57 protein-coding genes and 1 tRNA gene (1 of these 58 only partly in view) are annotated in these 56,595 nt (G+C 56.2%); 40 read left to right on the top strand and 18 right to left on the bottom strand.

The features are described 5' to 3' along the window. From ACR0JR_RS10385 to ACR0JR_RS10405, 5 genes are all read left to right on the top strand, one after another. On the top strand, positions 1-253 hold the 3' end of the coding sequence (locus ACR0JR_RS10385; RefSeq protein ID WP_480456085.1) for an aerobic carbon-monoxide dehydrogenase large subunit. It extends 2,165 nt beyond the left edge of the window; the window shows 253 of its 2,418 coding nt (coding positions 2,166-2,418); its start codon lies beyond the left edge, outside the window; it ends in the stop codon at positions 251-253. A 53-nt stretch (positions 254-306) separates the two neighbouring features. After that, positions 307-1,173 carry an AAA family ATPase gene (locus ACR0JR_RS10390; protein ID WP_480456086.1) on the top strand — a complete coding sequence of 289 codons (867 nt, stop codon included), beginning with the start codon at positions 307-309 and terminating at the stop codon, positions 1,171-1,173. Positions 1,174-1,220: 47 nt separating this feature from the next. Then, positions 1,221-2,360 carry a vWA domain-containing protein gene (locus ACR0JR_RS10395; protein ID WP_238528747.1) on the top strand — a complete coding sequence of 380 codons (1,140 nt, stop codon included), beginning with the start codon at positions 1,221-1,223 and terminating at the stop codon, positions 2,358-2,360. A gap of 12 nt (positions 2,361-2,372) precedes the next feature. Then, complete coding sequence (locus ACR0JR_RS10400; RefSeq protein WP_480456088.1) at positions 2,373-3,185, top strand: XdhC family protein; 813 nt, start codon at positions 2,373-2,375, stop codon at positions 3,183-3,185. 106 nt (positions 3,186-3,291) lie between these two features. Next, on the top strand, positions 3,292-3,744 hold the full coding sequence (locus ACR0JR_RS10405) for an SRPBCC family protein (protein ID WP_170542719.1): 453 nt from the start codon (positions 3,292-3,294) through the stop codon (positions 3,742-3,744). Positions 3,745-4,304: 560 nt separating this feature from the next. Here the strand turns inward: ACR0JR_RS10405 and ACR0JR_RS10410 are convergent. From ACR0JR_RS10410 to ACR0JR_RS10425, 4 genes are all read right to left on the bottom strand, one after another. Then, entirely contained in the window at positions 4,305-5,045 is a 741-nt protein-coding gene (locus tag ACR0JR_RS10410; protein ID WP_480456089.1) for an MbnP family protein, read from the bottom strand. Continuing rightward, complete coding sequence (locus ACR0JR_RS10415) at positions 5,042-6,226, bottom strand: cytochrome-c peroxidase (RefSeq protein WP_480456090.1); 1,185 nt, start codon at positions 6,224-6,226, stop codon at positions 5,042-5,044. Before ACR0JR_RS10415 ends, ACR0JR_RS10410 begins: the two co-directional genes overlap by 4 nt. Next, a complete protein-coding gene (locus tag ACR0JR_RS10420) occupies positions 6,183-7,490 on the bottom strand; it encodes a hypothetical protein (protein ID WP_319545631.1) in 1,308 nt (435 codons plus the stop codon). The genes ACR0JR_RS10415 and ACR0JR_RS10420 overlap by 44 nt, the downstream gene beginning before the upstream one ends. 341 nt (positions 7,491-7,831) lie before the next feature. Beyond that, on the bottom strand, positions 7,832-8,725 hold the full coding sequence (locus ACR0JR_RS10425; protein WP_480456091.1) for an AraC family transcriptional regulator: 894 nt from the start codon (positions 8,723-8,725) through the stop codon (positions 7,832-7,834). Positions 8,726-8,887: 162 nt separating this feature from the next. Here ACR0JR_RS10425 and ACR0JR_RS10430 point away from each other — a divergent pair, with 162 nt between their 5' ends. The 3 genes from ACR0JR_RS10430 (at position 8,888) to ACR0JR_RS10440 (ending at position 12,549) form a co-directional block, all read left to right on the top strand. Further along, the gene (locus tag ACR0JR_RS10430; RefSeq protein WP_480456092.1) at positions 8,888-9,718 is read left to right on the top strand and encodes an SDR family oxidoreductase; all 831 of its coding nucleotides are present in this window, start codon (positions 8,888-8,890) and stop codon (positions 9,716-9,718) included. A gap of 180 nt (positions 9,719-9,898) precedes the next feature. Then, entirely contained in the window at positions 9,899-10,363 is a 465-nt protein-coding gene (locus ACR0JR_RS10435) for a (2Fe-2S)-binding protein (RefSeq protein ID WP_480456093.1), read from the top strand. A gap of 5 nt (positions 10,364-10,368) precedes the next feature. Beyond that, entirely contained in the window at positions 10,369-12,549 is a 2,181-nt protein-coding gene (locus tag ACR0JR_RS10440; protein ID WP_480456094.1) for a xanthine dehydrogenase family protein molybdopterin-binding subunit, read from the top strand. Between the two features lie 508 nt (positions 12,550-13,057). On the opposite strand, the gene ACR0JR_RS10445 is transcribed toward ACR0JR_RS10440, so the two are convergent. After that, positions 13,058-13,147: transfer RNA gene (locus ACR0JR_RS10445), tRNA-Ser, on the bottom strand. Positions 13,148-13,734: 587 nt separating this feature from the next. Here ACR0JR_RS10445 and ACR0JR_RS10450 point away from each other — a divergent pair. Further along, positions 13,735-13,938, top strand: coding sequence for a hypothetical protein (locus ACR0JR_RS10450; RefSeq protein ID WP_480456095.1), 204 nt, complete (start codon positions 13,735-13,737; stop codon positions 13,936-13,938). On the opposite strand, the gene ACR0JR_RS10455 is transcribed toward ACR0JR_RS10450, so the two are convergent. Beyond that, the gene (locus tag ACR0JR_RS10455; RefSeq protein WP_480456096.1) at positions 13,907-14,950 is read right to left on the bottom strand and encodes an AbrB family transcriptional regulator; all 1,044 of its coding nucleotides are present in this window, start codon (positions 14,948-14,950) and stop codon (positions 13,907-13,909) included. The genes ACR0JR_RS10450 and ACR0JR_RS10455 overlap by 32 nt on opposite strands. Positions 14,951-15,049: 99 nt before the next feature. Between ACR0JR_RS10455 and ACR0JR_RS10460 the strand changes: the two genes are divergently transcribed. The 5 genes from ACR0JR_RS10460 to ACR0JR_RS10480 all read left to right on the top strand — a co-directional run bounded on the left by ACR0JR_RS10460 (position 15,050) and on the right by ACR0JR_RS10480 (position 20,199). Beyond that, positions 15,050-15,730, top strand: a complete 681-nt coding sequence (locus tag ACR0JR_RS10460; RefSeq protein WP_480456097.1) for a GntR family transcriptional regulator — start codon at positions 15,050-15,052, stop codon at positions 15,728-15,730. Positions 15,731-15,973: 243 nt separating this feature from the next. Continuing rightward, positions 15,974-16,261, top strand: coding sequence for a hypothetical protein (locus ACR0JR_RS10465; protein ID WP_480456098.1), 288 nt, complete (start codon positions 15,974-15,976; stop codon positions 16,259-16,261). Between the two features lie 196 nt (positions 16,262-16,457). Continuing rightward, positions 16,458-16,640 carry a hypothetical protein gene (locus tag ACR0JR_RS10470; protein WP_170544856.1) on the top strand — a complete coding sequence of 61 codons (183 nt, stop codon included), beginning with the start codon at positions 16,458-16,460 and terminating at the stop codon, positions 16,638-16,640. Positions 16,641-16,911: 271 nt separating this feature from the next. Beyond that, a complete protein-coding gene (locus ACR0JR_RS10475) occupies positions 16,912-17,916 on the top strand; it encodes a FecR family protein (RefSeq protein ID WP_480456099.1) in 1,005 nt (334 codons plus the stop codon). Continuing rightward, positions 17,917-20,199, top strand: a complete 2,283-nt coding sequence (locus tag ACR0JR_RS10480) for a CHASE2 domain-containing protein (RefSeq protein ID WP_480456100.1) — start codon at positions 17,917-17,919, stop codon at positions 20,197-20,199. It abuts the gene before it with no gap. Between the two features lie 236 nt (positions 20,200-20,435). Here ACR0JR_RS10480 and hemC read toward each other — a convergent pair whose 3' ends face one another. Further along, positions 20,436-21,392 carry a hydroxymethylbilane synthase gene (gene hemC / locus ACR0JR_RS10485; RefSeq protein WP_170772100.1) on the bottom strand — a complete coding sequence of 319 codons (957 nt, stop codon included), beginning with the start codon at positions 21,390-21,392 and terminating at the stop codon, positions 20,436-20,438. Between the two features lie 107 nt (positions 21,393-21,499). Here hemC and hemE point away from each other — a divergent pair, with 107 nt between their 5' ends. Beyond that, complete coding sequence (gene hemE, locus ACR0JR_RS10490; protein WP_480456101.1) at positions 21,500-22,534, top strand: uroporphyrinogen decarboxylase; 1,035 nt, start codon at positions 21,500-21,502, stop codon at positions 22,532-22,534. Positions 22,535-22,592: 58 nt separating this feature from the next. On the opposite strand, the gene ACR0JR_RS10495 is transcribed toward hemE, so the two are convergent. Beyond that, a complete protein-coding gene (locus tag ACR0JR_RS10495) occupies positions 22,593-23,687 on the bottom strand; it encodes a CaiB/BaiF CoA transferase family protein (RefSeq protein ID WP_480456102.1) in 1,095 nt (364 codons plus the stop codon). Positions 23,688-23,831: 144 nt separating this feature from the next. On the opposite strand from ACR0JR_RS10495, the gene ACR0JR_RS10500 reads away from it, so the two are divergent. From ACR0JR_RS10500 to uvrC, 7 genes are all read left to right on the top strand, one after another. Continuing rightward, positions 23,832-24,347, top strand: a complete 516-nt coding sequence (locus tag ACR0JR_RS10500; RefSeq protein WP_480456103.1) for an SRPBCC family protein — start codon at positions 23,832-23,834, stop codon at positions 24,345-24,347. Positions 24,348-24,440: 93 nt separating this feature from the next. After that, positions 24,441-25,370 carry an ABC transporter ATP-binding protein gene (locus ACR0JR_RS10505; protein WP_170474003.1) on the top strand — a complete coding sequence of 310 codons (930 nt, stop codon included), beginning with the start codon at positions 24,441-24,443 and terminating at the stop codon, positions 25,368-25,370. Continuing rightward, positions 25,367-26,128, top strand: coding sequence for an ABC transporter permease (locus ACR0JR_RS10510; RefSeq protein ID WP_010443573.1), 762 nt, complete (start codon positions 25,367-25,369; stop codon positions 26,126-26,128). Before ACR0JR_RS10505 ends, ACR0JR_RS10510 begins: the two co-directional genes overlap by 4 nt. Positions 26,129-26,232: 104 nt before the next feature. Next, complete coding sequence (locus ACR0JR_RS10515; protein WP_170772091.1) at positions 26,233-27,030, top strand: S49 family peptidase; 798 nt, start codon at positions 26,233-26,235, stop codon at positions 27,028-27,030. A gap of 168 nt (positions 27,031-27,198) precedes the next feature. Further along, complete coding sequence (locus ACR0JR_RS10520; protein WP_480456104.1) at positions 27,199-28,161, top strand: calcium/sodium antiporter; 963 nt, start codon at positions 27,199-27,201, stop codon at positions 28,159-28,161. Between the two features lie 21 nt (positions 28,162-28,182). Further along, positions 28,183-28,962 (top strand): SDR family oxidoreductase, encoded by a 780-nt coding sequence (locus ACR0JR_RS10525; protein ID WP_480456105.1) that lies wholly within the window; start codon positions 28,183-28,185, stop codon positions 28,960-28,962. 290 nt (positions 28,963-29,252) lie between these two features. Then, positions 29,253-31,127 (top strand): excinuclease ABC subunit UvrC, encoded by a 1,875-nt coding sequence (gene uvrC, locus ACR0JR_RS10530; RefSeq protein WP_480456106.1) that lies wholly within the window; start codon positions 29,253-29,255, stop codon positions 31,125-31,127. On the opposite strand, the gene ACR0JR_RS10535 is transcribed toward uvrC, so the two are convergent. Then, complete coding sequence (locus tag ACR0JR_RS10535) at positions 31,124-32,008, bottom strand: DMT family transporter (protein ID WP_480456107.1); 885 nt, start codon at positions 32,006-32,008, stop codon at positions 31,124-31,126. The two genes, uvrC and ACR0JR_RS10535, sit on opposite strands and share 4 nt — an antisense overlap. A gap of 190 nt (positions 32,009-32,198) precedes the next feature. Here ACR0JR_RS10535 and pgsA point away from each other — a divergent pair, with 190 nt between their 5' ends. From pgsA to ACR0JR_RS10550, 3 genes are read left to right on the top strand one after another with little or no spacing between them, the layout of a single operon-like run. Further along, the gene (gene pgsA, locus ACR0JR_RS10540) at positions 32,199-32,867 is read left to right on the top strand and encodes a CDP-diacylglycerol--glycerol-3-phosphate 3-phosphatidyltransferase (protein ID WP_010443580.1); all 669 of its coding nucleotides are present in this window, start codon (positions 32,199-32,201) and stop codon (positions 32,865-32,867) included. A 3-nt stretch (positions 32,868-32,870) separates the two neighbouring features. Beyond that, positions 32,871-33,116: a molybdopterin converting factor subunit 1 gene (gene moaD / locus ACR0JR_RS10545; protein WP_010443581.1), complete on the top strand. Its 246-nt coding sequence runs from the start codon at positions 32,871-32,873 to the stop codon at positions 33,114-33,116. Position 33,117: 1 nt separating this feature from the next. Further along, a complete protein-coding gene (locus ACR0JR_RS10550; RefSeq protein WP_260023939.1) occupies positions 33,118-33,561 on the top strand; it encodes a molybdenum cofactor biosynthesis protein MoaE in 444 nt (147 codons plus the stop codon). Positions 33,562-33,610: 49 nt separating this feature from the next. Here the strand turns inward: ACR0JR_RS10550 and ACR0JR_RS10555 are convergent, their stop codons facing one another. The 4 genes from ACR0JR_RS10555 to ubiA form a co-directional block, all read right to left on the bottom strand. Further along, a complete protein-coding gene (locus ACR0JR_RS10555; protein ID WP_010443583.1) occupies positions 33,611-34,141 on the bottom strand; it encodes a hypothetical protein in 531 nt (176 codons plus the stop codon). Between the two features lie 163 nt (positions 34,142-34,304). After that, positions 34,305-34,625 carry a hypothetical protein gene (locus tag ACR0JR_RS10560; protein ID WP_480456108.1) on the bottom strand — a complete coding sequence of 107 codons (321 nt, stop codon included), beginning with the start codon at positions 34,623-34,625 and terminating at the stop codon, positions 34,305-34,307. A 1-nt stretch (position 34,626) separates the two neighbouring features. Beyond that, the gene (locus ACR0JR_RS10565) at positions 34,627-36,525 is read right to left on the bottom strand and encodes an OmpA family protein (protein ID WP_480456276.1); all 1,899 of its coding nucleotides are present in this window, start codon (positions 36,523-36,525) and stop codon (positions 34,627-34,629) included. Between the two features lie 66 nt (positions 36,526-36,591). Then, on the bottom strand, positions 36,592-37,554 hold the full coding sequence (ubiA, locus tag ACR0JR_RS10570; RefSeq protein ID WP_480456110.1) for a 4-hydroxybenzoate octaprenyltransferase: 963 nt from the start codon (positions 37,552-37,554) through the stop codon (positions 36,592-36,594). Between the two features lie 12 nt (positions 37,555-37,566). Here ubiA and ACR0JR_RS10575 point away from each other — a divergent pair, with 12 nt between their 5' ends. The 10 genes from ACR0JR_RS10575 (at position 37,567) to ACR0JR_RS10620 (ending at position 47,338) form a co-directional block, all read left to right on the top strand. Further along, a complete protein-coding gene (locus tag ACR0JR_RS10575; RefSeq protein ID WP_480456111.1) occupies positions 37,567-38,292 on the top strand; it encodes a 16S rRNA (uracil(1498)-N(3))-methyltransferase in 726 nt (241 codons plus the stop codon). A gap of 71 nt (positions 38,293-38,363) precedes the next feature. Next, the gene (locus ACR0JR_RS10580) at positions 38,364-39,137 is read left to right on the top strand and encodes a GNAT family N-acetyltransferase (protein WP_480456112.1); all 774 of its coding nucleotides are present in this window, start codon (positions 38,364-38,366) and stop codon (positions 39,135-39,137) included. Next, positions 39,134-39,661 (top strand): hypothetical protein, encoded by a 528-nt coding sequence (locus ACR0JR_RS10585; protein ID WP_010443589.1) that lies wholly within the window; start codon positions 39,134-39,136, stop codon positions 39,659-39,661. Before ACR0JR_RS10580 ends, ACR0JR_RS10585 begins: the two co-directional genes overlap by 4 nt. A 67-nt stretch (positions 39,662-39,728) precedes the next feature. After that, the gene (locus ACR0JR_RS10590) at positions 39,729-41,099 is read left to right on the top strand and encodes a glutamate--cysteine ligase (protein ID WP_480456114.1); all 1,371 of its coding nucleotides are present in this window, start codon (positions 39,729-39,731) and stop codon (positions 41,097-41,099) included. Positions 41,100-41,169: 70 nt separating this feature from the next. Further along, positions 41,170-42,243, top strand: coding sequence for a phenylalanine--tRNA ligase subunit alpha (gene pheS, locus ACR0JR_RS10595; protein WP_010443591.1), 1,074 nt, complete (start codon positions 41,170-41,172; stop codon positions 42,241-42,243). After that, positions 42,240-42,755: a hypothetical protein gene (locus ACR0JR_RS10600; RefSeq protein WP_480456115.1), complete on the top strand. Its 516-nt coding sequence runs from the start codon at positions 42,240-42,242 to the stop codon at positions 42,753-42,755. The genes pheS and ACR0JR_RS10600 overlap by 4 nt, the downstream gene beginning before the upstream one ends. A 311-nt stretch (positions 42,756-43,066) precedes the next feature. After that, complete coding sequence (locus tag ACR0JR_RS10605) at positions 43,067-43,870, top strand: CE1 family esterase (RefSeq protein ID WP_480456116.1); 804 nt, start codon at positions 43,067-43,069, stop codon at positions 43,868-43,870. 60 nt (positions 43,871-43,930) lie between these two features. Next, complete coding sequence (locus ACR0JR_RS10610) at positions 43,931-44,338, top strand: cupin domain-containing protein (RefSeq protein ID WP_480456117.1); 408 nt, start codon at positions 43,931-43,933, stop codon at positions 44,336-44,338. A gap of 77 nt (positions 44,339-44,415) precedes the next feature. Beyond that, positions 44,416-46,812, top strand: coding sequence for a phenylalanine--tRNA ligase subunit beta (pheT, locus tag ACR0JR_RS10615; protein WP_480456118.1), 2,397 nt, complete (start codon positions 44,416-44,418; stop codon positions 46,810-46,812). 79 nt (positions 46,813-46,891) lie between these two features. Continuing rightward, complete coding sequence (locus ACR0JR_RS10620) at positions 46,892-47,338, top strand: YtoQ family protein (protein ID WP_480456120.1); 447 nt, start codon at positions 46,892-46,894, stop codon at positions 47,336-47,338. 49 nt (positions 47,339-47,387) lie between these two features. Here ACR0JR_RS10620 and ACR0JR_RS10625 read toward each other — a convergent pair whose 3' ends face one another. Then, positions 47,388-48,086 carry a glutathione S-transferase family protein gene (locus ACR0JR_RS10625; RefSeq protein ID WP_170781288.1) on the bottom strand — a complete coding sequence of 233 codons (699 nt, stop codon included), beginning with the start codon at positions 48,084-48,086 and terminating at the stop codon, positions 47,388-47,390. A gap of 219 nt (positions 48,087-48,305) precedes the next feature. Between ACR0JR_RS10625 and ACR0JR_RS10630 the strand changes: the two genes are divergently transcribed. Continuing rightward, positions 48,306-49,112, top strand: coding sequence for a mechanosensitive ion channel family protein (locus ACR0JR_RS10630; protein ID WP_170781287.1), 807 nt, complete (start codon positions 48,306-48,308; stop codon positions 49,110-49,112). A 190-nt stretch (positions 49,113-49,302) separates the two neighbouring features. On the opposite strand, the gene ald is transcribed toward ACR0JR_RS10630, so the two are convergent. Beyond that, positions 49,303-50,418, bottom strand: a complete 1,116-nt coding sequence (ald, locus tag ACR0JR_RS10635; protein WP_480456121.1) for an alanine dehydrogenase — start codon at positions 50,416-50,418, stop codon at positions 49,303-49,305. Positions 50,419-50,553: 135 nt separating this feature from the next. Here ald and ACR0JR_RS10640 point away from each other — a divergent pair, with 135 nt between their 5' ends. Both ACR0JR_RS10640 and ppk2 read left to right on the top strand, forming a co-directional pair. Next, entirely contained in the window at positions 50,554-51,012 is a 459-nt protein-coding gene (locus ACR0JR_RS10640) for an Lrp/AsnC family transcriptional regulator (protein WP_010443599.1), read from the top strand. A gap of 170 nt (positions 51,013-51,182) precedes the next feature. Further along, on the top strand, positions 51,183-52,100 hold the full coding sequence (gene ppk2 / locus ACR0JR_RS10645) for a polyphosphate kinase 2 (RefSeq protein WP_170781317.1): 918 nt from the start codon (positions 51,183-51,185) through the stop codon (positions 52,098-52,100). Positions 52,101-52,152: 52 nt separating this feature from the next. Here ppk2 and ACR0JR_RS10650 read toward each other — a convergent pair whose 3' ends face one another. Both ACR0JR_RS10650 and rpsU read right to left on the bottom strand, forming a co-directional pair. Further along, complete coding sequence (locus ACR0JR_RS10650; RefSeq protein ID WP_480456122.1) at positions 52,153-53,343, bottom strand: CAP domain-containing protein; 1,191 nt, start codon at positions 53,341-53,343, stop codon at positions 52,153-52,155. 297 nt (positions 53,344-53,640) lie between these two features. After that, positions 53,641-53,847 (bottom strand): 30S ribosomal protein S21, encoded by a 207-nt coding sequence (gene rpsU, locus ACR0JR_RS10655; protein ID WP_005614280.1) that lies wholly within the window; start codon positions 53,845-53,847, stop codon positions 53,641-53,643. Between the two features lie 112 nt (positions 53,848-53,959). On the opposite strand from rpsU, the gene ACR0JR_RS10660 reads away from it, so the two are divergent. Then, complete coding sequence (locus ACR0JR_RS10660) at positions 53,960-54,652, top strand: COQ9 family protein (protein ID WP_480456123.1); 693 nt, start codon at positions 53,960-53,962, stop codon at positions 54,650-54,652. Between the two features lie 72 nt (positions 54,653-54,724). Continuing rightward, the gene (locus tag ACR0JR_RS10665) at positions 54,725-55,711 is read left to right on the top strand and encodes an NAD(P)H-quinone oxidoreductase (protein WP_480456124.1); all 987 of its coding nucleotides are present in this window, start codon (positions 54,725-54,727) and stop codon (positions 55,709-55,711) included. Positions 55,712-55,726: 15 nt separating this feature from the next. On the opposite strand, the gene ACR0JR_RS10670 is transcribed toward ACR0JR_RS10665, so the two are convergent. Continuing rightward, positions 55,727-56,584, bottom strand: a complete 858-nt coding sequence (locus ACR0JR_RS10670) for a DUF2189 domain-containing protein (protein WP_029622266.1) — start codon at positions 56,582-56,584, stop codon at positions 55,727-55,729. Positions 56,585-56,595 lie beyond the last annotated feature (11 nt).

The raw sequence follows: 56,595 nt of genomic DNA on the forward strand, positions 1-56,595 counted from the left end.
TACGTTGATGGACTTCTTCTTGCCCACCGCGTGGGAGACGCCCAACTACACCACCGATCACACGGTGACGCCGTCTCCGCACCACCCGATCGGTGCAAAAGGCGTTGGCGAAAGCCCGAATGTCGGTGGCGTTCCTGCGTTCTCGAACGCGGTGCATGATGCCTTCCGTCCGTTTGGCCTTGTTCAGAGCCACATGCCACATGACCACTGGCGTATCTGGAAGATCGCCAACGGTCTGGGAATGCACGGCTAACATGAAAAGCTGCCGCGCTGAAATACGGCGCGGCGGCAATCCGGGAGAATTGCATGAGCTTGCAGCACATTCAGCAAGGCTTGGCCGAGGTGGGCTATGTTGCCGATGACCGATTGGCGATGGCACTTCATCTGGCGCAGTTGCTTGGGCGTCCGCTGCTGTTGGAAGGGCCAGCAGGGGTCGGAAAAACAGAGGTCGCAAAGGCGTTGGCGGCACAGCGCGCGGTGCGGTTGATCCGGTTGCAATGCTACGAAGGGCTGGATGCCAGCCACGCGATATATGAATGGAATTACCAACGCCAGTTGCTGGCTATTCGTGCAAGCGAGGCACAGGGTGGCACCAGCGAGGCCCAGCTATTCACTGATGACTATTTGCTGAAGCGACCTTTACTAGAAGCGATCAGCGAAGAAGAACCACCTGTTCTTCTGATCGATGAAATCGACCGCGCGGATGAGGAGTTTGAGGCCTATCTGCTTGAGATTTTGTCGGACTTTCAGATCACCATCCCCGAGCTTGGCACCATCAAGGCGCGTTCGCGGCCCATCGTGATCCTGACGGCGAATGGGACGCGGGACCTTTCGGACGCGCTGCGGCGTCGTTGCCTGTATAGTTTCCTTGATTACCCATCGCGTGAAACGGAAATGGCGATCCTGAAAGCCCGCATGCCTGAAGTTGAAGGGCTGTTGGCGCGCCAGATTGTTGGCGTTGTGCAGGCGCTGCGCAAAGAAGACTTGGAGAAGACCCCTGGAATTGCCGAAATGTTGGACTGGGCGGCGGCCCTTTCGGGGCTGGGTGTAAACGACATGGCGCAGTCCCGCGAAGAGGTTCAGGCGACCCTTGTTTGCCTTCTGAAAACCGCCGCCGACTACGACGCTGCTCCGCCCGAGGTGACGGATCGCCTGATCGGAAAGGTGGCGTGATGCAGGTCACCCGGTTCCCCGCACGCGCATCTGGTTTGTCGGAAAGAATGTCCGCTTTCATCGCGCATTTGCGTATGAACGGACTGCGCGTCGGGCCGGCTGAAACGGGGGATGCATTGGCCGCGCTGGCAGCGGTTGAGGCGACGGATGTCAGACAGGCCCAGCAGGCACTTTGCGTGTTGCTGGCCGGCGACGCCGACGATTGGCGGCGGTTCGATGACCTGTTCGAAGCCTATTGGTTCAACACCGGCAAGCAACGCACGGGAACCGCCCAAACCGCGCATGTGCGGGTTCAATCCGCCAAGCCGATGATCTGGCAGCAAGAGAGCCAGGATGCTCAGAAAACCGAGACCGGCACGGATCAGGCCGCCGCACCTGATACCGGCGATGGGGAGGCTTTGGGGAGAGACGGGAAGCTGATTGCGACCCGTACGGCCAACCTGTCGCGCCGGGATTTGCGCGAGTTGATGGATGAAGATGCGCTGCGGCAGGCCGAACAAGCCGCAACGGCCATCGCGCGCGCTATCCGCGACCGGCGCTCGCGTCGGCGCAAACAGGCGCTGCGAGGACCTGCTTTGGACATGCGTCGCATACAGCGGGCCAGCCTTGCGCGGGGCGGAGAACCAATGGACCTGTACCGTCGCGCCCGTCCGCCGCGCCCATTGCGGATTGTGGCGTTGTGCGATGTTAGTGGATCGATGACGGTCTATTCGCGGGTTTTTCTGGCCTTCCTCAAAGGTCTGATCGGCAGTGGAACAGAGGCGGACGCCTATCTCTTTCACACCCGTTTGATGCGGGTGACTGATGCGCTGCGCGATCATGACACGCTGCGCGCAGCCGGTCGGTTATCACTCATGGCCGAAGGGTTCGGCGGTGGGACAGACATCTCGGGAAGCCTTGAGAGGTTTCTGAACGGATACGGTGCCCGTGCATTGAACGGGCGGACGATCGTATTGATCCTCTCAGACGGTTATTGCAGCGAGTCGCCTGAGGCCCTGGCAGATGCTCTGGCTCGGATTCGGCGCAAGGCGCGGCGGATTGTTTGGCTGAATCCTCTTAAAGGATGGAAAAACTATCAGCCCATTGCCGCCGCTATGCAGGCAGCAGAACCTTATCTGGATGCGCACCTACCGGCCAACACGCTCGACGCGCTGGCGGCGTTGGAACCCAAATTCCGAAAACTGTGAAAGGACACGTCGATGGCAGGTTTCGACATTTTCGACAAGATTGAGGAGTTGCGCAAAAAGGGCGATGCCTTTTGCGTGGCAACGGTCCTTCGCACTGCCGACGCAACTTCGGCCAAGGCAGGTGGCAAGGCCGTGATCATGCGGGACGGCTGTATTTTGGGGCATCTGGGCGGAGCGTGCGTGCAGCGCGTTGTACGCGCATCGGCGCAGGAGGCACTTGCGGGTGGAACTCCGAAAATGATCCGCGTGAAACCTTCAGACAAGGTAGTGGCGCTGACAGACCCGGATGGTGTTGAGACCTTCAAAAGCGGTTGTCCTTCGGGCGGAACGGTCGATTTGCTGATCGAACCCTATCAGCACGCCCCGCGCTTGATCATTTTCGGAGAGTCTCCGATTGCACACGCGCTTGCCACGCACGCGGCGCTGATCGGGTTGCGTGTTTGTTTGCCTGAAGGTTCCGAAAGCTCGGTGGAATTCATCGGTTTTGATCCAAATGACCTAAACGCATTGGGGGTTGAACCACGCGATTTCGCGGTGGTCGCCTCACAAGGGAAGGGCGATGGCGCAGCGCTGAAATCTGCGCTTGAATCACCAGCACGACGCGTTTCGATGGTCGCGAGCCACCGCAAGGCCAAGGTGTTATGCGAGAGGTTGGAAGCGCAGGGATTGACCGCTGAGCAAACCAGTCGGCTCAAGTCACCGGCCGGTCTGGATATCCATGGAATCGACCCGCACGAAATCGCCCTGTCGATCCTCGCCGAGATCATCCTCTGGCGGAATTCAGACAATTCCGAGGAGACGTCGCATGATGAAAAAATGGCGTAGATGGTTGCAATCCCTTCGGACTGTGAAGCCGGAACAGACCCCGGAAGAGGCGACCGAGACCGCACTTCGCGTTTTCCCAAGATGCTGTTGAGTAAAGGACTCTCAAATGGAACTAAATGACGAAATCCGTATCTCTGCTCCGCGTGACGTCGTGTACCGAGCGCTGAATGATCCGGATGTGTTGAGAGAGTGCATTCCTGGGTGTGAGGAACTGATCCAACATTCTCCCGAGCACTTGGAGGCCAAAGTCGTGCTCAAAATCGGCCCCGTCAAAGCTCGGTTCAGCGGCGAAGTGACGTTGGACAACTCCAAAGCTCCGGATGAGTTTTCCCTGACCGGTGAAGGAAAAGGTGGCGCTGCGGGCTTTGCCAAAGGGGGTGCGGATGTCAATCTTAGCACGGAGGGTGAGGAAACAGTTTTATCCTATACTGCCAAGGTCACAATCGGCGGAAAAATAGCGCAATTGGGCAGCCGGTTGATTGCTGGGACTGCAAAAAAACTTTCAGCGAAGTTTTTCGACAAGTTTGGGGAAATCGTCGCCGAGCAACACGTCGGCTAGGGTTTGGACTTCGGTAACGGGCCTTCCCAATCAAGCGGTTTTGCGCAAAATTATTGATCCGCCGAAGCGGTGTTGTCAGGTCTGTACTTGTCAGCCCTGCTATGGGAGGCGAACATGGATACTTTGAACCAAAGCGAGGCCGATCCTCACAACCTGCATTTGATCGACAGCACCGTGAGCCGCGCCCATCATCCACTGCCCGGCAGGGGGTTACGGTAGCAATTTCCCAAGAGGGAGGCAGCGGGCGCCAAACCATGGCCGTGATGAGAATTTACACCTTGGCCACACTTTTTGCTGATCAAGCGCTGGCTGCATTGTTTGTGGTGCGTGAACGTGCACAATTACGAAAAATGCAGTTGCAGCGAATGTCAGCAATACGGGTTACGGACGCAGCATCGCCGCTATCGATTCAAGGGCCGCTTTGGGCCGATTTCATACATCCCAACACGCAATCATCATAGGGCATGTCGTTTTACAGGATGGACCCGCTACTTCTGAATAAATGAGTCACCTAGCCACTCGACGGACGCCTGTTGGTGAGTTTTCCTCAAAGTTCACCATTAATCACCCCAGATGGGATTAATCATCTGGGCGTAATTCGTTGCCAAGAGTGCCGCGTCGGACCTGTCCATCTTCACGGTCTGTAGTTCGGTCATGTTGATGTCCTCCTCTCCAGAAAAGAGTTTCATGACGTCCACGGAAAATGTCAGCGGTCTGTTTTCATCCCGTTCAACGGAAGTTGGCGCCACAAAGTCGAGATCCCGGCGATTTTCGTTAAAGCCGACATGGTAGACCAATGGCATTACAGCCCCGTCCATTTGGATAGCCCCCTCGACTAGAACAAATTTGTAGCCGATGTTCCAGTTCCAAGCCATGCGGTTATTGGGATCAAGGTCGCCTCGTACCTCGATAGACCCGTTTGCGGCTTCATCAATCCCAATGGACATCGAAATTCTTGATATCTGTCGCAAAGGCACTTTCGGTAGAACCACATTGAATTGCGGCGTGCTGCGGTCAAACCTCAACAAATGGTAGCTGTTTTCTACGACATGTACCTTGTCACCGTCAGCCAGTTTGATGTTGGAGATGTAGACACGGAAATCACGAAGGCGGAACATCTCTGTTCCGCCGGGATTGGTGTAAGCGAAGGTGTCGAATTCAATCGGCTCGCCATTTGCTTCGGCTACAAAAATCAGTTTCAGCGGCCTGGGTTTCGTTCGAAAATCAAAGGCAAAAACTATTATGGCTGCTAGAACCAAAGTGGAAACGGCGACGACGCTGAGTCTGTTTAGGCGTTTCATTGTGTCTCTTCCTCAAATGGGCTTGAAAACTTTGGCTCCGTCAGAAATGCCTCATCCGTCAAAGTGTGGAGAAACGCGATAATTGCATCGACTTCTTTGGGCGCGAGGCCGAGGCCGTGTGCAGCAATGGGATCTACGACAGTATTATCCGCTTCAAGGATCAAAGGGCTAAGTGTATCGCTAAACCGAATGCCGGAATTGTAATGCGTGAGCACTTCGCTAAGGGTCGCGAACCGGCCATCGTGCATGTAAGGCCCTGTAACCGCTATGTTTCGAAGTGTCGGCGTCTTGAACTTTCCCCGGTCCAAGATGTCACCGGTCACCGCCTCAAGTCCGCGGCCCAGGTTCTGTTCGGCATCAAGGCCGTTGTTGATAAAGCCATCCAAGCCATCCGAAAATCCAGCTGTCACGAACTGACTGTGACAGTCGATGCAGTTTCCGCCACGCAAGGAGACCTTAACGTCTGGATGCGCCATGAACAGTTTGCGCCCGTGCTCTTCTTGCGGCGAAAGACGCAGTTCGCCACGCAAATATCGATCGTATTTGGAATTCGCGGAAATCAACATTCGCATAAAGGTTGCCAGCGCGCGGGCGACGTTCTCTTCTGACACCTCGCCGTAGGCTTTCCAGAACATCTCGGGATATTCAGGCGCGCTTTTTAGCTCGCGAACAAGTTCGTCCAGCGGTTGCTGCATTTCATCCGGATTTATCAATGGCTGCAGTGCCTGGTGTTCAAGCGTCGGACTTCGACCGTCCCAGAAAAACCGGCGCGGTCCCCAAAGAAGATTGGCAAGGCTCATGCTGTTGAAGGCAAGCTCCTTTCCGCCATGCCCCAAGGCGACTGGTTGGCCATCCGTAAAGGCGCGCTCCTGTTGATGGCATGTTGCACAAGACATGCTGTTGTCGCCGGATAACATGGGATCATAAAACAACCGCCTGCCAAGCTGAAAAGCTTCTTCTGTCAGAGGGTTATCTTCCGGGATCGAAAAACGGCCAAACACAAATGGTGCTTTGAAATCTGCGATGGCTGTCGGCACAGGAGGAGATCGTGAGATCCAAAACGCAGACAGTAATGCAATAAAGATCGCCAGGCAAAGCCCGGCGATCCCGAGTTTCATTTTGATGTTTCGGCGCTTTTCAGTGGTGGTGAACGAACCCTGCGCCAAAAAGCCCTTCGACATTGTCGACACCTTTTTTGTAGCGCTCACGGAAATTCACCGTGGCTAGCCGTTCGCCGGTGGCAAGGTCGTGGACGGTTATCGTGTGTGCGTTGAGGCCGGCGATAAAGTCCACATCTGTCGGGTCGTTTGCTTTCGCGTCGCCAAGATTGAGAAGATTGTTCTGGATGGCGATCACCTCACGTCCTGACTTCGTGGTGAAAAAGATCATGTGGTGCGCACCTGCATCGGCGACGATGTCTGGTCCTGACGAAACCAGCTTGGGCAGCTTTGAAAGATCATATCGTTTCACCACGCCCGGAAGCGCGTGACTGATAAACAACTCAGTGTCGTTGCCGTAGAATTCGAGTGGCACCGCAGTTCCGTTTTGGACACCGCTGTAGACCACTTCAGCTGGCCCGAAAGTTTTAGCTTCGGCGTCATACGGAATTGACCATGTTTCAAAGCCGAACATGGTATTTACCAGCACTGCCGGTTCGATGTCTTCGTGGATCGACGGTCGGGCAAACAACACTTCGACGGGCGAAGACGGGAAACCGACTGGCATCTCGCCTTGCACCTCAATCGTCTGGACCGGTTCGAGCGCGTTGAGGTCGATGATCGTTACCGTATTGCCAACACCGGTGGCGAGATCTGGGTGAACAGTGGAAGTTACAACCATCCTGTCGTCAAAGGCCGAGATGCCATGTGGATACAGGATGTAAGGCGCGTTTTCCCCAACTTCACTTTTCCGCGCCTCTATCACCTTGATGACCTCATTGGTCTGCGCGTCGAACACGCCAACCGTACCGCCATCGGCTTGGCCAAGGCCGCCCATGAAAGTGACAAACATGTACTCAGTTCCGTTTGACCGGGTCCACATGATGTCTTCGCCCACCATCTGGCCGGCAGTGTCGAGGCACTGAATGCCGGTCACTTCGGGCGCGCCGGTTGAGTCACGCGCCAATCCGATCTCTGCAAGACTACATTTGGGATCTAGACCAGTGGAATAAAGCCGTCCGTTCGGGCTGTAGTAAAGATGGTGAAGCGGATGCTCGAGTTCCGGCTGCTCTACTTCACTGATAATTTTGCCAAAATCTTCGGACTCTGGATCCAACTCGACTATCGCTACGCTGTGGCTTGCGCTGAGCGTCGGTAGTGAGCGCAACAACACCATTGCGCGACTTTCTTCACGGACCTGAGCCTGAGAACTCGCCGTCAACACACCAACAATAAGCGCAGTGTTGCTTGCTGTCAGGGCGGCGAATTTCAACGAAAAATCAAACATATTTCCCCCCTCTGCAAAACATAAGCAGTACGAGCATCATTGCAGATCAGACGGTTCCAGTCGAGAATATCGTATTTGAGCGAGACGCGAGCATGTGTTGGCCATAAGATTGAGGGCAGAGTTCTCAGCGATTCCCACCGCCCAAATTTCCATTTTTTTGAATAGTCCTTAAAACCATTGGAACCTGATGCCGAAGTTGCGCAATAGGTGTTTGTAACGAAATAGCTATGACCACTTTGGGCTCAGAGCGGCCGTTCGGTGCGTTCCGTCTGAATGACCGTAGTGCGGGACGAAGCAGCCATCGAATGCGTGATCAGCCAGTGCTTCGACACAAGCTATAGCTATTCCGCCAGAACTCTCCCTTCGAGCTTTTGAGCGATTGGAGACAAACCGAATTTTCTTGAAAACTCTCGGCTAAATTGCGTCGGGCTTTCGTAGCCTACCTCGTATGCAGCGGCTGCGACGGAAAGGCCGTTAGACGACAACAACCTCCTCGCTTCCAGAAGGCGAAGATCCTTTTGGTACTGCAACGGTGTGGTAGCGGTCACGGTTTTGAAATGCTCATGGAACGCAGAAAGACTCATTCCGCACTCCGATGCCAACTCGGGAACCGCGATGTTTGTTTTGAAGTTGTTGCGAATGGTGGCAATCGTTTTCGAGATTCGGGTGGCCGGGCTGCCGTGGAGCAATAATTGCCGCAACGTGCCACCGTGCTCAGCGCGTAAAAGTCTGAAATGGATCTCTTTTAACGCCAGAGGAGCGAGTGCACGTGCTTCCACCGGGTCTTTGGATAGTCGGAATAAACGGTCCATTGCGTCTATTAGTGCAGTATCGGATGCCGCTACATTCAAAGAGCGTATGTCGTGGTCCGCTTCATCAACGCCGCCGATTTCATCATAGAGGCTACGAGCGAGCGCAAGGTCGAGCCGCAACGCAAGCGCCGCATAGGGGGCGTCAGGGCTTGCCTTGATCACAGCCGCTTCCACTGGAACTGCGTGGCTAACGATCAAGGCGTCGCCGGCTCCGTAGCGAACCACGCGGTCGCGCATGTAAGCTTCCTTGGCCCCTTGAAGTACCAGGCACAAGATCGGTTCATAAAACGATGCCGCGCATTCTGTGGTTTCGACGTTCGCGATTGCATAAAGTCCATCAACGCCGGTTTCACATCCCGTGCCAAGGCTCCCAGCATTTTCAACATGACTGAAAACCTCGTTGATCAGAGTTTCTGGCACCATTAGGGCATCTCCTTTGCTCAAGAATTATAGGCTCCTAGGAACTGTGTGGAACACAAAAGGCTATGCGACCGGAGAAATAGGCAGATCAATTGGACGATCGGGCACGGCGCTCATTGGCTACGATGCTATCTGGGAGGAAAACAAGATGAGGAATCCTCTCGCATGACCCAGACCATTTTGATTACCGGTGCTTCGTCCGGCATAGGCAAGGAAACCGCAAAGTTGTTCGCCGACCGCGGATGGAACGTAATTGCGACAATGCGTGCACCGGAAAAGGAGGAGGATCTGACGGGAAAAGACAACATTCTCGTCACGCGCCTCGATGTGACGGATGCTGCGTCAATCGAAACAGCTGTGGTGGCCGGGGTGGATAAATTCAACAAGATCGACGTGTTGATGAACAACGCAGGATACGGCGCATATGGTCCGCTTGAGGCGTTTCCAATGGACCGCGTCCGCCGACAGTTCGACACCAATGTAATCGGGCTGCTGGAAACGACAAAGGCCCTTCTGCCGCACATGCGTGCCAATCGGTCAGGTACGATCGTCAATATCTCTTCGATTGGTGGCCAGATGACTTTTCCGCTTGGGGCGTTGTATCACGGTACGAAGTTTGCCGTGGAAGGCATTTCCGAAGCCCTGCACTACGAGCTTGAGGCTGCGGGCGTCAAAGTGAAGCTCATTGAACCTGGAATGATCGCAACCGAATTTGGCGGACGCTCATTTGACTTCGTCAACGATGTAGAAATGACCGAGTACCAGCCAATTGTCCAAGCCTTGTTTGGCGTTTGGGGTAGCGAGGAAATGAGGTCACGAGCCTCTCCACCAAGTGTTGTGGCTGACGTCATCTGGGCCTCAGTGACCGATGGTACAAACACACTGCGCTACCGCGCCGGTGCGGATGCGGTTGAGCTTCTGAACAACCGAAAAGCCTTGGATGACGAGGCCTTCATCGGTGGGATGAAGACACAACTAGGTTTGCAATCCAGTTGAGGGCACCGGTCTCGCGACGACTAGTCCAGTCTACATAAAGAAGGATGACCACACCGACTAGGGCTCTAAATGACTTGCAATAAGAGCCCAGGACCCGGTGACTACAAGAACGGATTAACTGAGAGACAGTGAAGTTTTCAAACGCGAACAGTCCACCGACGAAAAGGAAGATAGATAGCCATGGCAATGTCACTAAAACTGAATGGCCAGACGCGCACGGTCGAGGCCGAACCCGGAACGCCGCTGCTTTGGGTGATCCGGGACGAACTCAAGCTGACTGGAACCAAATTCGGATGTGGCGTTGCCTCTTGTGGAGCATGTACCGTGCATATGGACGGTCAGCCAGTGCGCTCCTGCCAGACATTTATTGAGGATGTTGAGGACGCCGAGATCACCACAATCGAGGATATGGAAAATGACAAGGTTGGATCAGCCGTGCAACAAGCCTGGCTCGAACTAGATGTTGTGCAGTGTGGCTACTGCCAGTCCGGTCAGATCATGAACGCCGTTGGTCTTTTGCGCGAGAACGCCAATCCGACCCCTGAAGAAGTCGACGATTACATGTATGGCAACACGTGCCGCTGCGCGACCTACCAACGCATCCGTGCAGGTGTTCTGCGCGCGGCTGAGATTTTGGAGGCTTGAAAGACATGACTGCAAATATTTCCCGCCGGGGATTCCTCCAAACCGCCGCTGCAGCCACAACTGTCCTCTATGTCGGAGCAACAGCAGATGGTGCTGCAGCCGCATCAGGACGCGCCGATGCGATTTTGAATCCGTTTGTTAAGATCGACAGCGACGGCAACGTCGTCGCCATCATCAAACACTTCGAAAAGGGGCAAGGGCCAGCCACCGGTTTGTCGACCTTGATTGCCGAGGAACTGGGCGTGACTATGGACCAGATCGGGTTCGAATTCGCACCCTCGAACCCCGAAGTCTACAACAACCTGTTGTTTGGCCCGTTCCAAGGCACGGGCGGCTCAACGGCTATGGCCAATTCCTGGATGCAGTACCGCACGGCAGGCGCCAATGCGCGCGAGATGTTGATCAAAGCGGCCGCTGAGGTGTGGGGAGTAGACGCCGCGACGTTGGACATTCAGGCAGGCCTAGTCACTGGCGGCGGAAAATCCGCGCCACTGGGCGACTTCGTTGCCGTGGCGGCGGACGTTCCCCCGTCAGAAAGCCCGCGCCTGCGCGATCCCTCCGAATGGAAGATCATTGGAAGCGACGCCACACGCCGCGTTGACAGCCCCATCAAAGTGAACGGCCAAGCCAAATTCGGAATGGACGTGCACTTGCCCAACCAGATGGTTGTCATGATCAAGCGCACGCCTCAGCGTGGTGGCCTGGTCGCGGGCTTCGACGACAGCGCTGCGAAAGATGTTACGGGCTTCATCATGGCGATGCCCTTGCCCACTAACCACGGAGTCGCTGTCTATGCAGAGAACACCTGGGCCGCCATTCAGGCGCGGAGCGCGGTTGAAGTGGACTGGGACATGTCTGGGGCAGAGACACGCTCTTCGGCTGAGATCCGGGACGAGGTGATGGCCGCACTTGATGCCGCGCCCGTCTACAACGTCAATAAAGTAGATAGGGGCGCGGTCAGCGCTTCGGTTGATAACGCGGCGACCATTGTCGAAAAGACGTTTTACTTCCCGCTACTGGCCCATGCGCCGATGGAGCCGCTGAACTGTACCATTGAGCAGACGGCCGAAGGCGACATCGTCCTGCATGATGGGGCGCAAATGCCGACGGGTCCTCATATAGCTTATCAGCAGATATTCCAATTGCCGCCGGAAAAGATCCACATCAATACCATGCTGACCGGAGGCTCCTTCGGGCGCCGTGCAACCCCTGACGCCGACTATCAGGTCGAAGCCGCATTGGCCTTTGTGATGACAGATCGCTCGCGGCCTGTGAAACTGGTCTGGGATCGAGAGGATGACATCCGCGGCGGATACTACCGACCTGCAACGGGTCACAAGGTGCGAGTCGGTCTGGACGCCGAGGGCAATATCGCAGCGTGGGAGCATCAGGTCGCCGGTCAGTCGATTATGAAAGGCACTCCCTTCGAGTCGTTCACTGTTCAGGACGGCATTGACCACTCTTCGGTCGAAGGCCTTGCAGACAATCCTTACACCATTCCGAACATATCGGTGGGCCTGACGGATGTTAGAAAGGCCACGACGGTTCTGTGGTGGCGCTCTGTGGGTCACACGCACACAGCCTATGTGATGGAAGTGATGATGGACATGGCCGCCAAGGCTGTGGGCCGCGACCCGGTCGAATTCCGCCTGGCGTATCTTGAGGGCGGAGGCGACGACGCTGTACGTAAGGCAGGCGTACTGAAACTGGTTGCTGAGAAAGGCAATTGGGGCCAGCCAGCCGCCGGTAATGTCCAAGGGATCGCCGTTCACAAATCCTTTGGCTCTTACGTGGCAGAGATAGTAGAGATTTCCGGCAGCCTCGATGACGGTATTCAGATCGAAAAGGTCACCGCAGCTGTGGATTGCGGCATCGCTGTCAACCCGGACATTGTTCGCGCCCAAACGGAAGGGGCGATCGGTTACGGAATTGGCCACGCAATGCGCGAGCAGATTACACTTGATGGTGGAACGGTGGAACAGTTCAATTTCCCCGACTACGAACCGCTGCGGATCTCCGACATCAAGAGCATAGTGACGCACATTGTGCCTTCGGCCGAGGCGCCAACGGGGATTGGGGAGCCTGGGACGCCTCCGGCAGCGCCTGCCCTAGCCAATGCCATTGCACAGCTTGACGTGCGTATTGCAGAACTGCCGATGAGGGACAACGGCGTATCGTTCGCCTGACCATGGAAGCGCACCACGGATGTTCCATCTGTGGTGCGGCAACACCCATAGCAAAAAAGAATTCCGTCGTCTGCTTTCGTCACTAAGACCTTTTGGGATGTATCAGCTTTGGGCTCGGAGCAGCCATCCAAGCACTTCGCTCGAACGACTTCTTTGCCTTGCTTGCGAGGCAGTGCCTGGTCAGTCGATCAATTTCTGCAGTTCCCTGTCAGCGCGGATAAGTTCATTGATCGTCTTGCGCTTTTCCTCGGTTTCTCTCGACCGTTCCCCATGCATCCAAGACGGATGGCTTGGCCCAGCAGCATGCCCACCTCTCGCCCCATGCATGCGACAAACACTCCAACCTCGAACGGCGGGTGAGGCCGGTGGGTGGGGTGCGACACTCCGACTCGGCAGATGCTTCACGGCGCCATTCTGCTGATGCCGAGCAATGCGAAATCACATAAGGGGGCAGATAAGGGGGCTTAGAGTATCGGGGCCCACTAACCCATTGTTTTAATGAGAAAAGTGGCGGAGACGAAGGGATTCGAACCCTCGAGACGGTTTCCCGCCTACTCCCTTAGCAGGGGAGCGCCTTCGACCACTCGGCCACGTCTCCGCCGACGGGTATATCCTTGCAAGCGGCGGGAATACAAGGCGAAATTTCCAGTTGTGCCTCACTCCGACAAAATTGGTGAACTCTTTGAAATCACGGTAAAACACTCCGATTTACGTGGATTATGGGCAAGAATTGGATTTATTTTCTGAAGCAATTCCCAGCGACACACCACCCAACCACCAGGTTCGAAACACCACAACTCATCGAATCCCCGTTCAGTATCGCCGGGCCGACTGAAAGATCATTATCTGCCAACGAAGAATTTCTCCGGTTTCAATTCGAACCCATCTCCTCCAGGAAGTGGAGGTTGCGCATGTCAAAACAAACGGAAAAATGTTAGAAGTGTGCAGATACGACAGTTGAAATTGATGCGCACAATTTTGCGATCGTCATTTAGCAGAAACTTACCCCGTTCTTGACCATTCGCTACCTAGCTAAGCGCCGGCGTTGCAGCCGATCGTCGGTTGTACGGATTCGAAAACTTCATCGCCTGACGCCGGTTTCTTTTCCGGGTGAGTGCCCCTGCTTAAACCTGCTCAATTTACCACGGCTTGAAGAAGTCGACGATCCCATCCTGATATGGGTGATTGGTGGAAGAAAAGGTCGTACAGTCCTTCTTACACCACTTCTGGCAATCAAGGACCTTCGGTCGCTTAGCTAAAGATATCGGTTTTGTGACCGATGACGAGTTCGACCTGCAATTTGTCGACATCTTCGATCAGGTAAACGCTTTTGCCGAAGGTGCTCCGATCCACATGATCAACCCCGAGGTTTGGACCAGCGCAGAATGAGATTTGCGGCGATGGGCGCACCGATGATCACCAACACGATCCTTGTCAGATGGTGAGTGATCACAAAGCCCAGATCCGCGCCTGAGACGATGGCCAGAACCGTCATTTCGGCCTGCCCGCCGGGTGCGAAGGCCAGAAACGCTTCGACCGGTTTGCCAAACCCCAACGTGGTTACAACAGCTGTGAAGGCCGCTGCCAGCACGGCCAGCACAACCACGTAAGCGCAGCCCGCGGCCACGACCTTGCGCAACTCCACCCAGGTAACACCGACAAACTTCACGCCAATTCCGCACCCAATGAAGAATTGTGCAGCCAGGATGGCCTCGCGCGGTGGTCGTGTATGGATGAAGTCCCCGAGAGACAAAGCAGCCGTCAGGATCATCGGCCCCAGGATCGATGCGCCGAATAGGCCAATACGCTCGCCACCCTTCCAGCCGATAAAGGCAGCAAGCACCATCAGGGCCAGCTCGTGCAGCGGCAGGTCGCGTGCGGGTTCTCCGATCGGGTTTGTCAGCTCGGCGCCGTAAATCATGGTCAGAAACAGCGGGGCCAGCGTCACGATGATCAGCACGCGCGTGCCATGGATCAGCGACAAAGTGCGCGGGTTGGCTCCAGCTTCGGTCCCAAAAATGATCATGTCCTGCAAGCCGCCGGGCATGGCGGCATAGAATGCGGTTGTCGTATCGAAACCCCAGACCCGGCGGAAGAATGGTACGCCGATCAGTGCGATCAACAGGATGAAAAATGGGACCAGTGCAATCGACGCGGCCATTTTAGGCAATTCCGCAAATAGAGCAGGTGTAATTGATGCGCCCACCGCCACACCCAGAATGGTGCGCGCTGCCACTGACACCTGCCCGAACCCTTCCATCGGCGCATGCGCGAGGGCCGCAATCAGACAGGCGCTCATCGGACCAAACAGAAAGGGCAGCGGCAGATTCAACGTCCAGAAAACTCCGGTGCCAAGAAGTGCAAGGCCGAGTGTTACGGCCCGCTTTGTCAGAAGAGGCATTGTGTTGATCAGCGTGGGCAAGGAACGTTTTCCAGCGTCATTGACTCGTTGTGTATTCAACTGTATACAATAGGATGCAATAAGACAAGTGAGCCTAATGTGACCATACAGGACGACCCCTTACAGCCCGGCCCGCAAGGCTATTCCGCGTACCAACGTCTTTTGGACGATATTCGCGAAGGCAATCTTCTGCCCGGTGAACGCCTGCGAGAAATAGAGTTGTCTGAACGATTGGGAGTTAGCCGCACCCCGGTGCGCGAGGCGATCCGTCAATTGGAGGCTGATGGATTGGTGACCCATGTTCCACGGCAGGGCGCAACCGTGCGCAGTCTGGATTATGCAGAGGTGATGGAGCTCTATGAAATGCGCGCGGTGCTTGAGGGGACAGCTGCCCGTTTGGCCGCCCGCGCTGCGTCAGGTGTCGAACTGGATGAGCTTGAGGTTCTGAATGATCGACTGGCGGAGGCAGGCACGGGCCCGGACGCTGTGCGGATCAACTGGATTTTTCATGCGACACTGCTGGATGCAGCCAAGAACCGGTTTCTGGCAAAGTCGATGTTATCCTTGCAAAAGGCTCTGCTGGTCCTTGGGCCATCTCAACTGTTGGAGGGTGACAGGGCCGAGGCTGCGGTGGCCGAGCATCGGCGCATTATGGTGGCTTTGAATGCTCGCGACGGTGCAGCTGCTGAGACGGAGATGCGTGCGCATATTCAGGCCGCACAACGGATGCGCATCCGTGCATTGCAGGAACGCGACCGCAGGAGAGACGAAACCCAGTAGGTAATCTCGATATGGCCGCTCAAAACGAAGCTTGCGGTTTCGCTTTGGTCGAGAGCGGGAACGTAGCTCTCTGCGATGCGATGACTGTCGCCGAGGCAAGGGCGGGAATTTGATCCTCGAGACAGCAGCGAAACGCTATCGTGGTGGCAATACGCGCTACACATTCTAATTTCTCGGCATGCACTCCGGACCGCTGAGGCCTCTGACCGAGGGATACAACAGCACGAATTTCTGTTTGATCTGTTGAAGTTCGCTGACGGGAAAAATAACGAGCATCTGGCCCGCCCGGCGATCCGCGCGTCCGAGGAATGCCTGTCGTGGGTCGAGGAGCGGGTTGTCCGGTTCCTACCTTCGCTTTCTGGAGCCCTATCATTGTCCCGGAGCAACACGCTCTTCATGGGGGGCGGAAAGTCTCTGGAGAATGCAGATTACCGGACCGCGGTTGGTCTGGCGGTAGATATTCTGTGTAAAGCCGCTGTCACGCATTTGGAGCTGACTGACGATAAAGTCCAATGGGTGGATTACACCTAAGTAGGTGAATCCTGCCGGATTTCGCCAAAAGCAGTGATCGCTGTTTTGGGCGGTTTTCAGGCGTATACCTACTGGTTGATCCGCGTATGGGGTGAGCCTGCAAAGAGCTTACTGATCAAGGGAACGCCTTATAACTGCGGCGTGGTATTGCCGACCTTCTGGGTCAAGGCGTGGAAAGTGTAGGAGATCCGGCCCAATGACACGCCTTTGCCATCGACTGGCGCGCGCCAAAGTTCGCCGGAGGCATCGTCACCGCCTGGACTGCGTGCCGATTTTCATCGTCGTAAACAAGCGCGCCCAGCGGTTCTATGACGAGGGCGAGGATGTCTGGTCCAAGCATTGTGCGATTTGGGGATGTCTTGCCGCTGCGCAGACGTGACCCCGTACAATTTGCGCCTGAAAAGTTGTTCTGAGAACTGTTGATCAAATCCAATGATGTGGCTGTACCGAGCCTTGGATAAGAGATTTCAAAACGCGGGAAACGCAGGCAAATACCCCGATGCTTGCCAAATGCACCGGTTTGAGCGCATATTTGTCTAGATTTAATGGGTTGAATAACTAATCAGATTTAGCTCTCTGAGGCGACAGATATCGGGCGAGGGGTGATTTAACATCCCAGTGGGTACCTTTTGGGGGAAGGGGACTTGGGTTTGGCCTGGTTAAGATTGTTTTTTGTTTTCATGGTTCTGGCTGCATTACCGGCATCGGTCACGGCCTCTATCGGAAAGGTATTGAGTGCCAAGCAGGGCGCCGATGTAGTTCGCGCTGGCAAAAAGATACGTCTGCGTGAAGGGATGGAAGTTGTTTCCGGAGATACCATTTCTACCGACCGATCCGGCGTCGTACAGTTGTTGTTCGTAGATGATACCAAGATCGCAATCGGCCCGAATGCACAAATGGTGCTGGATGTCTCAATGTTGCGCGGAAAAAAGAAAGCAAAATCTTTCGCGGTTCAGGCCTTGGGTGGCAGTTTTCGATTCATTTCGGGTAAAAGTAAGAAAAGAGCCTATTCCATACAAACCCCCACAGCGACCATGGCTGTACGTGGCACAACCTTCGACATGTGGGTTGTACCGGGTAAGCAAAGTGCCATGCTGGTATTGGAAGGTAAGGTCCGCATGTGCAGTCGATCGGGTAGGTGCCGCTCGACCGGGCGCCAGTGCAGCCTGTTCGCGACTTCACTGGGTGGGAATGTTGGTCGCCCCGTCGACCAGGAACAATATGAGTTGGCCCTTAAGAATGGCTTTCCATTCGTTCAGTCTCAAAGGGATCTGCTGAGTCCGCTTCAGGTCGATTTTGGCGGATGCGCTAGGGAATCTGTTCCTCTTGCGGTTCGGCAATCAGACATTCCGGTTCAACGAAGCGCGGCGCCTCAAAGGGTCATTCAGACCCAAGTTGTGAGGGTGTCCAGAACTGAACCTTCTGAACCGGAACCTGAACCTGAACCTCCGACACCGGAACCCCCAGCGCCAGAGCCTGAACCAGACGTCAACTCAAATCGTTCTGGCCAAGGGGACGGTTCAAATCCTGCTGGTCGAACCGGACCTTCAGGCGGAACAGGGAACCCTGGCAAAGGCAAAGGTCCCGGGCATGGCAAGGGGAATAGTGGTAGCCCGGGTGATCGAGGCAACGCGTCCGCAGCCGCAAACAGGTAGGTGAAGACATCGCAAGCCTATTTTTCCCCCAGCGCCAAGGAGGCGAATGTGGCGGGTAAGATCAAAGCCAGAATTGGTCGACGACTGGGTTTTCGCCTGGCTGGTTTGGCGCTGATCTTGTTGGGTTGCTTCATAAGAATTCTAGACCCCTACCCCGTACGTATGTCTCGCCTGATCTACTTCGACGTGCTTCAGCGCATCTCGCCAAGGGAATACAACCCCGAATTACCGGTTAAGGTTCTGGATATAGACGAGCAGTCATTGGCTAACTGGGGTCAATGGCCCTGGCCGCGCACACTATTGGCGCAGATGGTTCAAAATCTAGGTAAAAACGGCGCGGCGGCCATAGCATTTGATATGCTGTTTGCCGAGCCTGACAGATATTCCCCCACGCGATTGCTCAATGACCCGGCGCTTGCAGGGGTTCTGACCGTTGAGCGTCATGCGCAAAAAGCCGACTACGATGTCGTGTTTGGGCTAGAGGTTGCTCATTGGCCAGTCGTACTAGGCACCGCCGCCCGAACATCCCAGGAAGGAAGTCAGATCAGCTCCAAGGCCGGCATCGTCGAGATCGGAGAAAACCCGACCGCGGGGTTGGTCTCGGTGCCTTACTGGACGCCAATTGCTCCACCTCTTGACCGCAGCGCCGCGGGAATTGGCGGCGTTAATGTCTCACCGATTGGGGGGATGGGCGTCGTACGACGTGTTCCAGCCTTGTGGGGTGGACCAGACGGCGCGCTGCCGGGGTTGGGCATCGAAGCTTTGAGAGTTGCTTTGGATGCCCCTTACATTCTGGTCGAGGGCTCTTCTGAGGAAGAAGGGATCGTACTTGCGGTCGAAATCGGGGATTTTCGACTGCCAACAACTGAAGATGGCGAGGTTTGGGTCAGGTATCGAAAAGATCAGCCAGATTTATATCTGTCGGCAGATGCAATCATGCAAAACCCTGATGATCCGGCGCTTCGATCAGAAATCGAGGGCCATATCATACTGGTGGGCACGTCTGCGGCCGGTTTGTTCGATATGCACCAGACAGCGTTGGGTGAGTCCGTACCAGGTGTTTCGATTCACGCGCAGCTTATCGAACAGATTTTAGTTGGTGATTTGCTGAGCAGATCTGATGTGACCGCCGCGCTGGAACTGGTGGCATTTGTGATTCTTGGCATTGTTGTCACCGTGGTGATGTCCAACTTTGGAGCGGTTGCATCATTTGTCACAGGCGGCGTAGCGGCAATGGTGGTGATCCTTATCAGCTGGCTTTCATTTCAGAATCAATCGATTTTGTTTGATGCGACCTTCCCTTTGGCCGGAGGAATGGCAAATTTCGGGTTGTTGGCAGGCTACCTGTTTATCTCAACCGAACGGGAAAAGCGAGTGATCCGTCAAACCTTTTCGCATTACGTAGCGCCCGAGATCCTCGATGAGATGGAGGCCAATGGGCATCAACTGCAATTGGGTGGAGAATCTCAGGAGATCACAGTGATGTTCTCGGATATTCGAGGATTTACCCCCTTGTCCGAGTCGGTATCCGCCACAGATTTGGTGGCTTTGCTAAACGCGCTTTTTTCTGAAATCGGGGACCAGATTCTTGTCGAACGCGGAACCATCGATAAGTTTATCGGCGATGCGGTCATGGCCTTCTGGAATGCGCCACTGCCGGTCGATGATCATCCGTGTCGCGCTGCATTGGCCGCATTGAAAATGCGGGTGGCGTTAGAGAATTTTAACTCTTCCTCCATTATGCGCGATCGTCCTCCGATTGCCCTCGCCACCGGGTGCGCGACGGGAGCCGCCTGTGTCGGCAATATCGGTTCGCGGCGTCGTTTCAACTATACGGTTATCGGGGATGTGGTGAATGTGGCGGCGCGGATCGAGCAGAATTGCCGACATGTGGATTACGACATACTTGTCTCACACTCGATACAGCAGGCCACAAAATCTGATCTGGCACTGCTCGAGGCGGGATTTGTTGATCTGAAGGGCAAGAGTGAACCAGAACCAGTTTACCTTCTTGTCGGTGACAGGGATCTAGCGGGCAGCGCTGAGTTTAAAGCGTTGGAGGCTGCGCATTTTAGGCTATTGGAAGCCGTTCGATCGCGGGCGTCACAGTTTGACGTTGCGAACCTAAGCAAAGAATGCGCAGCGCTCGCTGCGACAGTCGAGCCGGGTCTGGCATCATTCTATGGCACATTACCCGGCCGTGCTGCGGATTTTCGGTCAGAGATGGTGCATGCCCAACCGGTATTCAGTCATCATAATGGCCTGCGCGAAAACGCGACATAGTATCATCACCCGATTACTTTGGAGAAAGAACGAGGCGCAGCTGATTTTCAACTGCGCCCCGCCAGAAAGATCAATCTCGCCCCCTCGAATACTATCTAAAACAAAAACGGGCTAAAACTTTCGATATATTCGAGACCGACCTTCCATCCTCATTGGAATAAACTCATATTTAGACAATCCAACAGAAGATACAGTGAAGAAGTTCACATTACCTTGAAGTTGTATAAATTTTTTTCTTATCGCCAATCGAAGAAACCTGGACCAGCTTGTTTCAGAAGAGATGTCGCCATGGACTGGCCCAGTTCGATCCCGTCATCGACCGATGCGGTTACCTCATCGTTGATGGCCTCGGACCCGTCCGGGCGCAGAACTTCGCCGCGCAGATGTAACTGGCCATCTCGGATTTCAGCCAATCCAGCAATCGGAGTTTCACATGAACCGTCCAGCCCGGCCAGCAAGCTGCGCTCGGCGGCGAGCCGCTGGCTGGTTTCAACGTGATGAATTGCGGCCAGCATTTCTGCAGCGCGCGTGTCATCGCTGCGTCTTTCAATGCCGATCGTGCCCTGAGCAATAGCGGGTAGCATGTCGACCGTGGAAATGGCGGTCGCTGGGACGTCTTTCATATCCAACCGGCGCAAACCGGCCATGGCCAGAAACGTACAATCGGCCACGCCATCGGCCAGTTTCTTCAACCGGGTTTGAACATTGCCGCGAAACTCAACCACGTTCAGATCGGGCCGACGGTTCAGCAATTGTGCACGGCGACGCAGCGAAGACGTCCCGACAACAGCGCCTTCGGGCAGATCGTGAATCGAGCTCAATGACGGCGAGATAAAGGCATCGCGCACATCCTCGCGTGGCAGGAATGTATCCAGCACCAGCCCGTCAGGCTGTTCCACCGGCATGTCCTTGGTCGAATGCACAGCGATGTCGATCTCGCCTTTCAGCATCGCCTCTTCGATTTCCTTGGTGAACAGACCCTTGTTGCCAATCTCTTTCAGCGGTCGGTCTGCGTCGATCATGGCACGGTTGTCACCGGTCGTCTTGATCACCACGATCTCGAACGCGTCCTCAGGCAGGTCGAAAGCGGCACCAAGCCTCTGACGGGTTTCATAGGCCTGCGCCAGCGCCAGCGGGGATCCACGGGTACCGATTTTCAGAGGCGATGCGGGGGTAGGCAATATCAGACTCATGTGCACAGCTTTAGTCGCGTCACATTGCCCTGACAATGGGGGCAGAGCTTGACAAATTGCCACTGAGGGCCGACCCGTTGCACCAAACCGGAATACTGGGGGCACGAATGGCCGAGACAAAGAAAATACTGCGGGCGCTGGCGGGTGAAGTTCAGGACGTTCCACCGATCTGGATGATGCGGCAGGCAGGGCGGTATCTGCCCGAATATCGCGCCACACGGGCGCAGGCGGGGGATTTCCTGTCCTTGTGCTATAACCCCGAGCTGGCCGCTGAGGTTACCCTTCAACCCATCCGCCGTTACGGATTTGATGCTGCGATCCTGTTTGCCGATATCTTGCTGGTGCCACAGGCGTTGGGCGCGGATTTATGGTTTGTCACTGGTGAGGGGCCGCGTCTGTCCACGATCACGCAGCAATCGGAATTCGATGCGCTGAAGCCGATTGATGCGATCCATGAAACTCTGTCTCCGGTTTATGAGACCGTGCGTATTCTTTCGCGTGAGCTTCCTTCTGAAACTACATTGATCGGATTTGCAGGCGCGCCCTGGACAGTGGCGACCTATATGATCGCCGGACGGGGCACCCCGGATCAGGGGCCAGCCCATGCGCTGCGCGAAGAAAATACTGCGCTGTTCGAGGCGCTACTGGATCGGATCACTGCAGCGACAATTGAATACCTGTCAGCTCAGATCGAGGCCGGGGCCGAGGTTGTCAAAATCTTTGATAGCTGGGCAGGATCATTGAAGGGCGAAGCGTTTCAGAAATACGCTGTTGAACCCTGCCGCTTGATTACCGCTGCCATAAAGGCCCGGCATCCGGGCATTCCCGTCATCGGATTTCCTCGCGAAGCGGATCAGGGCTACATCGGGTTCGCCAAAGCCACCGGAGTGGATTGCGTCGCACTGGACAATTCTGTGTCGCCCGAATGGGCTGCTGCGAATGTACAAGTCGATGGGTGTGTACAGGGCAATCTGGCCTCATTGCATATGGTCACGGGTGGTCAGGCGCTGGTTGATGAGACACGTCGAATTGTTAAGGCCTTCTCGAAGGGGCCGCATATTTTTAATCTGGGACATGGGATCACACCGGATGCGGACCCGGAGAATGTTCAACTGATGATCGATACGGTGCGCGGGCGGTAAGCCGGGCTAAGGGGCCAGTCCCCTCTTGGCCTTCGGCCAATTCACCCCCGAGATATTTTCAGCCAGATGAAGCGGGCGGGAGATCGTTCAGAATTTCATCTGTGTGCTCTCCGCGTTTTGGGCTGGATCGAGGGTGCCAATCGTAGGTTGAGAATCTTGGTGCGGCTGCGGCTTGACGTGTTTCTTCGTGGTCGATCCATGTTTGGCGAGCCGTGTTCATTCGGTGATCTAGCGCTTCTTGCGGGCTTAGGACCGGGGCAACGCAGGCGTCTGTATCTTGGAACAGCGCCGCCCATTCATCGCGAGGTTTCTCGGCAAATATTTTGCTCAGGCGTACCGTCAGGCCCGGCCACGCAGCTTGGTCATATTGCCGAGCGAATTCAGCATCATCGCCAAGCCCGAGGATATCCAGAAAGCAGCCGTAAAACTTTGGCTCCAGACATTGAACTGAGATGAAGCCACCGTCTGCGCACGTGTAAGTGCGGCTCCAATGCGGGCCGTCCAGCAGGCTTTCACCCCGAGTGTCGGACAGGTTGCCAGTCTGGCGCAGGCTCATCAGCAGATTCATCATATGGGCTGAACCATCGTAGATGGCGGCGTCCACCACCGTGCCTTTTCCTGTGCTTTGGGCATTCAGAAGCCCGGCTAGCAGACCTGCGACCAGATACAGTGCGCCACCGCCGATATCTCCGACGAGCGTTGCAGGTGTTAAAGGTAGTTGGCCAGGTGGGGACGCGTAAGACAACGCCCCCGAAAGCGCGATATAATTAAGATCATGGCCTGCAGTGTTGGACAAAGGGCTTTGCTGGCCCCAACCAGTCATTCGGCCATAGACCAGTTTCGGGTTGATCTGATGACAATCCTCAGGGCCCAGCCCAAGTTTTTCCATCACGCCAGGGCGAAAGCCTTCGATCAGCGCATCAGCGGTTGCGATCAGACGTTTAGCTATCTCTAATTCCTGTGGGTCCTTGAGATCCAGCGCAATGGATCGCTTGCCTCGGTCCAGAAGGGAACGCTCAGGCATTCCCGGTGTGATCGCAGATCCTTTGCGGTGAATAGTGATGACGTCCGCACCCATATCCGCCAGCAGCATGGCAGCGAAAGGGCCCGGGCCAAGCCCTTCGACTTCGATGATACGAATTCCGTTCAGCATGGTCCCTCCTGCGACGCAGGGTTTCTGCGTGGCGCAGCGAATGCAAGCGAAGAGTTTGTTTTGCCCCTGCAATTGGGTTGCTTGCATCGACAATTCAGGGCTAGGTCTATGTCGGTCTGCCGTAGGTATGAAAGAGGTTCTCAGATGCAGCTAAGCGATACGCGCGAAATTCAGGCGTCACCCGCCGAAGTTTATTCTGCCCTGCTGGATCCTGAAGTGCTGAAAGCTTGCATCAGCGGTGCACAAGAGATCACGGGCGATCCGACTGAAGGATACCATGCGACCGTGGTGCAAAAGGTCGGTCCCGTGAAAGCGACCTTCAAAGGGACCGTTACCATGTCTGACATGGTTGAACCGGAACGTCTGACCATCGCGGGTGAGGGCAAGGGTGGGGCCGCAGGCTTTGCTAAGGGCAGTGCGAATGTAAGTTTCGAGCCAAGTGAGTCTGGTGGCACCCTTTTGACCTACGAAGTCGAGGCCAAAGTGGGGGGCAAGCTAGCGCAGTTGGGAAGCCGCCTGATTGATGGATTTGCCAAGAAGATGGCGGATCAGTTTTTTGCCAATCTGCAAGAGCACTTTGAAGGGCCACCGACGGAAGACGATGACGCCGAGGAAGAAAACAAAAAGGGTTGGCTAGGCCGTTTGACAGGGCGAGATTAAGCCCCCTGCATACATGCGCATGAGCCTGTGCGAAATTGGACTGTTCCATGATGGTCCTCCGCGATAGGTTGCAGGGCCAGAACGAGGGAACGCATGACCACCATTTTGTCCATCCGCGATTTGCGGAAATCCTATGCCGATGGTTTTGAGGCGCTGAAAGGCGTGTCTCTGGACATTGAAGAAGGTGAGATTCTTGCGCTGTTGGGTCCGAATGGTGCTGGTAAAACAACGCTGATTTCCACCGTTTGCGGCATTACTACTCCGACATCAGGATCGGTTACCGTGGGGGGGCATGACATCCAGACCGAGTTTCGCGCGGCGCGAAAGATGATAGGACTGGTGCCGCAGGAGATCGCGCTGGAGCCGTTCGAGAAGGTTTGGAATACTGTTCGCTTCTCACGAGGGCTGTTCGGCCACGGGTCTGACAATGCCCGGATCGAAGAGATTTTGCGCAAGCTGTCCCTTTGGGACAAGCGCCGCAATTCAATCAAGGAGTTATCTGGCGGCATGAAGCGCCGCGTATTGATTGCCAAGGCTCTGGCGCATGAGCCACGGGTGCTGTTTCTGGATGAACCCACCGCTGGCGTCGATGTCGAACTGCGTAAGGACATGTGGGAGATCGTGGCCGAGTTGAAACTGGCCGGTGTCACCATCATCCTGACCACCCACTATATCGAAGAAGCCGAGGCAATCGCCGACCGTGTCGGCGTCATCGATAAGGGTGAGCTTTTGCTGGTCCAGGATAAGGACACATTGATGGCGCAGATGGGTAAAAAACAGATCGAGGTCATGCTGACCGAGCCTGTATCGACCATTCCCGAAAGCTTGTCCGAGCATAACCTGACTTTGAATGGGGCCGGAGACTCGCTGATCTATACCTACGACACCCATGCCGATCGTACCGGGATCACCACTCTTCTCAATGATGTGGCGCAGGCTGGTCTGGTATTGCGCGACGTTCAGACCCGTCAGTCGAGCCTTGAAGAGATATTCGTAAACCTCGTATCCGGAGAGCCCGCATGAACTGGTCCGCAATTGCCGCAATCTACCGGTTCGAAATGGCCCGGTTCTTCCGTACGCTCGCACAGAGCTTTTTGTCGCCAGTGCTGTCGACCTCGCTTTACTTCGTGGTGTTTGGCACCGCGATCGGCAGTCGTATTCAAGAGATTGAGGGCGTGTCCTATGGCGCGTTTATCGTACCGGGCCTCATCATGCTATCTGTGGTGATGCTGTCGATCTCGAACGCATCTTTCGGCATATATTTTCCGAAGTTTCTGGGCACGATTTATGAGCTGTTGTCGGCGCCGATCAATTTCATTGAGATTGTGATCGGATATGTGGGTGCCGCGGCAACAAAGGCGCTTTTCGTCGGCCTTGTCATTCTGGCCACTGCGACGTTCTTCGTCGATATACGCATAGAACACCCCTTTGCCATGGCGGCTTTCCTGATCCTGTCCTGTCTCAGCTTTTCGTTGCTGGGCTTTATCGTGGGTATCTGGGCCGGGAATTTTGAGCAGATGTCGTTGGTCCCTCAACTTGTCGTGACGCCCCTGATCTTTCTGGGCGGCACGTTCTACTCGATCTCAATGCTGCCGCCCCTCTGGCAAACGATCACGCTGTTCAACCCCGTGGTCTATCTGATTTCAGGTTTTCGCTGGTCATTCTACGGAATCGCCGATGTACCCATTTTCTGGAGCCTTCTGGCCATACTTGCCTTTACCGGAATCTGCCTTGCAATCATCGGCTGGATCTTCAAAACCGGCTGGCGCATCCGTAGCTAGGGCGTTGCATTTTTGCCCATCAGGTGTGTGAAATTGGTTCACGTCGCGTTTATGGCGCTTCGGGTCTCTTGTTTACAGCCTCGGCGCCCTCTACATCGGCTTCCATGAAACTCAGCCTGCCCTTCCTGAAAAAGCAGCCCATGGTGGCCGTTGTTCGTCTGTCCGGTGCCATCGGAATGGCTGGGCGCGGGTCGATGAATGCCACCTCCCTAGCGCCGGTGCTGGAAAAAGCTTTTCGCAAAGGCAAGCCTGCCGCCGTGGCGCTTGAGGTCAATTCTCCGGGTGGATCGCCTGTTCAAAGCTCATTGATTGGTGCGCGTATCCGGCGGCTGGCGGAAGAGCTTGATATTCCGGTCTATGCCTTCGTCGAAGATGTGGCCGCCTCAGGCGGATACTGGTTGGCGGCGTCGGCAGATGAGATTTGGGCCGATGACAGTTCGGTTCTGGGATCAATAGGCGTGATCTCTTCTGGCTTCGGCGCGCATGTTTTTCTGGCACGCCAGGGCTTTGAAAGACGTGTGCACACAGCGGGTCAGTCGAAATCGATGCTCGATCCGTTTGCCCCCGAAAAGAAAGACGACGTTGCACGGCTCAAAGTGCTGCTGGGCGATATCCACGAGAATTTCATTGATCACGTAAAGTCTCGCCGAGACGGCAAGCTGGATACCAGTGCTGATCTGTTCAATGGCGAGGTTTGGCTAGCGCGGCGTGCGCAAGAGTTGGGATTGATCGACGGGATTGCACATCTGAAGCCCAAAATGCAGGAGAAGTTTGGCGAAAAGGTCAAATTCCGCCGTTACGGCCTGCGCAAACCGATCTGGTCCCGTTTTGGGGCGACGATTGCGCAGGATGCCTTTGCCGGGCTTGAGGAGCGTGCTGCATACGCGCGTTTCGGGTTGTGACGTGATCATCAAAATAGTCACACTGTTTCTGGTTGCCATGGGTGTTCTGGCGATGTTCGGAAAGCTCCGCTTTCCGGGTCAGAAACGGTTGAGTTCTGCAAAATGTCCACGTTGTGGGCGGTTTCGGATCGGTAAAGGCCCCTGTCCTTGCGAAACAGGAGGCCGTGGATGAGCGCGTGGCTGTTCTCTGGCCTTGGATTGCTAATCCTGCTGTTGGCAGGTGATGCGCTGGTCCGCGGGGCCGTGAACCTCAGCCTGCGATTGGGTGTGCCTGCGCTGATAGTCAGCCTTACGATTGTTGCCTTTGGCACCTCGGCACCTGAATTGTTGATCGCGATCAGTGCGATCAAAGAAAATGCTCCGGGGATAGCGCTGGGCAATGTGGTGGGGTCGAACACGGCGAATATTCTGTTGGTGCTAGGGCTTCCGGCGCTTTTGGCGACGTTGCACACAAGCGAATGTGACAGCAGAAAAAACTATATCTTCATGCTGCTCGCTTCGGTTCTGTTTATCGGGTTGGCATTTTGCGGGGTCTTTAATCTGCTCAGTGGGGCGATCTTGCTGGCAGCTTTGGCTCTGGTTCTCGCCAATGCCTTTCGCGAGGCGCATGCCCACCGCAAAGCCTGTGGTGAAGCCTGTGCTGATGACGACGAACTGGACGGTCTGGAGGAAGCAGACCCCGACATGCCTTATTGGAAGGTAGCAGTTTATTTGATCCTGGGCCTGATCGGTCTGCCAATGGGTGCCCATTTGCTGGTCGACAATGCAACCATCATCGCCCAGAGCTATGGCGTGAGCGAAACTGTGATCGGCCTGACCTTGATCGCGGTTGGCACATCCTTGCCGGAGCTGGCGACTACGGTCATGGCGGCATTGCGTCGGCAGGCAGATGTTGCATTGGGCAATGTCATCGGATCGAACATGTTCAATCTGCTGGCCATTGTCGGTATCGCAACTCTGTTTGGGCGTATCCCGGTTGATCCTGAGTTTCTACGTTTTGATCTCTGGGTGATGCTGGGTGCATCGCTTTTGCTGGTCCCGTTTGTTTTCTTCAAAAAGGATATCACGCGGGTCTGGGGTTTGGCCCTGACGCTACTTTATGTGATCTATGTGGTTAGCCTTCTGGCCTGATCAGACCTGGGGAGAGAGCCCATGACCCAAGCACTGGTGACCGGAGCGGGAAAACGTCTTGGCCGCTCGATGGCGCTATACCTGGCGCGGCGCGGGATGGATGTGGCTGTGCATTACGCCAGCTCGGAACGGGAAGCGCTTGAAACAGTGAATGAAGTGCAAGCGCTGGGGCGAAAGTCAGTGGCTCTGCAGGCAGATCTGCTTGACGAAGCTCAGGTCAGCTCGTTGCTGCCCCGCTCGGTCGAGGCGCTTGGCAGGCCGATAACTTGCCTCGTCAACAATGCCTCGATCTTTGAATATGACAATATTCATACCGCTACGCGCAGCAGCTGGGATCGCCACCTCGACAGCAACCTGCGCGCGCCATTTGTTCTGACGCAGGCCATGGCCGCACAGGGATTGCAGCCGACATTGGATGAACAGGGTGAGCCCCAGGCAGTGGGTCTGATTGTGAACATGGTGGACATGCGCGTTCGTAAACTGACGCCCGAGTTCATGTCGTATACGATCGCCAAGATGGGTCTATGGACCCTAACCCAAACCGCAGCTCAGGCATTGACACCTGCGATCCGCGTAAACGCAATCGGCCCGGGACCGACGATGCAGGGTCATCGACAAAGCGAAAAGCACTTTAACGCTCAACGCCGGAACACGATTCTTAAACGCGGCGCGAATCCTTCAGATATCACTGCCGCGCTTGGCTATTTTCTGGATGCGCATTCGGTCACCGGTCAGCTTTTGTGCGTGGATGGCGGGCAGCATCTGGGCTGGCAGACGCCGGATGTACTGGGCGTAGAATAGGTAAAACTGCGGTAAGTTTTGCACCGCTCTCATTTACGTTACATGCACGTTACAAAAATGTCTTAATTTTCATACACTTGTCTCACATCAGAAAAAGTATCGTTTGAAAACAAATAGTTAAAATACTGCCTATTTTTTGTGCAGATTAACGAATAGGCAATGATTCAAGGGAAAATCACGATGCCCCAAAAGTTATCTGCATACTTATCCACAGAAGTCGTGGATTTGTTTTCTCTTGATCTAAGGGGCTCAAGATTGCAGCCATGGTCAGAGAATCATATCTCAGAGCCATGACAGCCAGCACCGACCCCGATTCATCAACACAAGCCACCGGCTATGCCTGCATTCAGCGCTATGTGAAAACGCTGGACAGCTCGCCGGGTGTTTACCGGATGCTGGATGCGGACAGTCGTGTCCTGTATGTCGGCAAAGCGCGGAATCTGAAGGCGCGGGTGTCGAACTATACGCGCCCGGGGCATTCGGGCCGGATCGAGAAGATGATTGCAGCGACTGCCTCGATGATGTTCCTGACCACGCGGACAGAGACCGAGGCACTGCTGCTGGAACAAAACCTGATCAAGCAGCTCAAGCCAAAATACAATGTGCTGCTGCGGGACGACAAAAGCTTTCCGAATATTTTGGTCGCCAAGGATCACGCATTTCCGCAGATCAAGAAGCATCGCGGGGCCAAGAAGGAAAAAGGCGCCTATTTCGGACCATTCGCCAGTGCTGGAGCCGTAAACCGGACGCTGAACCAGTTGCAGAAAGCATTCCTGCTGCGGAATTGCTCTGACTCAATGTTTGATAGCCGTACGCGGCCTTGCTTGCTCTATCAGATCAAGCGCTGTTCTGGGCCATGTGTTGGGCTGATTTCCGATGCGGACTATCGTGAAAGCGTAAAGGACGCCGAACGGTTTCTATCTGGCAGATCGACCAAGGTGCAGGAAGATTTGGCCGATCAGATGATGGCCGCGTCCGAAGCGATGGAATTCGAGCGCGCCGCCGGCCTGCGCGACCGAATCCGGGCGCTGACGCAGGTGCAGACCAGCCAGGGCATCAACCCGCGCGGTGTGGCTGAGGCGGATGTGATCGGCCTGTATATGGACGGCGGGCAGGCCTGCGTACAGGTGTTCTTTATCCGCGCCAATCAAAACTGGGGGAATAAGGACTTCTATCCGCGCGTTGGTGCGGACGTGTCTCCGGCAGAGGTGATGGAGGCGTTCCTGGGGCAATTCTACGACAATAAGGAACCGCCGCGTCAGTTGATCCTGTCTGATGCAATCGAAAACGCCGATCTGATGCAACAGGCGCTATCCGAAAAAGCCGGCCGTAAGGTTGAAATCAATGTGCCCCAGCGTGGTGAGAAACAGGAATTGGTGGCTGGTGCCTTACGCAATGCGCGTGAATCACTGGCCCGACGGATGTCAGAAAGTGCCACGCAGGCCAAATTGCTGCGGGGTGTGGCCGAGGCATTTGATCTGGACGCACCGCCGAACCGGATCGAGGTTTACGATAACTCTCACATACAAGGAACTAACGCAGTAGGGGGCATGATCGTCGCAGGTCCTGAAGGGTTCATCAAGAACGCTTATCGCAAGTTCAACATTCGTGGCGAAGATCTGACCCCGGGTGATGATTTCGGCATGATGAAAGAGGTCCTGACCCGCCGTTTCACTCGCCTGCAAAAAGAAGACCCGGATCGCGAAAAGGAGATATGGCCTGACCTGCTGTTGATAGATGGCGGAGCCGGACAGGTGAGTGCTGTGCACGAGATCATGCAGGCGCATGGGGTCGAAGATATTCCAATGATCGGTGTCGCCAAAGGCGTGGATCGCGACCATGGCAAAGAAGAGTTTCATCGCATCGGCCAACGCCCCTTTGCCTTGAAACGCAATGACCCCGTATTGTACTTCATCCAGCGCCTAAGGGACGAGGCCCACCGCTTCGCCATCGGGACGCACCGTGCGAAACGGGCCAAAGCGGTTGGTGCTACGCCCTTGGATGAAATTCCCGGCGTCGGAGCCGCACGCAAACGTGCTCTGTTGGCTCATTTTGGCAGCGCCAAAGCTGTAAGCCGAGCCAATTTGGCAGACCTAAAAGCTGTCGAAGGTATCTCAGCCGGGCTGGCGCAGAAAGTCTATGATTTCTTCCACGACAAGGGTTAGGCTTTTCGCCCGCGCCAGAGAATATAAAGACCGGAGGCCACGATCAGGGCGCTGCCAATCCACATTGTTTGATCCAATTGCTCCTTGAACAAGAATACACCCAGCCCAATCCCGAACAGTAGTCGGGAGTACCGAAAAGGCGTTACAGCCGAAACTTCGCCCGTCCGCATCGCTTTCATGAGTGACGCATAGGCCATCGTCCCGATCACTACTGCGGTCGCAATGTAGGCACCAGTGTTGCCCGTCAAGGCTACCATCGGCGCGCCCTCGTAGAATCGATAGGTGATCCCAGCAACCACGACAGAGAGGAACCCGTAGAACCCCAGCACGTCTGCCCCCAGTGTCGCGGGCGCGGCGCGGCTCGCCAGATCGCGACCCGCAAATCCCAACATCCCGAACACCGCCAGAAGTGACAGCATCGTAAAACTATCGCCTGTTGGTCGGATGATGATGACGACACCGACCAGACCAATTGCAATCGCGCTCCAGCGTCGCCAGCCGACGGTTTCCCCAAAGAACAGCGCCGCACCAGCAACCACGACCAGCGGTGTGGCCTGCAAAATCACTGTCGCGGATGAGAGTGGCGTCAGAGCGATCGCCAGCAAATAGAACATCCGTCCTAGGATCTCGAAAAAGACGCGAATTCTCATGGGCCGAGACAAGACATCGGGATGGAATAACCGCCCGCCCCGTACGGTTGTGACGCATGCAAAAATCATTGATCCGCCCGTGCCAAACAGAAGCAAAACCTGCCAGATCGGCAAATCAGCCGATGCGCCTTTTAGCAGCGCGTCTTCGATCGCGAACAAAGCCATGGCGGCGATCATCCAGGCGCTACCGACTAGGTTCGACCGGGGGTCGGTTTGGATATGCGGTGTCATGTGGGGTTCAGGTACTTTCAGGTCGGACCATCCGCCAATCTGACTTCAATGTCTTGCGATGCCAAGATGAATCTGAAGACTTCTCTACTGTTGCGACTCTGTGACGTGCCACGTGCCAAACGCTTGTGTACTGTGAATTTTTCGCGACCTCATCTTTTATGTCCCGGGTCGGCGATGTAGGGTCCAAGCCATGAAATGGAACCTGCCGAATATTCTGACCGTCCTGCGCCTCGTGGCTGCGCCGGGTCTTGCCGTGATGTTTCTGTATTTCACGCGCCCCTATGCGGATTGGTTTGCGCTGATCCTGTTCCTGACTGCGGCCATCACTGATTGGTTCGACGGCTATCTTGCGCGGGCATGGAAACAGGAAACCAAAATCGGGGCCATGCTGGATCCAATCGCTGATAAGGCGATGGTTGTGATCGCGTTGATGATCCTGGTGGGCTACTCGACCGAGCACTGGACGCCATGGTTGGTGCTGCCCGCAACGGTGATCCTCTTTCGCGAAGTCTTTGTTTCAGGTCTGCGGGAATATCTGGGTGATGTGGCTGGGACGTTGAAGGTCACGAAACTGGCCAAGTGGAAAACGACGGCGCAGATGGTGGCAATCGCGATCCTGTTTTCGCAGGGCATATTCGAACACCACTTCGTGATGGCCACGTTCGGCATGGACGCCACGACCATAGATCAAGTACTGACCGGTCAGGTAGAGGATCTGGGCCACATGCGCTGGCATCTTGAAGGCATGTTCTGGTCTGGCCGTATTGGTCTGTGGCTGCTGTGGATCGCTGCGACGCTGACATTGATCACCGGCTATGACTACCTACGTAAAGCCATGCCCCACCTGAAGGAGAGCTAAGCAATGGACGTGCTGTATTTCGCCTGGGTGCGTGAACGCATCGGTCTGCCGAAAGAAAAGGTTGAGACGCAGGCCGCAACGGTGTCTGATCTGGTCGCCGAGCTTAGCGCGCGAGAGGACCGCTATGCGGCGGCCTTTGCCGATCTGTCTGCGCTGCGGGTGGCTCTGGATCAGGAATTGTCAGATTTTGACGCGTCACTGGCGGGAGTGCGCGAGGTCGCGTTTTTCCCACCCATGACCGGTGGTTAAATTGCGCATCTCGGTTCAGGAAGAAGAGTTCGATCTGGGTGCCGAGGCCAGTGCTTTTGCCGCCGGAGATGACGCCAATGGGGCCATCGTGACCTTCACAGGCGTCGTCCGTGATCTTGCTTCGGGCGATCTGGACGTGATGGAGATCGAGCACTACCCCGGAATGACCGAGCGCGCCTTGACCAAGATCGCCGAAGAGGCGCAGAAACGCTGGTCTTTGGGGGATGTGCTGGTGATCCACCGCCATGGGCGGCTTGCGCCGGGCGACCGGATCATGATGGTGGCCACCGCTGCACGGCACCGCAAGGATGCGTTCGAGGCGGCGGAATACCTGATGGACTACCTGAAATCCCGCGCTCCATTCTGGAAAAAGGAAATCACCTCGGACGGGGCCGAATGGGTCGCGGCCAAGGATGAGGACGAGGACGCGCTGACTCGGTGGTAAAGACTGGGTCCAGCACCCGTTGCCGGATGCCGAGATTGGGTTGATCGACTTAACTGCTTTGTTCCGTGTTGCAGGTCCGAGCAGCTTCGATCGCTTTCAGAGTGCCATCAAGGCTTACGGTGAATCCGGTTTCTTTTTCCGGGAAAACCGTCATCTCATATTTCTTCATGACGTCTTCGACAAATTGCGGATTGTTGGCCAGAATGTAGCCCCCTGTGTATCCTTCAGCGAGGTGCTTTGTCTTCTTGCGCGCTTCGGCCGAGTAAACGTTGCCGTCCAGCGATAGGATGATTTCCTCCTTTTTGCCTTTCAAGCCGATGTCGTTTTGTGTGAAGACGCCGAGATAACCCATCTCCTGATCTTTTGTCAGTCCCATCTGAACGACGTTGCTGTTACCGTCGACACGCTCGATCAGGCAGGACCCACGGGTTTCATCCACATAGATGGTCCAACCGGACTCTTCGCCCCATTTTGTAAAGGTGTCATTCTCTGACGGGATCACATCGCTTGAAGCGACTGCAGCGGTCGTCACAAACATCCCAAGGATTGCGGCGGTCTTAAAAGTTGGTTTGAAAAACATAGTACACTCCAGTTTCTTGGATCGTGAACAGTTCAGTGCGCAGGCAAAAACACACCAATTCATATTATTGAATAAGTTGTGGAGATGAAGACAGTGCTCGCCTATCGGCCAAAATACGCCGATCTAAGCGTAGAAACAGGATTAGCTTTCTAGGTTGCCAAGATCAGTCTGCGTTGTTGATCCTACCACGCAGCTCTTCAGCCTCTTGCCTTGCGGCGCGCAATCCGTCCATGGCGGCGGCCAGTTCGGCCTCGGCCTGGGTCAGTTGGTTGGTCAATTCGGCCTCGCGCTGTTGCAGGTAAGTGATCGCCTGATCGCGCGTTTCCTCGGCCTCGTGTAACTCCTGGCTCATGCGATCCAGATCAGCCACGTCGCTTTGACGGACGCGCGACAGTCGATGTGCTAGCCAGTTCGCAAACCAGCCCATGCAAAAGGCAGCAAACAGGATGACAGCGGTGGCGATAACGAATTCGATTCTGTTCACTTTATTGGTCCTCTGAGCCTGCATTCTGGGCTTCGGCGTCCGGTGTTTCTGCTTCTACGGCTTCAAGCCCGGTCTCGGTATCTGGCACAGGTTCAGGCCGGATCAGATGAAACTTGATGCGGCGGTTTATTTCACGGCCTTCTTCGGTATCATTGTCTGCAATTGGCTGCGTCTCGCCATATCCGACCGCTGAAAAGCTTGAGGTCGGGACACGCCGACCACGTAGTTCGTTCAGGATAGATTGCGCACGCGCCTGGCTGAGTTGCTGGTTCATTTCCTCGCGACCCTGACTGTCAGTATGGCCCTGTATTTCCAATCGTATCGGGCCACATTCGCGCAGGATGTCCGCGATCTGATTCAACGCATCGCGCGAGTCGGAGGCGACTGTGGCCGACCCTGGTTCGAAGGCGATTTTACTATTGCTTTGAACTTCGGCGATCTGTTCTTCGCAAACCTCCGGATCTGGCAGCGCATCTTGAGGCGCCGGCGGTTCAACATAGGTGATCGACAGGTTGAAATCCTGAGCATCGCCCAGCTTGTCCGATAGCAATCCAGCGATCCGCGCCTTTGCATCGGGATCGTGGCTGACCCCTGTCAGCGAAACTTCGTCTGGCGTTACAGTCAATGCTCCGTTGTGTAGATGCGACAAGGCATCGAGCCCGGCCAGAACCCGAACGGGCCAATCGGTTGGCAGGTCCTGAACCACACGGGTGGCGGTGTAAACCTGCGTTGATCCAAAGGCGGCGCGGGCGAAACTGTCGGTCATGTCGCGTAAGGTCTCGTCACTGACACGGCCACGCAACTGCACCAGACCTTCCGGGCTGAGGGTGGCGTTGAATTCAATCGGTCCAGCGGGATCGTCGGGCTCGGGTTCGGGCAGTACTGCATGAAGGGCGAATACGTCGGGAAGCGCGTTTTCCAATTCCCCCACAACACGATCAAACAAGATGGGGCTGGTATCTTGGGCCGCTACCAACGTGATGTCGGCATCCGACATGGTGACCGACCCCTGTCCAATCTCGGCCAGTGCCAAGATGCTTAGCTGTGCAGCATTAGACCAGCGAGGCGAAGGAACCCCCAGCCCGATTGTACAGGAATATGGCCCGGTCAAACCAGCCTCGCGCGCGGTGGCGACGATCAGCTCCCGCGCGTCTTCACTCTGAGCAGAGCAGGCATCAAACTGTCCGCCGTTTTCATCAATCAGATAGCGTAGCGTAAAGGGCGTTATAACGGGGCGGGGCGCCGAGATGGAAAGGCCGATTCGCAGTCCGGGCGGTGCGGCACGGCTCAGGTCTTGTTCCAGCCTGTCTTTCTCCTGCTGGCTATCGGCGATGGCGGTGATACGTACCAATCCAGGGCTGGCGGAAATCTTGGCACGGGGCAGGCCAGAAAGTGCCTCGATCGCATAATCTATGGCTTGATCCCATCCCTTGGGTTCGGCGTAGTCCGCGCTTTCCATCAGATCAGAAACGGATGAGTTCTGATCAAGTCGCTGCAACCTGTCGATCAGGTCGTCGCGATCCAAGCTCGCAGGCACGAGGCCGATGATTGTTATGCCGCTGTCATTGCGCAAAATCTCGGCCGAAAAACGGGGCGGGGTCAGGTCGGCGGTGGGCGCGACCTCCATCTCATCGATTACACGCGAGGTATCAACTTCGGTTCCTGCGGCTGTCAGTGCGTTGAACCGGGTAGCTTCATCCGGGGCAGTACCAGTCAATACAACACGCAACCCATCGGATTGGACCTCGGCCCAGTCATGGCCCTTGAGATTCAAAGCCCGACGTACTGCAAACTCCGATGCATCTTCTATCTTTGTCACTGCATAGCTCGCCGCCACCAGAGACAGCACGGCGGTCACCGCAAAGATCAACGCAACGGCAAGAGCGTAAGGCATGCGCATAGGTGGGATCGAAACTCCTCGGGCGGTTGGTTCCGGACTCATACAGAGCCCATCACGGAGGTGCAATCAGAGCAAAAGGGCGACGCAGAGGAAGATCAGCGGAATCAAGCCGGTGTCGCGATTGGCCCGAAACAGTTGCAGCAATTTGGCGTTGTCTTCCGTGTCCAACCCCCTCAATTGCCAGGCAAGGTGCCATCCCATCGCCCAAGGCCCGCCAAGCGCAACGACCAATGCAAGGACCGACGCCACCGGCAATGCCGCATCGATAATCGCAAGTCCCATCAGACTGACCGTTCCTATCAGAAAATATTTGAGCCAACGCGCGGTATCGGTTCCGAACAGCCGCGCAGTGGATTTGATTCCGATCAGTTCGTCGTCCTCGGCATCCTGATGGGCATAGATCGTGTCATAAAACAGGGTCCAGGCAATGCCTGACAGATAGAGCATGATGGCGGGCCAGCCCACGGTGCCAGTATGCGCTGCCCATGCCAGCAATGTGCCCCAGTTAAAGGCCAGCCCCAGAAAAATCTGTGGCCACCAAGTAAACCGTTTCGCAAATGGATAGATCGTGACGGGAAGCAACGATAAAACACCCATTGCTATGGCGGCCTGGTTGAAAGTCAGAAGAATCGCCAGTGCCAACAAGCATTGCAACACCATCCAGAACACCGCCTGACGCACACTGACCTGACCCGATGGTATTGGGCGCGAGCGGGTGCGCTCGACCTTCCCGTCGAACTCCCGATCGGTGATGTCATTCCACGTACAGCCCGCGCCGCGCATCAGGAAAGCTCCGATGGCGCAACCGATGGCGATCCAAAGATCCTCCCATCGTGGTTGCCCGTCGCTGAGGATGGCCAGTGCCAGACCCCACCAGCAGGGAATCAGCAACAACCATGTGCCAATAGGCCGATCCGCCCGGCTGAGCCGCAGGTAAGGGCGCGCAAAGGTGGGTGCGTACGTGTCGACCCAGTTGCCGGTCGCGGCATCAGCGACCTGACCGTCTGGTGTTGGGGCATTGCCTTGCATATGTAGGGTCTCATGACTGCGAAGATCAGACTGTATGTAGAGCACCCTTTAGGTCCGGGGCAATCGGTTCCTTTGACGCGTGAACAGGCACATTACCTGTTCGGTGTCATGCGCTTGTCGGTTGGCGGGCAGGTTGCCCTGTTCAACGGGCAGGATGGAGAGTGGCTGGCCGATGTCGCCGAGGCGAGCAAACGTGGTGGCCTACTGTCCTGTGCAGAGCAAACGAAGCCGCTGCAACTGCCGCCCGATCTGTGGCTACTTTTTGCGCCGATTAAAAAGGCGCGGACCGATTTCATCGTTGAAAAAGCAGCTGAAATGGGCGCTGCGCGGATCATACCGGTACAGACAGGGTTCACCAATTCCGAGCGTATTCGGCAGGATCGGCTGCAAGCGCATGCGGTGGAAGCAGCGGAACAATGTGGCGGGACCTTCGTGCCAGAGGTCACTGAATTGCAGCGACTGGATCGCGTGCTTGATACATGGCCTGAAGATCGTCAGTTGATGTTCTGTGACGAGGCCGAGGTTGGCTCGGCCCTGCGATTGGCCGAAAACGAACCAGGTCAGCCATGGGCCATCCTCATTGGCCCAGAGGGTGGTTTTTCCGACCAAGAACGCAAGCGACTGAAGGCGTTGCCCTATGCTCATGTGGTCAGTCTCGGCCCCCGTATCCTGCGTGCCGATACGGCCGCTGTTGCTGCGATGACCATGTGGCAGCAGGCACTGGGGGATTGGTCTTGATGTGGCGGCCGGCACAGGAAACGGACCTGCCGGATATTGACGCATTTTTATCCCAGCACATCCAGACATCCATGTTTCCCTTGGCTAATCTGCGAGATTTCGGTCTGCTTAAAGCGCATCCCCGGTCTTTGAAAGCCTGGGTGCTTGGCGATCCGTTTCGCGCTGTCTTTGCCATCACAAACGAAGGTATGATCCTGTCACAGTGTCCGAACTGTTCGGATGATGAGCTTGCTGAGGCCATAAGCCTGATCCGAGGGCACGCTCTGTTTGGCATTGCCTCAGAAGCCACGCAGGCGCGGCGGCTCATGCAGCTTGGTGGCTGGGAAGACCGACCCGCGACGCTTAACAGTGATGAGCCGGGGTTTTCGCTGGAGCTGGATCAGCTTCGCATGCCAGACGTTTCGGGCGCTCGTCTGGTTCCTCTGGGTGAAGTCGACAGGGCAATCACCGAGAATTGGCGGCGCGACTATCTGATCGAGGCTATGGATTTTGCTCCTGACAGGGCGAAAACACAGGCAGGCGAAGATTTCGAAGCCTACTGCACGCGCGATTCCCACCGGGTTCTTCTGATCAACGATCGGCCCGTCGCCATGACAGGCTTCAATGCGCGCCTGCCCGAGATCGTACAGATCGGAGGGGTCTACACACCCCCTGATTTGCGTGGCCGAGGTTATGCGCGTCTCGCAGTTGCCTTGCATCTGACCGAGGCACGGAGCGCAGGGGTTTCCCGTTCAGTTCTGTTTGCCGCTTCCGATTCCGCCGCGCGTGCTTATATGGCTATTGGGTTCCAACCAGCGGGCTATTTCTCGCTGATCTTGTTCACAAACCCGGAGGACGCAGCATGAGTTTCATCCGACCAGAAGCCAAACTGGCCATGTGGCGCTGGCGCGAAGTGCTGGTTGCTGGATTTGTCCTTCTGTTGGGCCTGAGCTGGATCAACGGACCCGGTGGATTGCTGGGCTGGTTAGGTTGGATTCTGGTGGTCGTTTCGATTGCTCTGGCCGTAATCGGATTACAGCGCGCGCGCTTTCGCACCGGTGCAGGTGGTCCGGGCGTTGTGACCATCGATGAAGGTCAGATCACTTATCTTGGCCCTTTAGATGGCGGGATCGTTGCTGCGCGCGAAATCGAACGACTTGCGCTGGATCCAACGGCGCGCCCAGCTCTTTGGGTTCTGGATCAGCCGGGGCAACCGACTCTTCACATTCCGGTGAACGCCGAAGGGGCTGAGGCACTGTTTGATGTATTTTCGAACCTGCCAGGGTTGAAAACTGAACAAATGCTGTCGGAACTCAACGGTGGATCTGCGCATCCCGTCGTGATTTGGGAACGGACGCCCTCGCGCCCGGCTCATCTCAGGCTGCATTGACACTGGCGCGGTTTGCGCTCAGGACTGACCTTCAAGACAGACATATCAGGATCGGAGCACGGGTATCATGTCCATCCCCCAGTCCGGCGGCGGACCGATCGAACGCCATGAGCAACTGGCCGAATATCTGGAATCGGGCTGCAAGCCCAAGGATGATTGGCGCATTGGCACCGAGCATGAGAAGTTCGGCTATTGCAAAGACACTCTGAAACCTCTGCCGTTTGAAGGCAAACGGTCGATTGTGGCCGTGCTGGAAGGTCTGCGAGACCGCCATGGCTGGGCTGAAGTGCGTGAAGCTGGACATTTAATCGGGCTTGAGAAGGACGGCGCGAACGTCAGCCTGGAACCAGGCGGTGCGTTGGAACTGTCCGGCGCTCCGCTCGAGACAATTCATGAAACGTGTGATGAGGTGAACACTCACCTGCGTGAAGTGAAAGATATCGCCGATGAGATCGGTGTAGGCTTTATTGGTCTGGGCGCAGCCCCGGTCTGGACCCATGAAGAGATGCCGTTGATGCCCAAAGGCCGTTACCGGCTGATGAACGATTATATGGAGAAAGTCGGCACCATGGGCCGTGCCATGATGCGGCGCACCTGCACGGTTCAGGTCAATATCGACTTCGGGTCCGAGGCCGACATGGTGCAGAAGCTGCGCGTCGCGCTGGCCCTTCAGCCGGTCGCGACGGCGCTGTTTGCGAACTCTCCGTTTTTCGAGGGCAAGGTGAACGGCCAGAAAAGCTGGCGCAGTTATATCTGGCGGCATCTGGACGATGCACGGACGGGCATGCTGCCCTTTGTGTTCGAAGAAGGCTTCGGGTTCGAACGCTATGTACAATATGCGCTCGATGTACCGATGTATTTCGTCTATCGCGACGGCCAGTATATCAACGCGCTGGGCATGTCGTTCCGCGACTTCCTGCAGGGCAAACTGCCTGCACTGCCCGGTGAGACGCCGACTCTGTCCGATTGGGCCGATCACCTGACCACGGCATTTCCCGAAGCGCGGATCAAGAAATTCATGGAGATGCGCGGCGCCGATGGTGGCCCATGGCGCAGGCTCTGTGCGCTGCCTGCATTCTGGGTTGGTCTGACCTATGACCAAACCGCGCTGGATTCCGCTTGGGATCTGGTCAAAGGCTGGGATGCCGAGACGCGCGAAGCGCTGCGGGTCGAGGCTGCCAAGGATGGTCTGCAAGCGCAGGTTGGCAACATCAATATGCATGATTTGGCGCGCGAAGTGGTCTCGATCGCAGAGGCCGGACTTGCATCCCGCGCGCGCCCCGGTGCGGGTGGTCTGGTGCAGGACGAGACGCATTTCTTGAACGCGCTCAAGGACAGCATCGATACGGGCAAGGTGCCCGCAGATGAGTTGCTGGATCACTACAATGGCGACTGGAATGGCGATCTGACCCGGATTTATCCCGAATACAGCTATTGATCCCCTCCGTCCCGCTTGCATTCGTGGGACGGGGCCGATAGCAGGTTGGCGACCAAATTCAGAGGGCGTCATGGACGATCTTAAGGCAAAATATCTGGGCCAAATCGCCGAAGCTGGCGATGAAAACGCGCTTGAGGCGATCCGCGTCGCCGCCGTCGGCAAAAAAGGCGAGGTCGCGCTGAAGATGCGCGAGCTGGGCAAGATGACCCCCGAGGAACGTCAGGTCGCAGGCCCCGCGCTGAACGCCCTGAAGGATGAGATCAACTCGGCGCTTTCTGCCAAAAAGGCCGCGCTTGCCGACGCCGCGCTGGATGAGCGTCTGCGCACCGAGTGGCTCGACGTTACGCTACCGACCCGGGCACGTCGTCAGGGCTCGATCCACCCGGTCAGCCAGGCGACCGAGGAACTGACCGCGATCTTTGCCGAACTGGGTTTCTCGGTGGCCGAAGGGCCGCGGATCGAAACCGACTGGCACAACTTTGACGCTCTGAACATCCCCGGCCACCACCCCGCGCGCGCCGAGATGGACACGTTCTACATGCACCGCGCCGAGGGCGACAATCGCCCGCCGCATGTGCTGCGCACCCATACTTCGCCCGTTCAGATCCGCTCGATGGAACTGCAGGGCGCGCCGATCCGCGTGATCTGTCCGGGCGGCGTCTACCGCGCTGATTATGACCAGACCCATACGCCGATGTTCCATCAGGTCGAAGGGCTTGCCATCGACAAGGACATCTCGATGGCGAACCTGAAATGGGTTCTGGAAGAGTTCGTTAAAGCGTTCTTTGAGGTCGACGATGTCGAGCTGCGCTTCCGCGCCTCGCATTTCCCATTCACCGAGCCATCGGCCGAGGTCGATATCCGCTGTTCCTGGGATAACGGCCAGTTGAAGATCGGTGAGGGCGACGACTGGATGGAGATTCTGGGCTCCGGCATGGTCCACCCCAAGGTGATCGCCGCCGGTGGCATCGACCCCGAGGTTTATCAGGGCTTTGCCTTTGGTATCGGGATCGACCGTCTGGCGATGCTGAAGTATGGCATTCCGGATTTGCGGGCGTTCTTTGATTCAGACCTGCGCTGGTTGCGGCATTACGGGTTTGCTGCGCTGGATATGCCGAATCTCCATGGTGGTTTGTCTCGGTGAGTGAAGTCGAAGTGATCACGGTGTGCGAGAACGTGTGCCGTGATTTTTCTTGGGCACCGGGGCTGATAAGTGATTTGGCACCGATGATCGCTCTTGCCGGGGCGATCCTCTTATTCTTTTTGCAGCGGCGTACTGATCAAAGAACGAATGAAAGACGTTTGAAACAAGAAGTCTACCGTGAATACTTGCGATGGCTCGCCGATAATATCGGTCACTTGAATAGTAGTGATAGCAAAAAAACTGAAACGCGCTTTGAAATTGTTCGACTTAGAATGGAGATGATGTGCATCGCCTCCGATGAGGTCGTAGTTGCATTGAAAGAGGTAGGGGAAGCTCGGGAGAACCTGTCCGCGCAAACCGCGCAGAATTTTTCAGAAGCTGTTGCCAAGCTAGTTCTGAATATGAGGAGAGATGGATTTCCCTATACTGGAATTAGTCAGAATGACATTGCAGATGTAATTGAAAAGCTACCGTTCAAATTTACAGCAGACAACGCTGACGATGAGAAATAGCACCGCCGTTGTTTCGAATTATGCGCGGAGCAAAGGCCGATAGGCCGCCGCGCGATCGCCAGACCGCCCGCACGGGCTGGCGATTTGTCTCCGTTAGCGCTCCGTTTGAACGTTTTGCGGATTTGGCTGGCATAAAATGCCCACCACGAACCTCTGATCGCCACCCCGCGGTCTGGCGATCGCGCGGCTTTGGGTCTTGATTCGTTGTAGGGTGGGGTTTTACCCCACCGTGGGGCGGTTGGTGGGGTGAAACCCCACCCTACACCAATATGTTATGTGACAGTGCGGCAGACGTCGCTAGGCTCCGGCTTATGATCTATCGACTGCTTTTTCTTCTGCTGACCGCGACTCCGGCCTTTGCGATGGGGCCATGGAAATCTGACTGCCATGGCGATACCGCTTGTGAGGTCGGCGACCGTTCGTACCATGTGCTGGAACCTGAAGACTGGGATGGCGAAGCGCCTTTGCCGGTGCTGATGCATTTCCATGGCTGGGCGCGGCAGGGCGATGTGGTGGTGAACCATGAACGCATCGCCGGCGCGACGAAGCTACGGAATGTGTTGCTCGTGGCCCCGAACGGGCTGGGCAAAAGCTGGAACTTTTGGACCTCCGACACCCAGGATGTGTCATTCGCCGATCAGGTGCTTGAGGATGTGGCCAAACGCTATCCCATTGATCCCGCGCACATATATGTCTCGGGCTATTCCTTTGGCGGCGCGATGGCGTGGCGTTATGTGTGCCAGTCGGGCAATGATATCGCCGCCCTGCTGGCTGTTGCGGGCTCGATCCGCCAGACCGAGGACTGCCCTGAGGCTCCGCGTGAGGTGCGCCACGTGCATGGGCTGGACGATACGGTGATGGATTTCCCTTTCGGGCCGGACGGGGACACGACTTATCCGGTGGCGCTGTGGAAGGCCAAGTTCGACTGTAACGGCGCGACTCCGCGCGGGGATTGGAGCGTAAAGCCGTTTCTGACGCTCAGCCGTATGGAATGGACCGATTGCGCGCAGGGGCAGGTCACGTTGGACACCCATCCCGGTGGGCATTTTATCCCCCATGGCTGGATCGGTTGGCAGCTGGATGAGCTTTTGGGCCGAAAGCCAACCTATCCGTAATCGTTGACATTGCAACGGCGGCGCGATCACTTGCCAGAGCACAATCATAGGAGACGACCCGTGAAACCGCTTCTGCTGGGCGCAATGATCCTTGCCGCCACTTTCGTTCAGGCAAAGGACACATACCCGCCGGTTGAATTGCTGTTGCAGACCGATACCTCGATCATCGGCGAGCCACTGGAATATCCGACAGGGCAGGCTGAAATCACTATGGCGATCGTCACCATGCGACCGGGACAGCAGACAGGCGACCATCGACATGATGCGCCGTTGGCGGCCTATGTCCTTGAGGGCGAGATCACCGTTGACTATGGCGATGACGGTACGCGTGTCTACAGAACCGGGGATGCCTTTGTCGAAGCCTTCCGCTCGACCCATACCGGGGTGAATACGGGTAGCGGGATCGCGCGTATTCTGGCTGTATTTGCGGGGTCGGACGCTGTTTCGAACACGGTTGCCGAAGACTAGGCCAACGGCCTCTTTCCCCTGTGTACAATATCCGCTACATGCGGTCTGACCCGAGATTTACTGGCGGATGACGACCGATGAAATTCACTCTTTCCTGGCTGAAAGACCACCTCGAAACTGACGCTTCGGTGGACGAGATTGCCGAGGCGCTGACCGACCTCGGACTTGAGGTCGAAGAGATCGTCAATCCGGCGGACCGGCTGGCTGGCTTTACGCTGGGCCATGTGAAACATGCCGAGAAACACCCCGACGCCGACAAGCTTCGAGTTTGTACGGTTGAGACCGACGAGGGCGACCTGCAGATCATCTGTGGCGCACCCAACGCGCGCGAAGGCATCACCGTCGTCGTGTGTAAGCCGGGCATGTATATCCCTGGTCTGGATATCACCATCAGCGTTGGCAAGATTCGAGGTGTCGAAAGCTTTGGCATGATGGCGTCCGAACGCGAATTGGAGCTGTCGGATGAGCATGACGGCATCATTGAGCTGCCCTCGGGCGAGGTCGGTGACAAGTTCATCGACTGGCTGGCCGAAAATGACCCATCGAAGGTGGACCCGATGATCGAGATCGCGATCACGCCGAACCGCCCTGATGCTTTGGGTGTCGAGGGGATTGCGCGTGATCTGGCTGCACGAGGTGTGGGCACGTTGAAACAGCGTGACTATGTGCCGGTGCCGGGGGATTTCGAAAGCCCGATCAAGGTGACGATCGACGAAGATACACTGGACGGCGCGCCGCATTTCACCGGACGTCTGATCAAGGGCGTCAAGAACGGCCCCAGCCCGCAATGGCTGCAGGATCAGCTGAAGGCAATCGGCCTGCGTCCGATCTCGGCTCTGGTGGATATCACCAACTATATGACCTTCGATCACAACCGCCCGCTGCACGTATTCGATGCCGACAAGGTGCAGGGTAACCTACGCGTTCACCGTGCAAACGGTGGCGAGAAGTTGGTTGCTCTGGATGAGAAGGAATACACACTACAGGCCGGCATGATGGTGATTTCGGACGACAAAGGCCCGGAATCAATCGCCGGTATCATGGGCGGTGAGGAAACCGGTTGCACCGAAGAAACGGTGAACGTCTTCCTTGAAAGCGCGTTCTGGGATCATGTGCAGATCGCCCTGACGGGCCGTGCGCTGAAAATCAATTCGGATGCGCGCTATCGCTTCGAACGTGGGGTCGACCCGGAATACACCCGCGAAGGGTTGGAGCACGCGACGCAGATGATCCTGGATATCTGCGGCGGTGAAGCCTCGAACGTGGTTGAGGCGGGCAATGCGCCGAACCACGCGCGGGCCTACAAGCTGGATGCGGCGCGAGTGCGGTCTCTGGTCGGGATGGAAATCCCGGAAAGCGAGCAGCGGCAAACCCTGACCCGTTTGGGCTTCCGTCTGGATGGAGAGATGGCGCACGTGCCCAGCTGGCGACCAGACATCATGGGGGAAGCTGATCTTGTGGAAGAGGTTGCGCGGATTGCTTCACTGACCAAGCTGCAGGGTATTCCTCTGCCACGCACCACGGCGGGTATCCCCAAACCGGTCATGACGCCGACGCAGCGCCGCCAGTCGATGGCGCGACGGACCTGTGCCGCACTGGGGTATAATGAATGTGTATCCTACACCTTCATAGATCAGGCCTCGGCTGCGCTGTTTGGCGGTGGCGACGCGGCAACCATGCTGGAAAACCCAATCTCGTCCGAGATGAGCCATATGCGCCCTGATCTGCTGCCTGGTCTGCTGCAGGCGGCGGCGCGTAATCAGGCGCGGGGTTACGCAGATCTGGCTCTGTTCGAGGTCGGTCCGGTGTTCCACGATGGCGAGCCGGGGGATCAGCAGACGCAAATCACCGGCCTGTTGGTTGGGCGCAGCGGCCCCAAGGATGTGCACGGTGCGTCCCGCCCGGTTGACCTGTTTGATGCGAAGGCTGACGCCGAGGCGGTGCTGGCCGCAATTGGCGCGCCAGCTAAGGTACAAATTCTGCGTGGTGGCGATGCCTGGTGGCACCCGGGTCGTCACGGCAAGATTTGCCTTGGCCCGAAAAAGGTTCTGGGTGTCTTTGGTGAGTTGCACCCTCGCGTCTTGCAGGCCATGGACATCAAGGGCCCGGCAATGGCGTTCACCATTTGGCCGGATCAGGTTCCGATGCCGCGTAAATCCGGAGCAACCCGTTCCGCCTTGGAACTGCGTGACCTGCAGGCGGTTGAGCGTGACTTTGCGTTTGTCGTTGATGCCAATATCGAGGCGTTAACGCTGGTGAATGCAGCTGCAGGGGCCGACAAGGCACTGATTGAAGACGTTCGGGTGTTTGACGAGTTCATCGGGGGTAGCCTTGGTGAAGGAAAGAAATCCCTGGCCATTACCGTTCGGCTGCAGCCATCTGACTCGACCCTCAAGGAAAAGGACATCGAAGAGGTCAGTGCAAAGATCGTCGAGAAAGTGGCGAAAGCGACTGGTGGCGTGCTGCGCGGCTGAGGATGTTTCCACCCAGGGTGGGACATATATGATATCACGAAGGGGCGGGCGCGCCCCTTTTTTGCGGGAGGAATAGGTCATGTTAAAAGTTTATCTTTCGGGTGAGATTCACACGGATTGGCGGGAACAGATTACCGCAGGTGCCGAAGGGCTGGACATAGAGTTTAGTAGCCCAGTGACAGATCATGATGCGTCGGATGATTGTGGCGTCGCGATTTTGGGGGCAGAGCCAAATAAGTATTGGCATGACCACAAGGGTGCGATGGTGAACGCGATCCGAACCCGAAAGGGGATTTCAGACGCTGATGTGGTCGTTGTACGCTTCGGGGACAAATACAAGCAGTGGAATGCAGCCTTTGATGCCGGCTACGCGGCGGCCTTGGGCAAATCGATCATCGTGTTACATGGACCCGATCATCAACACGCTTTGAAAGAGGTGGACGCGGCCGCGCTTGCGGTGGCGGAAGAGCCCGCGCAGGTTGTCGAGATTCTGCGTTACGTCGAGACAGGCCGATTGCCAGGCTGAATGGCCCAAGGGCGTGCGGCACTTTGGCGCCGCCGCCCTGTGGTTCAAGTTAATCCCGAGGCGGGATGGTCAGGCCCTTTTGAACTGCAGGCCTTTCCAGAAAACGGTCGAGATAGGCCGCTACATTGCTGTAGGTGTCCCAACCGAGAACTTCTTTGACGCCATAATAGTCGAGACCACGTAGCCAGGGTGCGATGGCTATGTCCGCGATCGAATAGTCTCCGGCGATCCAATCCTGGCCGTTCAGCTGTGTTTCCAGGACGTTCAACAAGCGTTTGCCCTCGGTCACATAGCGTTCGCGGGGGCGGGGGTCTTCGATCTCGCTGCCAGCGAATTTGTGGAAATACCCCAGCTGACCGAACATCGGCCCAACGCCGCCCATCTGGAACATCAGCCATTGGGTGACTAAATGTTTGTCCGCCTTGCTCTGCCCCAGCAGCATGCCGCTTTTCTCGGCCAGATACAGCAGGATCGCTCCGCTTTCGAAAAGCCCCATCGGGACCCCATCGGGCCCGTTCGGATCAATGAGAGCCGGGATCTTGTTATTGGGATTTAGCGACAGAAATTCGGGACTTTTGACATCCGCATCTGCCAGCGTAACTAGATGTGCCTCGTAGGGCAGTCCGGTTTCCTCCAGCATGATCGACGCTTTGACCCCGTTGGGCGTTGCATAGGAATAAAGTTGGATGCGATCAGGAAATTGCGGCGGCCATTTGGCCATGATCGGGAATGAGGTGGTGTCCAGCATGATATGCTCCTGCAACAGGGTTATAGGTCTCAATGTGGTGGCATGAGCGCAGATTGTCAGGTGTTTGAGTGTGCAGGACCGGACAGTGACTGTTTGCTGGGGAACAGCAGGGGGAAAACTCGGAAATCCCGCACCTAGACCTGAGCGCAAAATTAGCCCAGACTTTCAGTGATCCCGCGCCAACAGCGCGGGTTTGCTGTTGGTGCAAAGGAGAAGTACGTGGAAGACGTCGTAACACAGGTGGGCGCATTTGGTCCGCTGATCATGAGCGCGATCAAAGCGCTGATCGTTCTGGTATTGGGTTGGATCGTCGCCGGAGCCATAAGTGGTCTGGTGCGGCGGCGGATCAACGCGACACCGCATATCGACCCGACTTTGGGGAATTTTGTTGCGAGCCTGGTGAAATGGGTGCTGCTGGCGATAGTCTTTGTCGCCGTGCTGGGCATCTTCGGTATCGAGGCGACCAGCATCGTGGCCATTCTGGGTGCCGCATCCTTGGCCATCGGTTTGGCGCTGCAGGGAACACTCAGTGATTTAGCCGCAGGCGTGATGCTGGTCGTGTTCCGGCCTTATAAGTTGGGCCAATATGTCGATATTGGTGGCACAGCAGGTACCGTGAAAGACTTGAATCTGTTCACGACTGAGCTGGTGACGCCGGATAACGTACAGATCATCGTGCCAAACGGTCAGGCTTGGGGTTCGGTGATCACAAACTACTCCGCCCATGACACGCGCCGGGTCGATCTGGTGTTCGGCATCGACTATGGCGACAGCGCGGATGAGGCGATGAACATCATTCTGGATGTGGCCAAGGCCGACAGTCGTGTCATGGCTGATCCTGAGCCTTGGGTGCGGGTGACAAACCTTGGAGACAGCTCGGTTGATCTGACAGCGCGCCTGTGGTGTGCAGCGGCTGACTATTGGGATGTGAAGTTCGAACTTACCAAAACTATCAAGGAAGCGTTTGACGCCAAGGGCGTATCCATCCCGTATCCGCATTCAGTGGAGATTCACAAAGAGGCGTAAGCCTCCCGCCCGTCGCTCGGGCATTGAATTGCCCTCCTCCGGTTGGGCCAGGCACCGCGCCAAAGCGCGGTGCCTTTTTTTGCGCGACCGTTGGGCCAGAAAACAACAGCGCCGCGCCTTTGGCGCGGCGCCAGGCCCAAGTCTGTAAAGCGTCCTTTGGAAAAGGACGCTTTCAGAGGTGGAAGTGCTCTTAGTTCAGCAGAGTTGTCGGATCGACAGAGTCGATGTTGAGGGCGGTACCTACCGCTTCGTAAGTCAGCTTGCCGGCGTGGACGTTCAGACCTGCCAGCAGGTGTGCGTCGTCCTTGCAGGCCTGCTTCCAGCCCTTGCTTGCCAGCGACAGCATGAACGGCATGGTTGCGTTGCCGAGTGCGATAGTTGAGGTTCGGGCAACCGCGCCGGGCATGTTGGCGACGCAGTAGTGCATGATGCCGTCAACTTCGTAAACCGGATCTGCGTGGGTGGTGGCTTTCGAGGTTTCGAAGCAGCCGCCCTGGTCAATCGCAACGTCTACCAGAGCCGCGCCGGGCTTCATGGTCGACAGCTGTTCGCGCGAGATCAGCTTCGGAGCTGCTGCACCCGGGATCAGAACCGCACCGATGACAAGGTCGGCATCCTGAATCAGCTCGGCTGTCGCACCAGCAGTTGAATACTGGTTCTTGAACGTTCCGCCGAACACATCGTCCAGATACCGAAGACGCGGCAACGAGCGGTCCAGCACGGTGACATCTGCGCCCATACCCGCTGCGATCTTCGCGGCATGAGTGCCGACAACACCGCCACCAATGACGATCACCTTGGCAGGACCAACACCTGGGACTCCGCCCATCAGAACGCCACGGCCGCCATTGGCTTTCTGCAAGGTCCAAGAACCAACCTGAGGTGCCAAGCGACCAGCAACTTCCGACATCGGCGCCAGCAGAGGCAGGCCGCCGTTCGCGTCGGTGACAGTCTCATAGGCGATCGCAGTACAGCCGGATTCCAGCAGGTCGTGGGTCTGGTCTGGGTCGGGTGCCAGGTGCAGATAGGTGAACAGCAACTGACCTTCGCGCAGCATTTTACGCTCGACCGCCTGAGGTTCCTTGACCTTGACGATCATGTCGGCGGTGGCGAACACCTCTTCTGCAGTGTCGACGATGCGAGCTCCTGCCGCGACGTAGGCATCATTGTCAAAGCCCGAGCCCATCCCGGCACCGGTTTCGATGATGACTTCGTGACCACGGGCCACAGCCTCGCCAGCCGCGTTCGGGGTCATCCCGACGCGGAATTCCTGGGGTTTGATTTCCTTGGGGCAGCCGATTTTCATGTGAGACTCCATTCATAAACTGCCTAAATTATGGGCATTATGCTGTGCAATTTTTGTGAAACCCTGCTTGCCAAATGGTGGAATTGTAGGAAATTATCCGAAGATAGTTAAATACTACGCAATGGATGTGCGCCGATGATGATAGATGCGACCGATCGAAAGATTCTGGCAGCCCTTCAGCGCAAAGGTCGGATGTCTAATTCAGAGCTATCCGAACAGGCCAACCTGTCACCATCGGCGTGCCACCGCCGTGTTCAACGGCTTGAGGCAGAAGGTTATATCAAAGATTACGTCGCATTGCTGGATGCACGTAAAATGAATGTGCCAACAACTGTGTTTGTCGAGATTACTTTGCAGGGACAAGCGGAAGAGGTGCTTGAATCCTTCGAAAAGGCAGTAGCCCGAATTCCCGATGTACTAGAATGTCATCTGATGGCCGGAACAGCGGATTATATTCTGAAGGTGGTTGCTGAAAATACCGAAGATTTCGCGCGCATACATCGGCAGTACCTGTCTCGCTTGCCCGGCGTGGCGCAGATGCAAAGCTCTTTTGCTTTGCGCACGGTTTTCAAAACGACGGCCCTGCCAGTTTGAACTCTTCCGCACCCGGTGGCCGCGTTTCATCCTGACCGCTTGTATCTGCCTTCAGACCGGTTCAAAATCTATAGCTCTGACCATAAGTGAAACATTGGCAATTCGCGCTGACATCCGATGGTTACACTGGCCCTGTATGGTCCGAACCCGAAGACGATAAGGAGCAGACCTTGGTTTACGAACATGACAGCACCCCTAAAGATTGGCTGGAAGCCGAACTGGAAGATTCGCTGGATGAAGATTTCGAGATCGAATTCAGCGAACCAATGCTTTCGGTCGAGGTGCGTAAGATCTACAAGGATCAGCATCCTGATATGCTGGATCGCAAGGTCTATTTTCGTAACCTTTTGCGTCTGCAGGCCGAACTTATCAGGGTACAGGATTGGGTGGTTCACACCGGGGCCAAGGTTTGCATCCTGTTCGAAGGCCGCGACAGTGCTGGCAAGGGTGGGGTGATCAAACGCATAACACAGCGCTTGAACCCGCGGGTCGCGCGCGTGGTCGCCTTGCCTGCGCCTAGCAGACGGGAACAAAGCCAGTGGTATTTTCAGCGCTATGTGCCCCATTTGCCTGCGGCGGGTGAGATCGTGTTCTTCGATCGGTCCTGGTACAACCGAGCGGGTGTGGAACGCGTGATGGGGTTTGCCGACGAAGATCAGGTTGAACAGTTTTTTCAGGACGTTCCCGAATTCGAGCGGATGCTGGTGCGGTCGGGGATTATTCTGCTTAAGTACTGGTTCTCGATTACAGACGAAGAACAGCAACTGCGATTCCTGATGCGCATTCACGACCCAATGAAGCAGTGGAAGCTGTCGCCCATGGATCTGGAATCCCGCATCCGGTGGGAGGCATACACCAAGGCCAAAGAGGATATGTTCTTTCGCACCAACATATCCGAGGCGCCATGGTATATCGTTGAAGGCAATGACAAAAAGCGCGAACGGCTTAATTGTATCGAGCACCTGTTGACCAAGATCCCCTATGAGGATGTGCCGCAAGAAAAGGTCAACTTGCCGGATCGGCGCTATAATCCCGAATACGAACGGCGTATTCTGCCGGATGAGCTACACGTGCCAAAAATCTACTGATTTGGCTGGCATGTGGTGCGGGAGAGTGATCCCCCGCACCTGAACGGTTTGATTAGCCCCAATCAAATCCGCAGTTCATTTCAAATACAAACATGCCGCACATATCGTCATTCGTGTCTTCGACTGTGGTTTCAACGGTTTCAATCATGTCGTCAGCGACGTCGGTGTCGAACACAAGATCGAAATCATCCATTTCCGGGGTCGTATCGGCCTGCTGCACCGGAGACCAATCGAACTGGTCAAAATGGGCCTGCAGTGCGTTAACAAACGCTTCGATCCCGGCAAGGAAGGCCTGAACGTCAAAGCAGTCCGCGCCCGGTGCACCATTGTCAACGACAACCTCAGGTAATTCTGGCTCTTCGACCTCGGTGACGTCGGTATCCGGCACTTCAGGTTCCGGGTCTTCAACTTCAGTCACGTCGGTATCAGGCGTTTCCGGCTCTTCAGTTTCGGTGACATCAGTTTCCGGTGTCTCCTCGACTGGGTCGTCGGTCTCAGTGACGTCAGTGTCCGGCGTTTCGTCCGCAGGTCCCTCGGTCTCTGTCACATCGGTGTCCGGAGTTTCGTCCGTTGGTTCTTCGGTTTCAGTAACGTCCTCGTCCGGGGTCTCTTCAGCCGGTTCTTCGGTTTCAGGAACTTCCGCCACCGGTGTTTCGTCACCCGGTTCCTCAGTCTCGGTGACGTCGGAATCCGGCACTTCAGGTTCGGTAGGAGTGGTAACCTCTTCTTCCTCCGGCTCAACAACCTCTTCGGCCGGTGGGGCCACTGGCGGGGTGGTGCCGCCGTTATCAAGATCGACCTCGCCTTGTGTCGCGGCAAAGTTCTGCGTCACCATGACTGCATCGAACCCCTGCATGTCGCCTTCTTCGATCCCGATGCCGATATACTTAAAATCGGGGTTCAGAATGTTGGCTCGGTGGCCGGGACTGTTCATCAGGTTCTGGTGCAATTGCGCGACATCATCGCTGATGCCTGGTGCGCCGCGCTCGGATTGCCAGGCGATGTTTTCTCCGGTGCGCCAGCTCCCGGACAGGTCGAACCCTGCGGCTTGCATCCGTTGGGTCGCGGATGAACCACCCTGACCGGTGTGGCTGAACCGGTCGGTGTCCAGCATCCAGCTGCTGTGGTCCTCGGATGATTCATTCAGGTTGCGTTCAAGTTCCAGGGGATCAAGACCGCGGGATATGCGCTCTTGGTTGATCAGCGCGAGCATTTCGCGCTCAACCGTACTTGCTGTCGACATCAGTGCCTCCGTTTTTGGTTATGTCTGAGTGGACGGCCTCACTTACAGACGATCAAAGAACGCTGAACAGGGTAGGTACGGCGTTGGGCGATTTTCGGCGGCAGAATGCAACCGAGCGGCGATTCGCTGCGCTGTAAAATGCCGACATAGGCGATTGCATCAAAATCGGCAGGTTGCCGCGAGGGTAAAGCCGGGAATGGGCGAGAATATCCGCCCTAAAAAACGACAAACCCCCGGGCGGGGCCTCGGGGGTTGTCAAATAGTGTCATCCAAAGCTGGACGAGTCGCGGTAGGCTCTTAGAGCAAACCTTCGCGCTGTGCTTTCTTACGTGCCAGTTTACGGGCACGGCGGATCGCTTCAGCTTTCTCGCGCGCTTTTTTCTCGGACGGTTTCTCGAAATGTTGCTTCAGCTTCATTTCACGGAACACGCCTTCGCGCTGCAGCTTTTTCTTCAGGGCACGAAGCGCCTGATCGACGTTATTGTCGCGAACACTAACCTGCATGTGGTTGTCACCACCTTTCTAGATAGAGTTGCAAGGAAATTGCAGGAGGTGGCCGTATAGCAAAGCGCGCCTAACTTGTCTAGTACTGGACCCGCAGCCTCGGAGAGCCGAAATGACCGCTACCTATGAAGATACCAAAGAACAACTTCTGAACGCGATTCTCGACCATGTGCCCTTTGACGGTTGGTCGGAAACAAGTTTTCGTGCAGCGATTTCCGATTGCGGTCTGGGTGCTGGACTGGCCCGTGCCATCTGCCCGCGCGGTGCTGTCGATCTGGCACTGGCCTTCCATGCGCGCGGTGATGCGGCAATGCTGGATCGTATCAATACTGAGGATCTAAGTGGGCTGAAGTTTCGTGACAAGATCGCCGCCGCTGTCCGCTTTCGTTTACAGGCAGTCGAAGACAAAGAGGCCGTGCGCCGGGGTGTGACTCTGTTCGCGTTGCCAATCTATGCCGCAGATGGGGCCAAGGCGGTCTGGGGCACCTGTGACCAGATCTGGACAGCGCTTGGCGATACTTCGGATGACGTGAACTGGTACACCAAACGTGCCACTCTGTCGGGCGTCTATTCTTCAACACTATTGTATTGGCTGGGCGATGACAGTCCGGATTATCAGGCGACATGGGAATTCCTCGATCGCCGGATCGAGGGCGTGATGCAGTTCGAAAAGCTCAAGGCGCAGGTGAATGACAATCCGCTGCTGAAGCCGTTTCTGGCTGTGCCCAACTGGCTTGCGGGTCAGGTGAAGGCTCCGGTGAAGATGCCAGACAACTTGCCCGGTTCGCTGTCATCGGGGAAATAGTCGCAACGTTTCCACTTGTTGCTGGGCCTCTGCGCTACTGACTGCTAGGCAAGAGGCAAAGGAGATATGCCCATGACCCAGACGATGCGCGCTGTTGAGATTACCGAAGCGGGTGGCCCGGACGTTCTGCAATTGACCGAACGCCCGATGCCGGAACCGGCGGAGGGTCAGGTGGTTCTGAAAGTAGCCTATGCCGGGGTGAACCGTCCTGATGCGCTGCAACGGGCGGGGGCGTATGATCCGCCTCCGGGTGCGAGCGATCTGCCGGGTTTGGAAGCCTCAGGAGAGGTTGTCGCGATTGGCACGGGTGTTGAGGGGCTGGCGACTGGCGATCAGGTCTGCGCCCTGCTGCCAGGTGGCGGTTATGCCGAATATGTAGCCGCTCCTGCCGCGCATTGCTTGCCTGTTCCTACGGGCATGGGTTTGAAAGAAGCTGCCTGCTTGCCAGAGACCTTCTTTACCGTCTGGTCCAATGTATTTACGCGGGGTGGCCTGAAAGCGGGGGAACGTTTTCTGGTCCATGGTGGTTCAAGCGGGATTGGCACGACCGCGATCCAGTTGGCCAATGCATTTGGCGCTCGGGTTTTTGCCACGGCCGGATCGGCTGAGAAATGTGCGGCTTGTGTCGAATTGGGGGCTGAGAAGGCGATCAATTATCGCGATGAAGACTTCGTGGCTGCGATGCGTGCGGAGGGTGGCGCAAACCTAATCCTCGATATGGTGGGCGGCGATTACATCCCGCGCAACGTCAAAGCGCTGGCCGAAGATGGTCGTTTGGTTCAAATCGCATTCCTGCAAGGTCCGGTGGTCGAACTGAACTTTGCGCTGATGATGGTCAAGCGTCTAACCCTGACCGGCAGTACTCTGCGTCCGCAAAGCGATCTGGCGAAGGCACGCATTGCGCAAGACTTGCGTGAAGCCGTCTGGCCCTTGCTTGAGGCCGGGAAGGTTGCGCCTGTGATGGATTCCGAATTCGATTTGGCTGAAGCCGCCGCTGCGCACGCGCGGATGGAAGGATCGGGCCATATCGGCAAGATCGTTCTTAAAGTCTCCGGCTAAGCTGACGCCGCGCGGTCAGGCGACCGCCCGGCGATACAGATGCCAAGTGGCGTGACCCAGAATGGGCATCACTACGATCAAGCCCAGCAGAATCGGTATGGCGCCCAATATCAGAAGCGTCGCCACGATCGCACCCCAAGTCAGGATCACGCCCGGGTTTTGACGCAAGACCCGAACCGAGGTCACCACGGCCACTGGAACGCCCACTTTGCGATCAAGCAATAATGGAAAGCTGACCACGCTCAGCGCCAACGCGACCAGTGCGAACAGGAAGCCGATGGCGGTGCCGATGATGATCATGCTCCAGCCAGCTCCGGTGGTAAATACCTCGGTGATAAAGGCTGTTGCCGAGGCTGGGGGCTCTGGCCCAAGTGTCTGCGCGTAGATTCCTTGCGCTACCATCAGCCAGATCAACAACAGCATGACCAGATAAAAGCCCAGTGCCAATATCGCGCCGAAGGAAGGCGAGCGGAACACGCCAAACGCATCCAGCCAATGGACGTCTCCGCCCTGTTCCCGCTTGCGACTGATCTCATAAAGCCCAACCGCGGCGACAGGTCCGATCAGGGCAAAGCCCATGACCAGCGGGGCCAGCAAAGGCACCATGTCTTTGTTGAGCCCAATACCGAACATCAGCAGGCCTGCGATCGGATAGATCAGAACGATAAAGATCGCATCGGCTCGAGTTTCGAGAAAATCGTTATATCCGGCTTTCAGGCATTCGCGCAGATCCTGCAGGGTCAGCGTGTGCACTGTTGGCAGGGTGCGGACATCCGCGCTGCCGATTTCGGATACTGATTCCGACACATGATCGCTGGTCGCCCGCAGATTACGGGCGACCCAGGTAATTGGGTTACCGATTGTCTTGTCCATGTTCATCCCCT

This window comes from Ruegeria sp. AA3 (assembly GCF_056542905.1).

Coding starts and splice junctions, on each gene's coding strand:
- moaD (WP_010443581.1), top strand. CDS start 32,871: ATGGACGTGCTGTATTTCGCCTGGGTGCGTGAACGCATCGGTCTGCCG.
- ACR0JR_RS10640 (WP_010443599.1), top strand. CDS start 50,554: ATGATGATAGATGCGACCGATCGAAAGATTCTGGCAGCCCTTCAGCGC.
- ACR0JR_RS10605 (WP_480456116.1), top strand. CDS start 43,067: ATGATCTATCGACTGCTTTTTCTTCTGCTGACCGCGACTCCGGCCTTT.
- ACR0JR_RS10420 (WP_319545631.1), bottom strand. CDS start 7,490: ATGTTTGATTTTTCGTTGAAATTCGCCGCCCTGACAGCAAGCAACACT.
- pheS (WP_010443591.1), top strand. CDS start 41,170: ATGGACGATCTTAAGGCAAAATATCTGGGCCAAATCGCCGAAGCTGGC.
- ACR0JR_RS10390 (WP_480456086.1), top strand. CDS start 307: ATGAGCTTGCAGCACATTCAGCAAGGCTTGGCCGAGGTGGGCTATGTT.
- ACR0JR_RS10505 (WP_170474003.1), top strand. CDS start 24,441: ATGACCACCATTTTGTCCATCCGCGATTTGCGGAAATCCTATGCCGAT.
- ubiA (WP_480456110.1), bottom strand. CDS start 37,554: ATGCAAGGCAATGCCCCAACACCAGACGGTCAGGTCGCTGATGCCGCG.
- ACR0JR_RS10400 (WP_480456088.1), top strand. CDS start 2,373: ATGGCAGGTTTCGACATTTTCGACAAGATTGAGGAGTTGCGCAAAAAG.
- ACR0JR_RS10575 (WP_480456111.1), top strand. CDS start 37,567: ATGACTGCGAAGATCAGACTGTATGTAGAGCACCCTTTAGGTCCGGGG.
- ACR0JR_RS10410 (WP_480456089.1), bottom strand. CDS start 5,045: ATGAAACGCCTAAACAGACTCAGCGTCGTCGCCGTTTCCACTTTGGTT.
- ACR0JR_RS10425 (WP_480456091.1), bottom strand. CDS start 8,725: ATGGTGCCAGAAACTCTGATCAACGAGGTTTTCAGTCATGTTGAAAAT.
- ACR0JR_RS10510 (WP_010443573.1), top strand. CDS start 25,367: ATGAACTGGTCCGCAATTGCCGCAATCTACCGGTTCGAAATGGCCCGG.
- ald (WP_480456121.1), bottom strand. CDS start 50,418: ATGAAAATCGGCTGCCCCAAGGAAATCAAACCCCAGGAATTCCGCGTC.
- ACR0JR_RS10650 (WP_480456122.1), bottom strand. CDS start 53,343: ATGTCGACAGCAAGTACGGTTGAGCGCGAAATGCTCGCGCTGATCAAC.
- ACR0JR_RS10565 (WP_480456276.1), bottom strand. CDS start 36,525: ATGCGCATGCCTTACGCTCTTGCCGTTGCGTTGATCTTTGCGGTGACC.
- ACR0JR_RS10470 (WP_170544856.1), top strand. CDS start 16,458: ATGACACGCCTTTGCCATCGACTGGCGCGCGCCAAAGTTCGCCGGAGG.
- ACR0JR_RS10430 (WP_480456092.1), top strand. CDS start 8,888: ATGACCCAGACCATTTTGATTACCGGTGCTTCGTCCGGCATAGGCAAG.
- hemE (WP_480456101.1), top strand. CDS start 21,500: ATGGCCGAGACAAAGAAAATACTGCGGGCGCTGGCGGGTGAAGTTCAG.
- ACR0JR_RS10590 (WP_480456114.1), top strand. CDS start 39,729: ATGTCCATCCCCCAGTCCGGCGGCGGACCGATCGAACGCCATGAGCAA.
- ACR0JR_RS10620 (WP_480456120.1), top strand. CDS start 46,892: ATGTTAAAAGTTTATCTTTCGGGTGAGATTCACACGGATTGGCGGGAA.
- ACR0JR_RS10585 (WP_010443589.1), top strand. CDS start 39,134: ATGAGTTTCATCCGACCAGAAGCCAAACTGGCCATGTGGCGCTGGCGC.
- uvrC (WP_480456106.1), top strand. CDS start 29,253: ATGACAGCCAGCACCGACCCCGATTCATCAACACAAGCCACCGGCTAT.
- ACR0JR_RS10580 (WP_480456112.1), top strand. CDS start 38,364: ATGTTTCCCTTGGCTAATCTGCGAGATTTCGGTCTGCTTAAAGCGCAT.
- hemC (WP_170772100.1), bottom strand. CDS start 21,392: ATGAGTCTGATATTGCCTACCCCCGCATCGCCTCTGAAAATCGGTACC.
- ACR0JR_RS10455 (WP_480456096.1), bottom strand. CDS start 14,950: ATGCCTCTTCTGACAAAGCGGGCCGTAACACTCGGCCTTGCACTTCTT.
- ACR0JR_RS10625 (WP_170781288.1), bottom strand. CDS start 48,086: ATGCTGGACACCACCTCATTCCCGATCATGGCCAAATGGCCGCCGCAA.
- ACR0JR_RS10395 (WP_238528747.1), top strand. CDS start 1,221: ATGTCCGCTTTCATCGCGCATTTGCGTATGAACGGACTGCGCGTCGGG.
- ACR0JR_RS10515 (WP_170772091.1), top strand. CDS start 26,233: ATGAAACTCAGCCTGCCCTTCCTGAAAAAGCAGCCCATGGTGGCCGTT.
- ACR0JR_RS10665 (WP_480456124.1), top strand. CDS start 54,725: ATGACCCAGACGATGCGCGCTGTTGAGATTACCGAAGCGGGTGGCCCG.
- ACR0JR_RS10435 (WP_480456093.1), top strand. CDS start 9,899: ATGGCAATGTCACTAAAACTGAATGGCCAGACGCGCACGGTCGAGGCC.
- ACR0JR_RS10535 (WP_480456107.1), bottom strand. CDS start 32,008: ATGACACCGCATATCCAAACCGACCCCCGGTCGAACCTAGTCGGTAGC.
- ACR0JR_RS10670 (WP_029622266.1), bottom strand. CDS start 56,584: ATGGACAAGACAATCGGTAACCCAATTACCTGGGTCGCCCGTAATCTG.
- ACR0JR_RS10405 (WP_170542719.1), top strand. CDS start 3,292: ATGGAACTAAATGACGAAATCCGTATCTCTGCTCCGCGTGACGTCGTG.
- ACR0JR_RS10495 (WP_480456102.1), bottom strand. CDS start 23,687: ATGCTGAACGGAATTCGTATCATCGAAGTCGAAGGGCTTGGCCCGGGC.
- rpsU (WP_005614280.1), bottom strand. CDS start 53,847: ATGCAGGTTAGTGTTCGCGACAATAACGTCGATCAGGCGCTTCGTGCC.
- ACR0JR_RS10440 (WP_480456094.1), top strand. CDS start 10,369: ATGACTGCAAATATTTCCCGCCGGGGATTCCTCCAAACCGCCGCTGCA.
- ACR0JR_RS10660 (WP_480456123.1), top strand. CDS start 53,960: ATGACCGCTACCTATGAAGATACCAAAGAACAACTTCTGAACGCGATT.
- ACR0JR_RS10525 (WP_480456105.1), top strand. CDS start 28,183: ATGACCCAAGCACTGGTGACCGGAGCGGGAAAACGTCTTGGCCGCTCG.
- ACR0JR_RS10415 (WP_480456090.1), bottom strand. CDS start 6,226: ATGTCGAAGGGCTTTTTGGCGCAGGGTTCGTTCACCACCACTGAAAAG.
- ACR0JR_RS10520 (WP_480456104.1), top strand. CDS start 27,199: ATGAGCGCGTGGCTGTTCTCTGGCCTTGGATTGCTAATCCTGCTGTTG.
- ACR0JR_RS10555 (WP_010443583.1), bottom strand. CDS start 34,141: ATGTTTTTCAAACCAACTTTTAAGACCGCCGCAATCCTTGGGATGTTT.
- pheT (WP_480456118.1), top strand. CDS start 44,416: ATGAAATTCACTCTTTCCTGGCTGAAAGACCACCTCGAAACTGACGCT.
- ACR0JR_RS10500 (WP_480456103.1), top strand. CDS start 23,832: ATGCAGCTAAGCGATACGCGCGAAATTCAGGCGTCACCCGCCGAAGTT.
- pgsA (WP_010443580.1), top strand. CDS start 32,199: ATGAAATGGAACCTGCCGAATATTCTGACCGTCCTGCGCCTCGTGGCT.